The sequence below is a fragment of the Pseudoalteromonas sp. 0303 genome, from assembly GCF_013349995.1.
Classification (GTDB): Bacteria; Pseudomonadota; Gammaproteobacteria; order Enterobacterales; family Alteromonadaceae; genus Pseudoalteromonas.
This window is the reverse complement of sequence record NZ_JABVXF010000029.1, coordinates 1-53430: the sequence shown is the minus strand read 5'-3', so window position 1 is coordinate 53430 and position 53430 is coordinate 1. Positions and strand designations below refer to the sequence as shown.

General features: G+C 41.8%; 52 protein-coding genes, 1 pseudogene and 1 riboswitch. Of the genes and pseudogenes, 17 read left to right on the top strand and 36 right to left on the bottom strand.

Going from position 1 to position 53430, the window contains the following annotated elements:
* The 12 genes and pseudogenes from HUS62_RS23180 to HUS62_RS16805 form a co-directional block, all read right to left on the bottom strand.
* A pseudogene (locus tag HUS62_RS23180) lies at window positions 1-125 on the bottom strand (transposase); the annotation flags it as partial.
* 176 nt (window positions 126-301) lie between these two features.
* Window positions 302-514, bottom strand: coding sequence for a (Na+)-NQR maturation NqrM (gene nqrM / locus HUS62_RS16855; RefSeq protein ID WP_055020649.1), 213 nt, complete (start codon window positions 512-514; stop codon window positions 302-304).
* Window positions 515-592: 78 nt separating this feature from the next.
* On the bottom strand, window positions 593-1624 hold the full coding sequence (locus HUS62_RS16850; protein WP_175080493.1) for an FAD:protein FMN transferase: 1032 nt from the start codon (window positions 1622-1624) through the stop codon (window positions 593-595).
* A gap of 112 nt (window positions 1625-1736) precedes the next feature.
* On the bottom strand, window positions 1737-2963 hold the full coding sequence (gene nqrF / locus HUS62_RS16845; RefSeq protein WP_058586501.1) for an NADH:ubiquinone reductase (Na(+)-transporting) subunit F: 1227 nt from the start codon (window positions 2961-2963) through the stop codon (window positions 1737-1739).
* A gap of 19 nt (window positions 2964-2982) precedes the next feature.
* Window positions 2983-3591 carry an NADH:ubiquinone reductase (Na(+)-transporting) subunit E gene (gene nqrE / locus HUS62_RS16840; protein WP_016708692.1) on the bottom strand — a complete coding sequence of 203 codons (609 nt, stop codon included), beginning with the start codon at window positions 3589-3591 and terminating at the stop codon, window positions 2983-2985.
* Window positions 3592-3601: 10 nt separating this feature from the next.
* On the bottom strand, window positions 3602-4234 hold the full coding sequence (locus HUS62_RS16835) for an NADH:ubiquinone reductase (Na(+)-transporting) subunit D (protein ID WP_054554281.1): 633 nt from the start codon (window positions 4232-4234) through the stop codon (window positions 3602-3604).
* Window positions 4234-4986: a Na(+)-translocating NADH-quinone reductase subunit C gene (locus HUS62_RS16830; RefSeq protein ID WP_054562304.1), complete on the bottom strand. Its 753-nt coding sequence runs from the start codon at window positions 4984-4986 to the stop codon at window positions 4234-4236. The genes HUS62_RS16835 and HUS62_RS16830 overlap by 1 nt, the downstream gene beginning before the upstream one ends.
* Window positions 4979-6181 (bottom strand): NADH:ubiquinone reductase (Na(+)-transporting) subunit B, encoded by a 1203-nt coding sequence (locus HUS62_RS16825; RefSeq protein WP_054554279.1) that lies wholly within the window; start codon window positions 6179-6181, stop codon window positions 4979-4981. The genes HUS62_RS16830 and HUS62_RS16825 overlap by 8 nt, the downstream gene beginning before the upstream one ends.
* Window positions 6182-6185: 4 nt before the next feature.
* Entirely contained in the window at window positions 6186-7529 is a 1344-nt protein-coding gene (locus HUS62_RS16820) for a Na(+)-translocating NADH-quinone reductase subunit A (RefSeq protein WP_054562348.1), read from the bottom strand.
* A 348-nt stretch (window positions 7530-7877) separates the two neighbouring features.
* A complete protein-coding gene (gene fabV / locus HUS62_RS16815) occupies window positions 7878-9071 on the bottom strand; it encodes an enoyl-ACP reductase FabV (protein WP_054562305.1) in 1194 nt (397 codons plus the stop codon).
* A 199-nt stretch (window positions 9072-9270) separates the two neighbouring features.
* The gene (locus HUS62_RS16810; protein WP_175080492.1) at window positions 9271-9582 is read right to left on the bottom strand and encodes a BolA family transcriptional regulator; all 312 of its coding nucleotides are present in this window, start codon (window positions 9580-9582) and stop codon (window positions 9271-9273) included.
* A gap of 73 nt (window positions 9583-9655) precedes the next feature.
* Window positions 9656-10243 carry an alpha-ketoglutarate-dependent dioxygenase AlkB gene (locus tag HUS62_RS16805; RefSeq protein WP_175080491.1) on the bottom strand — a complete coding sequence of 196 codons (588 nt, stop codon included), beginning with the start codon at window positions 10241-10243 and terminating at the stop codon, window positions 9656-9658.
* Window positions 10244-10284: 41 nt separating this feature from the next.
* On the opposite strand from HUS62_RS16805, the gene HUS62_RS16800 reads away from it, so the two are divergent.
* The 4 genes from HUS62_RS16800 to HUS62_RS16785 are packed head-to-tail and all read left to right on the top strand — an operon-like array spanning window position 10285 to window position 14019.
* On the top strand, window positions 10285-11418 hold the full coding sequence (locus tag HUS62_RS16800; protein ID WP_175080497.1) for a methyltransferase: 1134 nt from the start codon (window positions 10285-10287) through the stop codon (window positions 11416-11418).
* A gap of 13 nt (window positions 11419-11431) precedes the next feature.
* On the top strand, window positions 11432-11983 hold the full coding sequence (locus HUS62_RS16795) for a YajG family lipoprotein (protein WP_175080490.1): 552 nt from the start codon (window positions 11432-11434) through the stop codon (window positions 11981-11983).
* A gap of 2 nt (window positions 11984-11985) precedes the next feature.
* Complete coding sequence (locus HUS62_RS16790) at window positions 11986-12603, top strand: peptidylprolyl isomerase (RefSeq protein ID WP_175080489.1); 618 nt, start codon at window positions 11986-11988, stop codon at window positions 12601-12603.
* A gap of 36 nt (window positions 12604-12639) precedes the next feature.
* Window positions 12640-14019: an AmpG family muropeptide MFS transporter gene (locus tag HUS62_RS16785; protein ID WP_175080488.1), complete on the top strand. Its 1380-nt coding sequence runs from the start codon at window positions 12640-12642 to the stop codon at window positions 14017-14019.
* A 147-nt stretch (window positions 14020-14166) separates the two neighbouring features.
* Here the strand turns inward: HUS62_RS16785 and HUS62_RS16780 are convergent, their stop codons facing one another.
* The 4 genes from HUS62_RS16780 to erpA form a co-directional block, all read right to left on the bottom strand.
* On the bottom strand, window positions 14167-14376 hold the full coding sequence (locus tag HUS62_RS16780) for a helix-turn-helix transcriptional regulator (protein WP_175080487.1): 210 nt from the start codon (window positions 14374-14376) through the stop codon (window positions 14167-14169).
* Window positions 14377-14900: 524 nt separating this feature from the next.
* Window positions 14901-17975, bottom strand: coding sequence for an efflux RND transporter permease subunit (locus tag HUS62_RS16775; protein ID WP_175080486.1), 3075 nt, complete (start codon window positions 17973-17975; stop codon window positions 14901-14903).
* Between the two features lie 2 nt (window positions 17976-17977).
* Window positions 17978-19069 carry an efflux RND transporter periplasmic adaptor subunit gene (locus tag HUS62_RS16770; RefSeq protein WP_258536803.1) on the bottom strand — a complete coding sequence of 364 codons (1092 nt, stop codon included), beginning with the start codon at window positions 19067-19069 and terminating at the stop codon, window positions 17978-17980.
* 104 nt (window positions 19070-19173) lie between these two features.
* Window positions 19174-19512 carry an iron-sulfur cluster insertion protein ErpA gene (gene erpA / locus HUS62_RS16765; protein WP_036966451.1) on the bottom strand — a complete coding sequence of 113 codons (339 nt, stop codon included), beginning with the start codon at window positions 19510-19512 and terminating at the stop codon, window positions 19174-19176.
* A 177-nt stretch (window positions 19513-19689) separates the two neighbouring features.
* On the opposite strand from erpA, the gene HUS62_RS16760 reads away from it, so the two are divergent.
* The 6 genes from HUS62_RS16760 to hemL all read left to right on the top strand — a co-directional run bounded on the left by HUS62_RS16760 (window position 19690) and on the right by hemL (window position 28178).
* Window positions 19690-22065, top strand: coding sequence for a diguanylate cyclase domain-containing protein (locus tag HUS62_RS16760; RefSeq protein WP_175080485.1), 2376 nt, complete (start codon window positions 19690-19692; stop codon window positions 22063-22065).
* Window positions 22066-22136: 71 nt separating this feature from the next.
* On the top strand, window positions 22137-23468 hold the full coding sequence (locus HUS62_RS16755) for a transporter substrate-binding domain-containing protein (RefSeq protein ID WP_175080484.1): 1332 nt from the start codon (window positions 22137-22139) through the stop codon (window positions 23466-23468).
* A 99-nt stretch (window positions 23469-23567) separates the two neighbouring features.
* On the top strand, window positions 23568-25250 hold the full coding sequence (locus HUS62_RS16750) for a chloride channel protein (protein WP_175080483.1): 1683 nt from the start codon (window positions 23568-23570) through the stop codon (window positions 25248-25250).
* A gap of 20 nt (window positions 25251-25270) precedes the next feature.
* Window positions 25271-25705 (top strand): CopD family protein, encoded by a 435-nt coding sequence (locus HUS62_RS16745; RefSeq protein ID WP_054562318.1) that lies wholly within the window; start codon window positions 25271-25273, stop codon window positions 25703-25705.
* 104 nt (window positions 25706-25809) lie between these two features.
* Window positions 25810-26826, top strand: coding sequence for an aspartate carbamoyltransferase (locus HUS62_RS16740; protein ID WP_054554265.1), 1017 nt, complete (start codon window positions 25810-25812; stop codon window positions 26824-26826).
* Between the two features lie 71 nt (window positions 26827-26897).
* Window positions 26898-28178 carry a glutamate-1-semialdehyde 2,1-aminomutase gene (gene hemL, locus HUS62_RS16735; RefSeq protein WP_054562319.1) on the top strand — a complete coding sequence of 427 codons (1281 nt, stop codon included), beginning with the start codon at window positions 26898-26900 and terminating at the stop codon, window positions 28176-28178.
* A 105-nt stretch (window positions 28179-28283) separates the two neighbouring features.
* Here hemL and mrcB read toward each other — a convergent pair whose 3' ends face one another.
* The 5 genes from mrcB to HUS62_RS16710 form a co-directional block, all read right to left on the bottom strand.
* Complete coding sequence (gene mrcB / locus HUS62_RS16730; RefSeq protein WP_175080482.1) at window positions 28284-30611, bottom strand: penicillin-binding protein 1B; 2328 nt, start codon at window positions 30609-30611, stop codon at window positions 28284-28286.
* A 91-nt stretch (window positions 30612-30702) separates the two neighbouring features.
* Window positions 30703-30864, bottom strand: coding sequence for a YqaE/Pmp3 family membrane protein (locus HUS62_RS16725; RefSeq protein WP_082401591.1), 162 nt, complete (start codon window positions 30862-30864; stop codon window positions 30703-30705).
* Window positions 30865-31025: 161 nt separating this feature from the next.
* Entirely contained in the window at window positions 31026-32255 is a 1230-nt protein-coding gene (locus HUS62_RS16720; protein WP_054562321.1) for an ammonium transporter, read from the bottom strand.
* Window positions 32256-32264: 9 nt separating this feature from the next.
* Window positions 32265-32603 carry a P-II family nitrogen regulator gene (locus tag HUS62_RS16715; protein ID WP_054554260.1) on the bottom strand — a complete coding sequence of 113 codons (339 nt, stop codon included), beginning with the start codon at window positions 32601-32603 and terminating at the stop codon, window positions 32265-32267.
* Between the two features lie 181 nt (window positions 32604-32784).
* The gene (locus HUS62_RS16710) at window positions 32785-34014 is read right to left on the bottom strand and encodes a diguanylate cyclase (protein WP_175080481.1); all 1230 of its coding nucleotides are present in this window, start codon (window positions 34012-34014) and stop codon (window positions 32785-32787) included.
* Window positions 34015-34258: 244 nt separating this feature from the next.
* Here HUS62_RS16710 and HUS62_RS16705 point away from each other — a divergent pair, with 244 nt between their 5' ends.
* The 5 genes from HUS62_RS16705 to serA all read left to right on the top strand — a co-directional run bounded on the left by HUS62_RS16705 (window position 34259) and on the right by serA (window position 39023).
* Complete coding sequence (locus HUS62_RS16705; RefSeq protein WP_175080480.1) at window positions 34259-35776, top strand: S10 family peptidase; 1518 nt, start codon at window positions 34259-34261, stop codon at window positions 35774-35776.
* A gap of 118 nt (window positions 35777-35894) precedes the next feature.
* Window positions 35895-36461 (top strand): hypothetical protein, encoded by a 567-nt coding sequence (locus tag HUS62_RS16700; RefSeq protein ID WP_175080479.1) that lies wholly within the window; start codon window positions 35895-35897, stop codon window positions 36459-36461.
* Between the two features lie 13 nt (window positions 36462-36474).
* Window positions 36475-37071 (top strand): 5-formyltetrahydrofolate cyclo-ligase, encoded by a 597-nt coding sequence (locus tag HUS62_RS16695; protein ID WP_175080478.1) that lies wholly within the window; start codon window positions 36475-36477, stop codon window positions 37069-37071.
* Between the two features lie 54 nt (window positions 37072-37125).
* A complete protein-coding gene (gene rpiA / locus HUS62_RS16690) occupies window positions 37126-37779 on the top strand; it encodes a ribose-5-phosphate isomerase RpiA (RefSeq protein ID WP_054554255.1) in 654 nt (217 codons plus the stop codon).
* Window positions 37780-37793: 14 nt separating this feature from the next.
* On the top strand, window positions 37794-39023 hold the full coding sequence (gene serA, locus HUS62_RS16685; protein ID WP_167659130.1) for a phosphoglycerate dehydrogenase: 1230 nt from the start codon (window positions 37794-37796) through the stop codon (window positions 39021-39023).
* A gap of 236 nt (window positions 39024-39259) precedes the next feature.
* Here the strand turns inward: serA and HUS62_RS16680 are convergent, their stop codons facing one another.
* The 4 genes from HUS62_RS16680 to yaaA all read right to left on the bottom strand — a co-directional run bounded on the left by HUS62_RS16680 (window position 39260) and on the right by yaaA (window position 42033).
* Entirely contained in the window at window positions 39260-39553 is a 294-nt protein-coding gene (locus tag HUS62_RS16680; protein ID WP_054554253.1) for a HigA family addiction module antitoxin, read from the bottom strand.
* On the bottom strand, window positions 39553-39831 hold the full coding sequence (locus HUS62_RS16675) for a type II toxin-antitoxin system RelE/ParE family toxin (protein WP_054554252.1): 279 nt from the start codon (window positions 39829-39831) through the stop codon (window positions 39553-39555). The genes HUS62_RS16680 and HUS62_RS16675 overlap by 1 nt, the downstream gene beginning before the upstream one ends.
* A 369-nt stretch (window positions 39832-40200) precedes the next feature.
* Entirely contained in the window at window positions 40201-41136 is a 936-nt protein-coding gene (locus HUS62_RS16670; protein WP_175080477.1) for a mechanosensitive ion channel family protein, read from the bottom strand.
* Window positions 41137-41253: 117 nt separating this feature from the next.
* The gene (gene yaaA / locus HUS62_RS16665) at window positions 41254-42033 is read right to left on the bottom strand and encodes a peroxide stress protein YaaA (RefSeq protein WP_175080476.1); all 780 of its coding nucleotides are present in this window, start codon (window positions 42031-42033) and stop codon (window positions 41254-41256) included.
* A 222-nt stretch (window positions 42034-42255) separates the two neighbouring features.
* Between yaaA and tal the strand changes: the two genes are divergently transcribed.
* Window positions 42256-43206, top strand: a complete 951-nt coding sequence (tal, locus tag HUS62_RS16660; RefSeq protein ID WP_063530158.1) for a transaldolase — start codon at window positions 42256-42258, stop codon at window positions 43204-43206.
* A gap of 186 nt (window positions 43207-43392) precedes the next feature.
* A complete protein-coding gene (locus HUS62_RS16655; RefSeq protein ID WP_054562330.1) occupies window positions 43393-43581 on the top strand; it encodes a DUF3545 family protein in 189 nt (62 codons plus the stop codon).
* A 298-nt stretch (window positions 43582-43879) separates the two neighbouring features.
* Here the strand turns inward: HUS62_RS16655 and ung are convergent, their stop codons facing one another.
* The 11 genes from ung to HUS62_RS16600 form a co-directional block, all read right to left on the bottom strand.
* Window positions 43880-44548 carry a uracil-DNA glycosylase gene (gene ung, locus HUS62_RS16650; RefSeq protein ID WP_175080475.1) on the bottom strand — a complete coding sequence of 223 codons (669 nt, stop codon included), beginning with the start codon at window positions 44546-44548 and terminating at the stop codon, window positions 43880-43882.
* Window positions 44545-45402 (bottom strand): cobalamin-binding protein, encoded by an 858-nt coding sequence (locus HUS62_RS16645; protein WP_175080474.1) that lies wholly within the window; start codon window positions 45400-45402, stop codon window positions 44545-44547. The genes ung and HUS62_RS16645 overlap by 4 nt, the downstream gene beginning before the upstream one ends.
* A 1-nt stretch (window position 45403) precedes the next feature.
* Entirely contained in the window at window positions 45404-46003 is a 600-nt protein-coding gene (gene cobO / locus HUS62_RS16640; protein WP_063527779.1) for a cob(I)yrinic acid a,c-diamide adenosyltransferase, read from the bottom strand.
* 9 nt (window positions 46004-46012) lie between these two features.
* A complete protein-coding gene (locus HUS62_RS16635; protein ID WP_175080495.1) occupies window positions 46013-47497 on the bottom strand; it encodes a cobyric acid synthase in 1485 nt (494 codons plus the stop codon).
* A complete protein-coding gene (gene cobU / locus HUS62_RS16630; RefSeq protein WP_175080473.1) occupies window positions 47497-48024 on the bottom strand; it encodes a bifunctional adenosylcobinamide kinase/adenosylcobinamide-phosphate guanylyltransferase in 528 nt (175 codons plus the stop codon). The genes HUS62_RS16635 and cobU overlap by 1 nt, the downstream gene beginning before the upstream one ends.
* A complete protein-coding gene (locus HUS62_RS16625) occupies window positions 48021-48875 on the bottom strand; it encodes an adenosylcobinamide-GDP ribazoletransferase (RefSeq protein WP_258536802.1) in 855 nt (284 codons plus the stop codon). Before HUS62_RS16625 ends, cobU begins: the two co-directional genes overlap by 4 nt.
* Complete coding sequence (cobT, locus tag HUS62_RS16620; protein WP_175080472.1) at window positions 48829-49890, bottom strand: nicotinate-nucleotide--dimethylbenzimidazole phosphoribosyltransferase; 1062 nt, start codon at window positions 49888-49890, stop codon at window positions 48829-48831. Before cobT ends, HUS62_RS16625 begins: the two co-directional genes overlap by 47 nt.
* A gap of 3 nt (window positions 49891-49893) precedes the next feature.
* Window positions 49894-50883, bottom strand: a complete 990-nt coding sequence (locus HUS62_RS16615; protein WP_175080471.1) for an iron ABC transporter permease — start codon at window positions 50881-50883, stop codon at window positions 49894-49896.
* Window positions 50876-51706 (bottom strand): ABC transporter ATP-binding protein, encoded by an 831-nt coding sequence (locus HUS62_RS16610; RefSeq protein WP_058586526.1) that lies wholly within the window; start codon window positions 51704-51706, stop codon window positions 50876-50878. The genes HUS62_RS16615 and HUS62_RS16610 overlap by 8 nt, the downstream gene beginning before the upstream one ends.
* Before the next feature lie 80 nt (window positions 51707-51786).
* Window positions 51787-51925, bottom strand: a riboswitch (cobalamin riboswitch).
* A gap of 12 nt (window positions 51926-51937) precedes the next feature.
* Window positions 51938-52555, bottom strand: coding sequence for a histidine phosphatase family protein (locus HUS62_RS16605; RefSeq protein ID WP_175080470.1), 618 nt, complete (start codon window positions 52553-52555; stop codon window positions 51938-51940).
* Between the two features lie 84 nt (window positions 52556-52639).
* The gene (locus HUS62_RS16600) at window positions 52640-53068 is read right to left on the bottom strand and encodes an FKBP-type peptidyl-prolyl cis-trans isomerase (RefSeq protein ID WP_175080469.1); all 429 of its coding nucleotides are present in this window, start codon (window positions 53066-53068) and stop codon (window positions 52640-52642) included.
* Window positions 53069-53430 lie beyond the last annotated feature (362 nt).

Sequence of the window (53430 nt, the reverse complement as noted above, 5' to 3'; positions counted from 1 at the left end):
TGTTCATATGATTTACCAGTGAGTGCGTCTTCTCCACAAAGGTAAGCACGTCTAACGCAACGGGATACGCAGTGATAATACTTGGTGTTCGACAAGCAGATTTGCCGCTTCCTTGCTAAAGCCATCGTTCACTCCTTGAACTGATAATTTGAAATGCATTAGCTGTAACTAAAGTGTAGACAAAATCTTCTTAGCTGCAAGAGTAAGTTAACAGATAAAAGTGACTGTCTATATAAAAATACAGTGACTGTCCTTGTAAAATTTAGGTATTAAAAAAGCGCCTTTAGGCGCTTTTTTCTGGTTAAAGAATTTGATTCTCTTTCCAGACTTGTTCTTTTGCCATGCGCTTTTTACGCTTGTCACATGGGTCGTCGCAGTCGCAGGCTTTGTCGATACCAACAGCGCCTAGGCCACCACAACTACTGGCCATAGATTTCTTTTGCACAATCATGCCGACAGCCATCGCTGCCACAATTAAAATGAGTAGACCAAATGTAAGAAGAAAAAGTGACATTGCTTTGCCCCTATCGTCAGCAATTAAATCGAGCCCAACTAATTAGGCTGCATGTATTATAAACTGCTTCTTGCCCCGCTACAAATATGGTTTAAATGCAGGGCTAGAATATGTTACTAAGCCATTGTCTGACTTACCAATTAAATACACAGGCAAATCGTGCTCTTCTGCGTATTTCTGCGCACGCTCCATGCCCATCACTGTGATTGCCGTCGCTAAGCCATCTGCAGTCATCGCTGATGGGTGTAAAACAGTAACTGATACCAAATCATGACGGCTCGGCATGCCTGTTACAGGGTCAATTAAGTGGCTATAGGTTACACCATCCATTTCGTAAAAAATTCGGTAATCACCTGATGTCGCAATACCATTAGTACCCGGCTCAATTACTTTATGTACTTTACGCACGCCTGGTTCAGCATCAGGCTGTTCAATAGCTATTTTCCAAGTGATGTTGTTTGGCTTAATACCCGACACACGAAGCTCACCACCAATCTCAACCATATAATTAGTGAAACCATGGCTTTCTATCACTTGTGCTACTTTATCAATACCATAGCCTTTTGCTGTAGCAGAAAACGACAGCTCTAAACCATCAATTGTTTTCATCAGACCAGCATCTGTAAGTTCAAGCTTATCAACACCAATTTTGGCAACCATTGCGGCCAAGGCTTCATCGCTTGGGCGTTTAGTCGGCTTTTTATCTGGACCAAAGCCCCACAAGTCAATAAGTGGCCCCATGGTCACATCTAACGTTTTTGTTGATTCGCCAAGGCGAATTGATTCAGCTACCACGTTTCTAAAATCAGCGCTTATTGGCATTACCTGCCCTGCTGGTAACTGGTTGAACTGGTTAATTTCTGAATCGGGAATGTAAGTCGACATAGATTGATTTACATCTTTAAGCACTTGCTTAATTTCAGGATGTAAATCAACACCTGCAACCTTTGAAGACTCTGCAAACACCTTAATATGATAAGTGGTGCCCATTGTCTTACCTTCAAAATAAAGCTCTTCAGCCTTATCAGCTTGGCTGCAGCCAGCCATGAGTAAAGTCATAGTTAATAGAAAAAAGGCCATCAAGCCTTGGCGATAAAACACTCTATTCATAGCATTCACCTTTTAGATACCACAGGGTTAGGTATAGAAATAAACAAGCCTCGTAACACTATGTGCTACGAGGCTTGTATTCTAACCAAAACTTATTGTTTTGTGTATGGTGTTAGCCACCGAAGTCATCTAATAAGATGTTTTCGTCTTCTACACCAAGATCTTTAAGCATGTTGATAACAGCCGCGTTCATCATTGGAGGACCACACATGTAGAACTCACAATCTTCAGGCGCTTCATGATCTTTCAAGTAGTTTTCATAAAGTACGTTATGGATGAAGCCTGTGTAACCTTCCCAGTTATCTTCTGGTTGTGGATCAGACAGTGCTGTGTGCCATACAAAGTTATCGTTTTCTGCTGCTAAGCCGTCGAAATCTTCTACGTAGAACATTTCACGCTTAGAACGCGCACCATACCAGAAGCTCATCTTACGCTTAGATTTTAAACGCTTAAGTTGGTCAAAGATATGTGAACGCATTGGTGCCATACCTGCACCACCACCTACGAATACCATTTCTGCATCAGTGTCTTTCGCGAAGAACTCACCGAATGGGCCAGAAATAGTCACTTTATCACCTTCTTTTAATGACCAAATGTACGAAGACATTTTACCACATGGAAGGCTTAGGTCTCTTGGCGGCGGCGTAGCGATACGCACGTTAAGCATGATGATGCCTTCTTCTTCTGGGTAGTTAGCCATTGAGTATGCACGAATTGTTTCGTCGTCTACTTTAGACTCCAGATCGAAGAAACCGAAGTGGTTCCAGTCGCCACGATACTCTTCTGGAATATCGAAATCAGCGTATTTAACGTGGTGAGCTGGTGCTTCAATTTGAATATAACCACCGGCACGGAAAGGTACTGACTCGCCATCAGGAATTTGTAACTTAAGTTCCTTGATGAACGTTGCCTTGTTATCGTTAGAGATAACAGTACAGTCCCACTTTTTAACACCGAAAATTGACTCTTCAAGTTCAATTTCCATGTCGGTCTTAACATTTACCTGACACGCTAAACGGCAGCCTTCACGAGCTTCACCTTTAGAGATGTGATCAAGTTCTGTTGGTAAGATATCGCCGCCACCTTCTTTGATGTGTACACGACACTGACCACAAGAGCCACCGCCACCACATGCAGATGAAACGAAGATACCTGAATCAGCTAGCGCGCCTAATAGCTTGCTACCTGCAGATGTTTTAATAGCTTTTTCTGGGTCGCCATTAATTCCGATGATGATATCGCCGCTTGCTACTAATTTAGATTTAGCACCAATGATAACTAAAACTAAAATAACAACGATAGCGATGAAAACACCAACGCCTAAGAAAATCTCATTCATGATTTATCCTCGCTACCTATTAAAGTGAAATACCAGAGAATGACATAAAGCCAAGACCCATAAGACCAACAGTGATGAAAGTAATACCTAAACCACGTAAGCCATCAGGAACGTCTGAGTACTTCATTTTTTCACGGATACCAGCAAGTAAAGTAATTGCTAGTGCCCAGCCCACACCTGAACCGATACCATAAACAACAGACTCGCCGAAGTTATAGTTACGCTCAACCATGAAAGATACCGCACCGAAGATCGCACAGTTAACTGTGATCAGTGGCAAGAAGATACCTAACGCGTTGTAAAGTGCAGGGAAGAACTTATCTAATGCCATTTCAAGAATTTGTACAAGTGCTGCAATAACACCGATGAAAGTCAAGAAACGTAAGAAGCTAAGGTCTGCTTCTGGGTAGCCAAGCCACTCTAATGCACCTGGTGCAAGAACAGCGTGATAAACCAAGTTATTTACAGGTACTGAGATACCTAGTACCACGATAACTGCCACACCTAGGCCGATTGACGTTGTTACTTTCTTTGATACAGCAAGGAAAGTACACATACCTAGGAAGAAGGCTAAAGCTAAGTTTTCAATGAAAACCGCTTTTACAAATAAACTAATATAATGTTCCACTGCTCGCCCCTTACGCTTTCGCTTCTACTTGGTCTTTCTTGAAGGTACGAAGTACCCAGATGAATAAACCAATAATGAAGAATGCACTCGGTGGTAAAATCAATAGACCCATTGGTTGATACCAGCCACCATTTTGAACTAATGGAATAATATCAACACCGAATAGTGAACCTTTACCGAATAACTCACGGATGAAGCCAACAGTTAGTAGTACTACTGAGTAGCCTAAACCGTTACCGATACCGTCTAAGAAAGACATTAACGGTGGTGACTTCATTGCGTATGCTTCGGCACGACCCATTACGATACAGTTTGTAATGATTAGACCAACGAATACTGAAAGCTCTTTAGCAGTTGCATAAGAGAATGCTTGCAGTACTTGGTCAACAACGATTACAAGTGATGCGATGATCGTCATTTGCACGATGATACGTACAGATGATGGGATGTGGTTACGAATTGACGAAATAAACAAGCTAGAAAACGCAGTTACTAGTGTCAATGCGATTGACATGATTAGTGCATTTTTTAAGCTTGATGTTACCGCTAGCGCAGAACAAATACCTAGTACTTGTAATGCGATCGGGTTATTTGCGAATACCGGGCCAAATAGGACCGACTTCATTTCTTTAGTATCAGCCATTATTTCAACGCTCCTTCACGTACTTTCGCAAGGAATGGACCAAAGCCATGCTCGCCAGTCCAGAAGTCAACTGTGTGATCAACACCGTTTGAAGTTAATGTTGCACCAGAAAGACCATCGATTTGATGTTCGTTCTTCGCACCGCTCTTCATGATATTGATTGGTAACTCTTTACCTTGCCATTTAGCAGTCCATTGTGGATTTTGAATTTCACCACCTAGACCTGGCGTTTCGTTGTGCTTGAAGAAGTTGATGTTTTTAACTGTTTCACCATCGCTTTCAAGCGCTAAGAAGCCGTACATTACACCCCAAAGGCCATAACCTTGGATTGGTAGAATGATTGCGTCTGTAGAACCATCAGGTTTCTTCGAAATATATACAGGTGAATTTTTTGTCATACGCTGAATACCAGCGATGTCTTTAATTCCTTCTGCTTTCAACGCAAAGCTACGAGCTTGGTCGAATTTTGTTTTCTCGAAGTCAAATGAGTTAGGATCAGCACCTTCAACAAACTCACCTGTGTTCATGTCTACAACACGTGCTTCAATTTTTGAGTTAAAGGTATCTGACACAGTACCTGATACTTCAATGCCTGCAGCCGCTAAGATATTGCGTTGGATATCTTGTGTTTTGTTAGCTTGCTGTAAAGGACGAAGCTGAACTGAAGCAAACGATACGATGATTGCACACACTAAACATAGTGCAACAACAACGGTTAGCGTTTTGCCGATTGATTCGTTATTACTAGACATTACGTGCCAACCTCCGCTTGATATTAGCTTGCACTACAAAGTGATCGAATAATGGTGCAAATAAGTTAGCAAATAAGATTGCTAGCATCATACCTTCTGGGAATGCCGGGTTAACAACACGGATCATTACAACCATAAAGCCGATTAACGCACCGTAAGCGAACTTACCTTTGTCTGTGAATGATGCAGATACTGGGTCTGTTGCCATGAAGAACATACCAAATGCAAAACCACCAAGAACTAAGTGCCAGTGCCAAGGCATTGCAAATACAGCATTGGTTTCTGAACCAATTGTATTTAGTAAGAATGCCGTTGCAACCATACCTAGGAATACACCTAGTACGATACGCCATGAAGCGATACGCACGTAAATTAGGAATAAACCACCAATTAATAGTGCTAGTGTTGACGTCTCACCCATAGAACCTTGAATGAAACCGTAGAACGCATTCCACCATAACTCCATGTTGCTGTAATCAAGTGAACCAACAACAGCTTGGCCAAGCATAGTTGCACCAGAGAATGAATCTACTGCTGTCCATACTGTGTCACCTGAAATTTGCGCTGGGTATGCGAAGAATAAGAACGCACGACCGGCAAGAGCAGGGTTAAGGAAGTTACGACCTGTACCACCAAAGATTTCTTTAGCGATTACAACACCAAACGTAATACCTAGTGCAACTTGCCATAAAGGAATCGTCGCAGGCAGGATTAGTGCGAATAATACAGATGTTACGAAGAAACCTTCATTTACTTCGTGCTTACGCACTGAAGCAAATAGTACTTCCCAGAAACCACCCACAGCAAACGTTACTGCGTATATTGGTAGGAAGAAGCAGGCACCGTAAAACATTTTCGCGCCCCAACCAGAGTCAGCAGTTAATTCACCACCAAATAATTGGAACAGACCAACTTGCCATGTGTTTGCTAGTTCAAAACCTTGCGCTAAAGCACCAGCGGCCTGATGACCGATGTTGAACATACCAAAGAACATTGCAGGGAACGTCGCCATCCACACTAAAATCATCATACGTTTTAGGTCGATGTTATCGCGAACGTGTGTTTTGCCTTTATTTACATAACCAGGCGTGTAGAAAATAGTCGCTGCAGCTTCGTAAAGCGCATACCATTTTTCGTGTTTACCACCCGGTTCAAAATGCGGCTCAATATCTTCTAGAAATTTCTTTAAACCCATCTCTCTAGCCTTCCTTCTCGATCGTAGTCAAGCAATCGCGTAGGATTGAACCGTACTCGTATTTACCTGGACAAACGAAGGTACATAATGCTAAATCTTCTTCATCAAGCTCTAGCGCACCTAACGAAATAGCACCATCAAGATCACGTGCGATTAAATCACGTAATAATAGTGTAGGTAGGATGTCTAAAGGCATAACACGCTCATAGCTACCAATTGGAACCATGGCACGCTTCGAACCACCTGTTGAAGTCGTCATGTTAAATAGACGGCTAGGAGCAAGGTGAGATAAGAAGGTACGTGTTACTGAGAACTTATTAGCACCTGGTGCGATCCAACCGAATAGCTCTTTTTCGCGACCTTCAAGTAATACAGATACTTGAACATGGTAACGACCTAAGAACGCGTGTGGACCTTGAGAGATAGCGCCTGATAATACAGAACCAGAAATTACACGGTTATCACCGTCTTCTAATTCACCAGCAACTAAATCATCTAAAGATGCACCTAGCTGAGTTTTCACTAAGCGTGGGTTTTTAACACGAGGACCAGCAAGAGAAACAACACGGTCTGTGAAGATTTCACCTGTTAGGAATAAATTACCAAACGCGATTACGTCTTGGTAACCTAAGTGCCAAACCTGCTTGCTTGCAGAAACTGGATCTAAGTTATGAATGTGTGTACCAACAAGACCTGCCGGATGCTTGCCACCAAACTCATGTACTTCTACTTGAGGGATTGATGAACTAGGCACTTGGCTACCAGCTTGTTTACAAACAAATACTTTGCCGTCAGTCAAACGAGATACCACAGCTAAACCAGCTTCAAATGCTTGAGTGTTTTCAGCAATGATTACTGCAGGATCTGCAGCTAGCGGGTTAGTGTCGATAGCCGTCACAAAGATAGAGCTAGGATTTGCATCCAAAGCAGCTACTCTGCTGAATGGGCGAGCACGTAGTGCTGTCCATTGACCTGACTGAACTAGTACTTCTTTAACTTTTTCACGGTCTAAGCCCGAAAGCTCGTCGGCCTTGAAAGAGTCAAAGGTGATTTGCTCACTGCCATTAACTTCAATAACAACAGATTGCAGCACACGTTTAGCACCACGATTGATTTCTTTAACTACCCCAGAAGCTGGTGCAGTAAATAAGACGCCTGGGTTCTTTTTGTCTTCAAAAAGTACCTGGCCTTTTTTGACTTGGTCATCCACGCGAACATGCATGGTTGGACGCATACCAATATATTCTTCACCTAGCACAGCTACACGTTTGACGGCAGAACCATCGTGAATAACTTGCTGAGGTGCGCCCTCTATCGGTAAATCCAGACCTTTTTTTATGTTGATCATACGCACTTGCATTACATTAACGGAAAGAAACTGAAAAATAGTACCAACCACGTCGCCATTTGATATGCTCAAGTTAAACTCTAAGTATCAAAGAATAGCCTGTTTAACACCCCAAACAAGCAACGCAGTAAACTCCTCACATATATTGCCCGAATTTTAACATCAATCAGGGTGACTATGCGAGAGCAAATATGAAATTTATACGACAGATACGGTTATTTAGACTACAAAAACCTTTTGAATAAAATTCAATATAGACCAAAGTGCTATTGATGATGTTTTATTTTCACCCATAAACAAAAAAGTCGCTTAAAAAAGCGACTTTACAAAATCAAGTTTGTTTAGTGATTAATCGATAAGCTGTGAAATCGCAACATCAGGATTCACATCTTGCTCGTAATCTACGCTGTCGATACCAAAGCCGAATAAACGTAAAAATTCATTGTGGTAACCCACGTAGTCCGTTAATTCGTCAATCGTATCTGTATCTACTGTATCCCAAACATGTTGTACACGAGCTTGAACATCATCTTCTAACTCTTTGTAGTTTTGGAATAAATGACCACCTTCGTCAAAACGTGGGGTTTCACCGTAAAGGTTTTCAGTAAATAGTGAGTGAATTTGCTCAATGGTACCTTCGTAAGTCCCGTCTGCTTTCATTACTTTGAATAAAGCAGAGATATATAAAGGCATAATTGGAATTGCCGAGCTTGCTTGTGTCACAACCGCATTTAATGAAGAAACATACGCTTCACCATTTAAGCCTTTTGTAGACTCTTTGATTGCTTGAGTTGCACGGTCAAGATCTTCTTTCGCTTTACCAATTGTCGCATGACCGTAAATTGGCCACGTTAACTCTTTACCGATATAAGTGTAAGCGGTTGTTTTGAAGTTATCAGCGAGCACATCCGCTTCTTTTAATGCGTCAATCCACATTTCCCAATCTTCACCGCCCATTACTTTAATTGTATTGTCGATGTCTTCTTGGCTTGCTGCTTCAACGGTTACTTCATCAATCACACGTTTTGAAGTGTTTAGGTTCTTCGTAGTGATATCTGAGCCAATAGGCTTAAGTGTTGATGAGTAAGTTTCGCCTGTATTTGGATCAGTACGACGAGGTGACGCAAGGCTGTAGATAACTAAATCAATTTTACCTAAATCAGCTTTGATAGTATCAATTGCTTTTTGCTTGATTTCGTTAGAAAACGCATCGCCATTGATATTTTTAGACCATAAACCTGCTTCTTCAGCGGCTGTTTGGAATGCTGCTGTGTTGTACCAACCTGCAGAACCCGTTTTGCGTTCGCTACCTTCTTTTTCAAAGAAAATACCTAACGTTTTAGCACCGCCACCAAATGCAGCCGTGATACGTGATGCTAGGCCGTAGCCTGTAGACGCACCAATCACTAATACATTCTTAGGTGCATTGCTCAGTGGTCCTTGCGCTTTCACATAATTAATTTGTTCTTGTACGTGCTCAGCACACCCTACTGGATGCGCGTTAGTGCAGATAAATCCACGAATTTTCGGCTTAATGACCATTGATCATCCTATATCTATCACAATAAAAATTAGCGCTAGTTTAAAGGCTAATAGTTAAAATACAGGTCTGATCAGTAAAACTTTTCAGACCCACTTAAATCTTTCTAGCTTAAAACCCCAAGTGACAAGCAGTCTAGAGTGACTGTCCTGCTAACTTTAGGTGACTGTCCTTCTAACTTTGAGTGACTGTCCTTCTAAATTAGTCGAACTTTGAGCCACCTAAGCATTTAGGTGATTCAGGTGCCTGTCCATGTTGTTCACTAAACTCTTCTGGAGTAAATGTGTGAATCGCTAATGCATGAATATGGTTTGCTAATTCATCTTTTAATAGCTCATTAATTTGACGATGACGTGCAAGTAAACGTTTACCTGCAAATTCTTCACTCACAATCACCACTTTAAAATGCGATTCAGTTCCACGGCTATGCATATGGCTTTCATTGACAACATTCAGGTGTTTGCATTCGATACCCGCAGCGAGCTTTTGCTCAATTTGTTGTTGCATTGACATGTGTCATAGACCTTTAATAAGAAAATAATTGGCCGCTACTATATCAAGGGCATGAGTCATTTTGCCAATGATTTTATATGATTGAACGAAAGGTAAGGTTAATTCGAGGGTGTTTGAGCCTTTGCTGCTTTGGCAAACTATGCTGGTAATCGCGCTGGCTAAAACCATTCATGATTAAACAGCTACCACTTTGCAGCACAATGCTATGTTGTTCATTATTATGTTTGTGCTTTATTTTAAATATCCGTTCGGCCCCTAGTGATACAGAAGCGATTATTGGTTGCTCACCAAGTTCTTTCTCATCATCACTATGCCAGCCCATACAATCATGACCATCTCGATACAAATTAACTAAAAGCGCATTGAATGGTGTCTGCAAAGTTCTTGATAAGCGTACACGCATGGCATCAAGCACCTCCGGCCAAGGCTCAACGATTAACTGTGAACCCGAGTAACCATAACTTACGTTCTGATCAGCAATAAAGCATTGCAAACGTGGGATCACATGGCTTTTTCCATACACCTTTATAGTTGGTTGCTGCCAATTGAGCTGTTGCTGAAGAAAGTAAAATAATTCGAGGCTTTTTTGTGCACTCAATGCATTAGCTTGGTAAGAAAACCCATCAGGTAAATGATTAGGGTTGGCGTTTGGCTGTTGCATGTTAGAATTTACCTATACATTAATACATTCGTAAAATCATGATGACCACCCAAGCACAGCTCGGTGATAACACCTATACCCTAGAACGCTTTCCCTTAGATCAAAAGAATCGCAGTCTTCAAGCGTGGGACTCAGGCGATGAGTACCTTGTCAATTATGTACAAGAGCACTATCCAGATGCAAATTCAATCCTGATACTCAATGACAGTTTTGGCGCTTTAGCCTGTGCCTTTAATACGTTAACAGTTTATTCAGTTAACGACTCGTATATTGGTCATCAAGCTACCCGTTATAATTTACAAGCCAATGAGTTATCAACAGATTCTTTAACGCAACTGGACTCATTAGCTGCGTTACCTAGTCAGGTTGATTTAGTGATATTAAAAGTGCCACACAATTTAGGCTACCTTCAGCATCAACTTGCCGCAATCAGTGCAGCTTTACCTGCCGACATTGATGTTATTGCAGCTGGAAAAACAAAAGACATTCATAACTCAACAATTAAGGCTTTTAGTCAGTATATCGGTGAAACCTCAACCAGCTTAGCGGTTAAAAAGTCCCGCTTAATTATCAGTAAAACCAGTGGTCTTAATAAAGTTGCCCCCTTCCCTGTTAACTGGCCACTTGAAGGAAGTGAGTTTGAAATTCAAAATCATGCCAATGTATTTTCTCGAGACTCATTAGACATTGGCGCGCGTTTTTTCTTTAACTATTTGCCACAAACTAGCAAAGCCCGCAGCATCATTGATTTAGGCTGTGGCAATGGTGTTGTTGGCTTAATGACCTTAAAGCGCTGCCCTAAAGCCCATGTAACCTTCGTTGATGAGTCGTATATGGCCGTTGAATCCGCCAAGTTAAATATCACTCACAATCTACCTGAGCAATTAGAACAGTGTGAGTTTGTCCAAAACGATTGCTTAACCGATTTTCAACCTAACAGTGTTGACCTCGTTTTATGTAATCCGCCATTCCACCAAGCGCAAGCGGTTACTGATCATATTGCTTGGCAAATGTTCAAACAGGCAAAACACACATTAAAGCACGGTGGTGAATTAAGAATTATTGGTAATCGTCATCTAGACTATCATGAAAAGTTAAAACGCATGTTCGGCAATTGTAAGTTGTTAGGGTCTAACAAAAAGTTTGTCGTACTAAGTGCAACAAAGAATAATTAATGGAGCTAACTAAATGAAAAAAATACTTCCTTTATGTTTGCTAGCCGCACTTACTGCGTGTAGCAACCAGCCAAATCAGTTAATTTTGAATCCTGTTTATCAAGGTGGCAAAATTTCAACTATTAACAGCAATGTTAGCACGAGTGTAATTGATTTACGTGGCGACAACGTGACCTTAAAAATCATTGAATCAGATAAAATCAAAACGCTTGCCAGCCCAGGTATTGCAGGTTCAGTGAAAAGTGCCTTAGACAGTGCGTTAAGCCGCAATGGTGCAAATATTTCAAATCTATCCACAACGCGTTTTGAATTAGATATTCATCAACTACAAGCAGTTGTTACAGAAAAAATGATGACCCATAGCAGCAATGCTACTATTGAGTTTGGTGTCCGTGTGGTCAAACATGCAAGCACTTTCAATAAAATTTACCAAGGTAATGCAAATCTTGAAGGACCACTTAGCCACGACCGTGCAAAAATAGAAGGTCAGCTTAATAAGTTGACTGAACAAATAATTACCCGCATTGTATCTGACCCAGAATTAATCGCCTATTTAGAAGGTTAACTATGAAGCGTATTTTATTACTTAGTTTTATATTGTTTTTTGCTCACAGTTCATTCGCAGCGACTGAGGGTAAATTTATTCAAAAAGATAACATGTTTCCACGCGTAGAAATTGTCACTACGCTTGGCAGTATTGTGGTCGAAATGGATCGTTCTCGCGCACCAATAACAGTAAATAACTTTCTAACTTACGTTGCCGACGGTAGCTATCAAGGTAGTGTGTTTCACCGTGTAGAACGTGATGAAGACAACGAACGTGATTTTGTTATTCAAGGTGGTGGTTACGATAAAGACTATGATGGTCTGTACGAAGGTGACCCTATTTTTAATGAAAGTGGCAACGGTTTAAAAAACGATATGTATAGCATCGCTATGGCATACCAAGACCGTCAACCTCACTCAGGTACTCGCCAGTTTTTCTTCAACATGGATGATAACGATCATCTTAATCCTGGTCGCGACTGGGGCTTTGCCGTATTCGGTATGGTCATGGATGGCTATGACACACTAGACAAAATCATGCGTGTCGAAACCGCTTTCAATGAAAAAATCGGTTACAGCTTTGTGCCCAAAGATCCTGTTGTTATCTTAAACGTAAAAGTGCTAGACGCTAATCAATAATAAATAGGGGCGCACGCCCCTTAAACTGGCAACACTATGACAAAACCCCTTTCTATTTCAGAGTATTTCTCGTACTTCAAAGATAAACGTTTAATCAATATTTTTATTTTTGGCATTAGCAGTGGCTTTCCTTGGGTATTGATTGGTTCTGTTATGTCGGCCTGGCTAAAAGACGAAGGCCTAAGCCGCAGCATGATAGGGTTATTTGGCATCGTGTTTGGTGCGTATAGCATTAACTTTTTATGGTCACCGCTCGTTGACCGTGTAAAGTTACCTGTTTTGTTTAACTGGCTTGGCCAGCGCCGTAGCTGGATTTTACTTTGCCAGTCAGTGATTTTTATTGGCACCTTTTCACTTGCTGGGCTCGATATTAAAGCCAACCTCTGGTTTGCTGCCGCGCTATGTTTAGTTATTGCTATCGCTTCTGCGACTCAAGATATTGCTATTGATGCATTTCGTATCGACACTTTAGCCGAAAACGAAAGCCACAAAGCCACCGCAGCGGCTGCAATGGCTACTTCAGGTTGGTGGAGCGGTTACGCCCTTTTAGGCGCCCTGCCATTTTATATGGCCGACATCCCTTCAATTGATTGGCCACAAGTTTACTTTTTCTTATCTGTGGTAATGCTGCTATTAATGAGCAGCGTATTGTGGGCAAAAGAACCCGAATCAAACCGTGACGCTGTACAAGCAGAGCTTGAGCAAACCTATCAACAAAAGCTGGCTGGTAGTACGCAGACTCGCTTTGCTAAAGTTATTGCCTGGCTTGCTGTTACCGTTCTTGATCCCTTTAGAACCTTCTTCGCCCGTAATGGCGTAAAAACAGCATTGGCATTATTGGCCTTTATTTTCTTATTTAAAATCGGTGAAGCCTTTTTAGGGCGAATGTCTATCGTGTTTTATAAAGAAGTGGGCTTTTCAAATAGTGACATAGCGACCTTCTCAAAAGTGGGCACTGCAGTGCTCACCATCGCCTTTACTTTTCTGGGTAGCTTATTCAATCAACGCTATGGCATTGTAAAAGGCTTATTTATTAGTGGTATTGCGATGGCTGCTTCAAACCTTGCCTTTGCGTGGATCGCGATTGCAGGCCCCAAACTGAGTTTATATGCGTTTGCTATTATCGTTGATGGCTTTACCCAAGCTTGGTCATTGGTTGCCATGGTGGCGTTTATATCCATGTTATGTGATAGAGCATTTAGTGCAACCCACTATGCACTACTTGCTTCGTTAGGTAATTTAGGCAGAACCTTACTGTCGAGCTACAGCGGCGTGGTCATTGATGACTGGTTAGGTGGAAATTGGGCGATGTTTTTTGTGCTAACAGCACTGATGGTGATCCCATCACTGGTATTTTTATTCTTAATTCGTCGTAAGCTTTATGCGTTAGAAAACAACTATCATCAAAACAATTAACAAATCTAATACGTATGTGATTAAACAGGGGGGAAATGCAAGGGAGAGGTTTTAATAGTGCTTCCTTGCACCATTTATATTACTTAAAAGCGGCGTTTCGCTTTTGGTAATGAATAATTAAGCGTCTTTAAGTAAGTTAAGACCTTCTTATGGGTCAACTTCTAAAGCATCACAATAACGCATGAATTCAATAACATCTAAACGACGTTCTTGGTTTTCAATTTTACCAATGAAAGAATGCGGCGTACCTAAAACCTGCGCAAGGCTACGCATTGTGTGACCTTTCTCATGACGTTTAGTTTTAAGCCATTTTGTTAGTTTCGAGTTTTCTTCAGAAGAAACTGTTTTACCCATCATAAAATACATCTCCTACTAGATGATTCAAGTTAATAATTTAAGAGTGAAATTTGCCCGTCTCACTCTTGGACACATTATATACTAATAACTTTCAGATTGAATGATTAATTATACAAATGTCCACCTTTTAGGTATGGACCGTTTTAGTATACAAGTATTAGTGTAGCTAAAATTAAAGCATGTGCTCTATAGTTAACTGGTTAACTGTACCAAAAAATTGATCAATTGGAAGTGTAACAAGATGAAAGTATCGCTTTAAATTCTGCATATTTATGCTTAAAGTGTATGTAAATACTGAAAAAGGCTAGGAAATGTTTCGTATATTATTTTTGTTGCCAATTGTACTGTGTGTAGCGTGGTACCTTTTTTTAAAACAAAATCGTGTACCAATTAAGCAAGGCAAGAAGGGGTTTGTGTATATTTTGATCGCCTCTGCGTTAGTTTTAGGCTTCTTTTTACTGATGATTAAAGTGACCCAACACTAGGGTCACTCATTTTTAATTAATCAGTAACGAATTTACCGATTACCGACGACGATCTCGCAGCATTAACAAGCAAGGCGTAAGTACCAGTGTCAATACAGTAGCAAATGTTAATCCACCCGCAACAGCCGTGGCCAATTGCACCCACCACTGAGTAGATGGCGCACCAAAATCAATATGACGGTTAAATAAGTCAATATTCACTTGTAGTACCATCGGCATTAATCCCAATATGGTGGTCACAGTCGTTAACAGTACAGGACGTAAACGCTGAGCACCAGTTCGTAAAATCGCATCTTTTGCTGCCAGACCTTGGTTACGTAAAACATTATAAGTATCAATCAGTACTATATTGTTATTAACCACAATACCGGCAAGCGAGATAACCCCAATGCCCGACATCACGATACCAAACGGTTGCTGTAATACGATTAAACCTAAGAACACACCCATAGTTGAAAACAGTACAGCACTTAAAATCAGAAATGCTTGATAAAAGCTATTAAATTGCGTTACCAGAATAATCCCCATCACAAACAGGGCAACCACAAAAGCCAGCTCAAGGAAGGCTTCTGATTCATCTTGATCTTCGGTTTCACCACGCACTTTAATTTTCACGCGCGGATCTAACCCTTGCTCCTCTAGTTGCGCTTGTAAGCGTGGCAACGCTTTAGCAAGTTGTTCACCCGGTTTCATGTCTGCATTAACGGTAACAACGCGCTGAGAATCAACACGGCGAATTGTATCGACCTTAGGAGCTGCTTGACGCTCAACAAAATGACTAATTGGCACTTGCCCGTGCATAGTTTTTACACGCAACGTTTCAAGACGTCCTAAATCTCGCTTGTCATGAGGAAAGCGTACGCGAATATCAATCTCGTCATCAACATCATCGGGGCGGTATTCCCCTAGTTTTAAACCATTGGTAATAAGCTGAACATTTGCCCCTAGCATACTGGCATCCGCACCAAAACGAGCCGCATCCGAACGATTCAATTTAAGTTGCCACTCAATGCCCGGTTTTGAAGCACTGTCATCAACATTTCGAAACGCGCCATCATTTTCGATGGCTTGCCTTACTCGTTTAGCTTCACTGTTAAGCACACCAACAAATCGAGAGCTCAGCTCAATACTCAGCGCTTTGCCTCCACCGGGGCCGTTTTCATCTTTTCGAAGTTCAATTTCGACACCGGCATAACTTGCCGTGATTTCGTTAACTTGACTGATTATATCTTCGGCAGGTGGACGCTCATCCCAGTCTTTAAGATTCATTCTAAACGTGCCTACCTGATCTTTACCGCCAGTACGAGCATACAAGGTTTTAATACCTTCTACTTTTAAAATGCGTGATTCGATGTCTTTCATGATCACGTCTTTTTCAAATATAGATAAGTCACTGTAAGAACGTACTTTGATATTAACGCCATTTGGCTCTACATCAGGAAAGAACTCAACGCCTAGCTTAGAGACAGCAAATGCAAAGAATACTAAAATAGAAAACACGATTGCAGCAGCTAGGCTCCACCAAGGGCGCTCTGTTGCATAATCAAGCACGCGAATATAACGCCCAAGCATCCCTTTGATTTGCGTTAAATCGCCGGACTCTGCTAACTCTAAATCCTGTTTTTGCTGTTCAGAGAGCGGCCGTGACTTTCCTATTAATCCACCAATAGTTGGCACAAACACCAATGCCATAAGTAATGACGCAGTCAAGGTGGCAATAAGCGTAATCGGCAAGTACTTCATAAACTCGCCCATCATTCCCGGCCAAAATATTAGCGGTGCAAAGGCCGCTAATGTCGTTGCCGTAGAAGCGATGATTGGCCACGCCATGCGCTCAGCAGCCAATTTATAAGCTGTCTTGCGCGGTTTGCCTTCACTCATTGCTCTGTCAGCAAACTCACTAACAACGATTGCGCCATCCACCAGCATACCGACAGCCATGATGAGTGCAAAAAGCACCACGATATTCACCGTTAAGCCAAACACAGAGATCACTAAAATCCCGGTTAAGAACGAGCCAGGAATGGCAATCCCCACTAAAAACGCAGTGCGCGCACCAAGTATCGCCACAATAACGATAACCACCAACAATACAGCAGACAGCACATTATTTTGCAGATCAGAAAGCATCATTTTCACGTCTTTTGACATGTCGCCGGTGTAATCAACTCGTATATGATCAGGCCAAATTTTCTTGGCCTCATTCACCACTTTTTTAACTTGATCGACCGTATCAATAATATTTTCGCCAGCACGTTTTTTCACTTCCAGCGAAACCGCATGGCGGCCATTAATACGTGCGATTGAGGTTGGGTCTTTATATGCTCGGCGAATTTTTGCTACGTCCATAAAACGCACCACCCTATCGCCAACAACTTTCACAGGTTGTTCCATCACATCCTGAATCGTCTCAAATACCGACGGGATTTTTACAGCAAAGCGCCCTTTACCAGTATCAAGGGTACCAGCAGCTACTAAGCGGTTGTTATTTGATAGCAGTTGAATAATGTCATTCGGTTCAAGGCCATAAGAAATCATCGCCAATGGATCGACCTCAATTTCAACCATATCTTCACGGTCACCACCTACATCAACTTCTAATACGCTAGAAATGCTTTCTAGTTCATCTTTAAGATTACGTGCAAGGGTTAGTAAACCTCGCTCTGGCGCATCGCCTGACAAAGTTAATGTAATTGTTGGCTGCTGATCTTCCATCAAGATTTCATGAACTTCTGGTTCTTCTGATTCAGAAGGCAGTTTTGCCTTAGCTAAACTAACTTTATCTCGTACATCAGCTAAGGCTTCTTTGGGGTCCATACCCGCGATAAACTCAAGGGTCACAGAGGCATGCCCTTCACTTGCCACCGCTGACATTTCTTTTACCCCTTCAATTGAGCGAAGCTCAATCTCCATCGGCCTAACTAATAGCCGCTCAGCATCTTCAGGGGAAATACCGTCATGAATAATCGACACATAAATAAAAGGAATAGTGACATCAGGATTCGCTTCTTTAGGGATGGTTTGATATGTCACCCAGCCCGAGATCAGCAACAAGATGAAAATAGATAAAACTGTACGCGTGTGAGTCAACGACGCTTCGATTAAGTTTTTCATACTTAGTTGCTCGTTGCTTCAGTAAACACAGGCTCAACTTTGTCACCGGCACGCACAAAACCTTGACCAAGGGTAATAACATTCGCTTGCTCGCCTAAACCCCAAAGCCAAACGCCCTGCTCGGTGCTTTTAGCTAGATTTACCGACTTAAACTCTACAATATTGTCGTCATTAACGACTTTTACGCCGATATTCCCTTGTTCATCTAGGGCCATAAAAGCCGGGCTTAATAACATGGCAGGCTCAGTTGGCAACTCAATATTAAGCTGAGTCGAAAAACCTGCTTTATATTTCATACCTGGGTTTTCAAACGCCGCTTCGATGCGAAATGTATTGGTGCTGTCATCCGCAACAGATGCAATGTAACGAATTCGACCCGGATAGGTTTTGTCATTTAAAACATGAGCAAAAGTAGCTTGCCCAACTTCTAAGCCTTGCACTTCTTTTTGAGTCGCATCGGCTCTGACGATTAACGGGTCTAAATCAGCGAGCTGTAAAATAGGGTCGCCTATGCCAACATAATCACCAATTTCGACTAAACGTTTGTTGATAACGCCATCAAAAGCAGCACGTACTTCAGTGCGCTCTAGCTTTAATTCAAGGCTTGCCAAAGTTGCTTTTGCTTGTTGCAACATAGCTTGTGCTTGCATGGTCAATACTTTGTTTTGTAAACCTTGCTGATTAAGTTTAAGCGCGCCTTCGTATTCAGTTTGATACTGGGCAACTAAGGCTTCTGCTGATGTGATTTGGGCAGCCAAATCAGATTTATCGAGGCGTAAAATAACCTGTTCTTGTTTTACAAACTGACCTTCTTCAACCAAAATTTCGAGTACTTGCCCTGCTTGTCTGGCGCTGATATTTGCGATTTTGTCAGGCTCTGATTTTCCATAAAAAGTTAGGTTTTTATTAATATTCTTTGCGACCAACGGCATCACTTGCACTTTAGGCAAGCGCTCTTGAACTTGCTCATCACTTTGCAGTGCTTTTTGATCTGCTTTGCTATGCCCAGATAGCATCCACAGTACAATCACCAAAACAATGGCGATAGCTAAAATATAGGGTTTCTTTTCTATTGTTGTAGTTATATTTGGCAACGCAAAACTCCTTCTAATAATGCGTAAAATTTAGCAGGGGCGGGATATTATGATAAGTTTAAGCAATAAAAAAGCCACATCAAGTGGCTTTCATAAATAATTCATTAAACGCTGAAGCTGGCTCCGCAACCACAGGTTGTTGTTGCATTCGGGTTATTAACAAAAAAGCGTGCGCCTTCAAGCCCTTCTGTATAGTCAACGGTACCATCTACCAAGTACTGAATACTCATAGGGTCGACAACAAGCGTTACACCATTTTTAACAATTTCTAAATCGCCAGGGTTAGCTTTTTCATCAAAAGTAAAACCATATTGGAAACCTGAACAACCACCACCTGTTACATAAACACGTAGTTTAAGATCTGGATTCTCTTCTTCTTCGATTAACTGTTTAACACGAACAGCAGCTGCATCGCTGAACTTGATTGGCAACTCATCTGACATACCAAAACCCTCAAAACCTATATTGGCCGCAATTATCTAATACCCGAGTGTTTTAATCAAGTATCACCACAAGAGCATCTCAATTATGGTGAGGATAACTGGCCAACCTACTTGCCTTGGACTAAAGTTTATTTGTACTACATTTGGACTTGTATGATGCATTAAGGGAATCTTATCGTGATAGAGCACTTCAAGCTGCACTTTATAACTGATCATTTAAGCAGTGCGCAGGTCATTCCGGCTGAATACGATTTACTCCTTGTGTTTGCTTCTATTCTCACGGCCGTATTTGCTTCGTATATCTCATTTTTATTATCTGCCCGCATAAAACACTCTTACCTAAAAAATGAAAGTCAGATCTGGACTATCATGGCTTCGTGTTTTTTAGGTATAGGTATTTGGGGTATGCATTTTGTTGGTATGCTTGCATATACCTTGCCCATTCCTATTGAATACAACATTAGTGTTACTCTGATATCGATTTTGCCAAGTGTTTTTGCCAGTTACATCGTGCTATCACCAGCTTTAAAAACTGGCAAGGGATTAATATTTAGAAGTATTTTAATGGGGGCTGGGATTGGCTCGATGCACTTTGTTGGTATGATGGCGATGGTTATGCCTGCAAAAATGGCTTATGAGCCTTGGTTGTTCTCTTTATCAATTATCGTCGCTATTGTGCTGTCAGGTATCGCATTAAAAATTAATGATTTTCGACTTGCTAAAGGGGTTCATCAAACACGGATGAACTTAGTGGTGGCCTTAATAATGGGCAGTGCAATTTCGGGAATGCATTACATTGGCATGATTTCGATGTCTGTTTTTGAAACTGAATACACCACCTATGTTACAACCCACGACTACTCGACGTTAGCACAGCTTATTATTTTTATTCTGGTAGCGTTAAGTCTATTTGTATTGGGAGTTGTTGAGCTCAGAGCAAGAAGCTTATTGTCAGCAAAACTGAAAGCAGTGCTTAATACTGTACAAGATGTGGTTATTAGTTTTAATAATGAAGGAAAAATTGAATTTGCAAACCCTGCTGTTATCCACATTTTTGGCTATCAGCCGCATGATTTAATAGGCAAACATATTCGCACCCTGATCCCTGAAAGGTCGTTAGAGCTTGATGAAATCCTCCGAGATTCACAGCTTAGCAAAAAAACGGCGGGTAAAAGTAGCAGTCGGCTCTTAAAAGGACAACGAGCAAATAAAAAACATTTTCCTATTACGTTAACAATCAGCTCTATTGGTAAAAAAGAGTCGGGCCCTTATGTGGCGACGATAAAAGATCTGTCTGATATTCGGAATCAAGAAGCCTTTACGCAAACTATTTTCGATAACTTACCCATCATGCTATTTGTAAAAGAGGCTGAGCACTTAACATTTAGCCATGTGAATAAAGCGGGTGAGCAACTACTTGGTAAAAATAAAGACCAACTAATCGGTTTAAATGACTTTGATATCTTCAGTAATGAACAAGCAGTCAGTTTCATGCAAACCGACCGCGATGTATTGAAAAGTGATGACCCCCTTACGATAGAAGAAAAGCCGGTTACTATTGATGGCAATACTCATTACTTAAGAACGCGGAAACTCACGATTAAAGACAGTAATGGTAAAGCGCAATACTTACTTGATGTTTCAGAGGATGTTACTGAATTAAAGCAAGCAAAAACCGAGCTTGAAAGCTTACATCAACGCATGTCTATGGCTGCAGATGCTGCCCATATAGGTATATGGGAGTGGAATTTTGACACTAATGAACTGATTTGGGATGACTGGATGCACACCCTATTTGCAATCCCAAAATCAGAATTTAAAGGGGACTATTCAGCATGGGCAAATAGCTTGCATCCAGATGAATATGAAGACGTGACAAACAAGCTAAAACTCGCAATTTTAAATGGTGAAGAGTTTCACGCAGAGTTTCAGATTGTTCTGCCTTCTGGCAAAACCCGCTATATCAATGCAGATGGACGAATATACGGCAATCGTATGGTTGGTGTTAATTTCGATATCACGAAACGCGTCATGGCTGAGAAAAAAATTAGGCAATTAGCACAAACAGATCACCTTACAGGCTTAGCAAATCGTAATGCGCTTGGGCGCTTCATAAAGCAAGAATTTGCCAGGGTTGAACGAACAGGCTCTAAAGTAGGCTGCCTATACTTTGACCTTGATAGGTTTAAGCCGATTAATGATACCCATGGTCATGCAATGGGAGATAAAGTGTTGGTAGAGGTTGCCAAACGCCTACAAGACACAGCTCGCAAAACCGATTGCGTTGCTCGCATTGGTGGTGATGAGTTTGTAGTTATTGTTACCGACATAGAAAACCAAGTACAAATAAAACGCGCACTATCTCGATTGATCTGCGCAATTGAGGAGCCAATAAAATCAGAATATGGTGACTTGCACGTTGGAGCAAGTGTTGGCTTTGCACTTTACCCTGACGATGCGAAATCATTTGACGAATTGCTTAGCGTGGCCGACAAGCGTATGTATGATCAAAAGCATGGCAGCTTCAGTTGTGATGTTATGAGCTGTAAATGAGCAAATTATTAATACTAAAAAGTCTAATTTAGACGTATACTTATTAAACAATTAACAATGGTTCTTTTTCCATGTGCGCACGTTTTTTTTCTTTTATGGTACTTGTTTTCAGCTCGTTCGCAGTAGCCAATACAGCGTACCAAGAAACATGGAAAATCACCTCTTTAGAAGCCCCACCATATGCAAGTAGTACAATGGCAAATGGCGGTGATGCTATTGCACTATTAAGAGACACGCTTGCCAAAAAATCGATAAACCTCGAAGTTGAGTATTCACCTTGGCAAGATGCAATAAAAAAAGCCCGGTTAAGCGGCTACCTAGGCTATTACCCTGCGTGGCTACCTGAAATTGTGCCTGGTTTTATTGCTTCGCCCACTATTTTAAATTCTCAATTAGCTGTCATTACCACTCAGTCTAATCCACAAGATTTTGAAAATCTTGAACAGCTTTTTAATGAGCACAAAGTCGGCGTTGTTGAGCCTTATATTTATCCGGGTGTGGTCGAACAAGTAATTCAATCCTATGCAGGCAACATAGTGCAAACAGCAAACGATGAAGAGCTATTCCACTTAATGCAAACTGGGCAGATTAATTTTGCGATTACTGCGCCAAAAGTACTCAATTACTTTGCTGAGCAGCAAAACTTTCCTGAGCCGAAAATAGTGACTCAGTTTACCGACTCCCCATTAGTGATTGGCATACGAAATGATGCTGAAAACCAGGCTAAAATAGCCTTACTCAATGATTTATTTGCCAGTACAAAGTCATCTGAGACAAATTACTCTCGGCCAAAAAAGGTGTTATTAACCTATATAGATATTCCCCGTATAGCGCCATTTAAAGCGTTTATGAGTGATGTCTATAATGATTTAAATATCAAGGCTCAAATGCAACCAACACCAGCTCGAAGAGGTGTGTTATTACTTAATGCAGGGATTGTCGATGGCGATATCGTGCGTTCAAAAAGCAACCTAAAAAAATTCGAGAATATCATTGTCGTAGAACCAAACCTTGGCATTATTAACTTAGTGCTCCTATGTCGAAAATCGCTGCCATGTGATCGGGATAACTTATACGATCCAAACAACCGAATTATAAGTTCGATTGGTGATGTCGAAATCCTTAACGAATTTGATATAAAAGCTGAGATAATGCACAACGAAGACTTAAGTCATACGCTTACTATGCTAAAAAAAGGACGTGTCGATTACGCCATCTACCCTGCGCTCAATAATGATATTAATACCTTTAAAAAAGACTTTTCTGTGGTTGTTTTAAGACAGATGGCTATCAACACGGTTATTCATAAAAAACATGCCCCTCTGGTAGATGAAATAGCCAAAGCCATTTCAGCTCGCTTGCCTGAATTAACACAGCAAATTGATAATGACAGCAAAGATTAGCTAGATTTACCCAAAATGCAGATAAAATTATAAAATCCCAACGACTTAGTTAATTTGATTTGCTAAACTGCGGCTCAAAAGTGCTGTGAGGAAATATGCATGTGGCTTGAGAGACTAAGACGTCGCCTAGCAAAGCCTAAGACATCTGTGCAATTGTGCTTACTTGGTGTAAGTGCAGGGTTAATTGCGGCAGTGTTGATCATACTTTTTCGCCTCACAATCATGTTTTTTCAAAGCTTATTTTTAGATAAGCCTGATGACTTCACCACTTTACCAACCTATGAGCGGATGATACTGCCAGTTGGTGCAGCCTTGTTAATTGCCTTATTCGCCGCCCTAACAGGCTTTAAGCATTATCGTCTTGGCATTCCATTTGTAATTCACCGTATTAAAAAACATTATGGCCATATGCCGCTTTACAACACAGTAAACCAATTTGTCGGTGGTGCTTTAGCCCTTATTAGTGGTTTTTCGGTCGGTCGAGAAGGCCCCTCTGTTCATATGGGTGCAACGGGTGCCAGTTTACTGGCCGATAAATTACATCTACCACACAATGCAATGCGTACCCTCACCGGTTGTGGTGTTGCAGCCGGTATTGCTGCCTCATTTAACACCCCACTGGCAGCCGTTATCTTTGTCATGGAGGTGGTATTGAGGGAGTATAAAGTGCATATTTTCGTGCCCATTATGCTCGCAGCGGTTACCGGCGCATTAGCCACTCAATTTGTATTTGGTGACGCTTCAGAGCTTGCACTTATTACCATGAACCCATTGAGTGGTTGGCATTACCCATTTTTAATTATTTTTGGTATGGCACTTGGCGCTGTTGCTTATGCATTTAACCAAAACTTGATGCTTATAATCCGTACCTTCAAACCACTAAGTATGTTCCCTCGTCTATTACTAGCAGGATTAATAGCTGGTTTAATTGCTTATATGGTTCCTCATGCAATGGGCTCAGGTATGAGTGCTATCACTATTGCTATTGAATCACCAGATGATGTGCAGTTTTTAACAACCATTTTGATTGCCAAATTACTCGCCACTTTATTTGCCATTGGTTTAGGTATTCCAGGTGGGATCATCGGCCCTGTTATTGGACTTGGGGTATTAATGGGCACCTTGATGGCCTTTTTCGCGCAGTTTATTAGTCCGGGTGTTGATATCACAGGTACCTATAGCATGCTTGGCATGGCAGGATTATTGGCAGCAACATTACACGCACCACTGGCAGCTCTCACTACGGTTATGGAGTTAACTTCAAGTCCTGAGATTATTGTGCCAGCCATGTTGGTGATCTCAACGGCTTATGTCACGGCGTTGCAGTTTTTTGGTAACCGCTCTATTTTCATGCAACAACTTGATTTCCAAGGGCTTGAGTATCAAATATCGCCAGCTACCGAAGCATTACAAAAAGTGGGGGTGATGGATGAAATGGATGAGCAGTTCAAGCTGCTTTACAGTGACGACAAACAACAAATTAAAGAGTCGCTCGATGCCCTTGATAGCCAAACTCCGCTGATTGTTCATGATGAAGAGAATGGCTATCGTCTTGCTGAGTATGATTTAAGCCTGATATCTGACCAAGAAAGTAACATCAAATATGTCAGCCTTGCCGGCCTTAGTAGCCAAGCAACATTAGCCGATGCTTTTGACTTATTAAAAGATAAACGCAGCGGTGCGGTATATATTTACAACCTGCTTGATAACCAACAGATTATGGGCCTTTTGCGTTGGGACCAAATCAGACATATCCTTACCATACGCAACAGTTTGTTATAACAATTAAAATGGATGCTTAAATGACTGCGCTATTAGTTTATAAAACCTTCCACGTATTTTTTATGATTGCTTGGTTTGCCGGTATTTTTTACCTGCCACGTCTTTTTGTTTACCACGCAATGAGTGAAGAAAAAGCCTGTAACTCAATGCTGAAAGTAATGGAACGCCGCTTACTGTTTTTTGTGACACCGTTTGCTGTTTTAACATTGGTGTTTGGGGTACTGACCATTTTTGAATATGGTCGAGACTGGTTTAGATACAGCATGTGGCTGCACTACAAACTGGTGTTAGTGATTATTCTCTATATCTACCACGGCTATTGCTTTAAATTACTGGCTGACTTTAAGCATGATCGCAATACACGTAGCGATCGCTTTTACCGTATTTTTAATGAAGTTCCGGTACTCATCCTTTTAGCTATAGTGGCACTGGCAATTATTAAACCTAACTTATAATTTGCTGCTGTGAACGCTAAAAATTTGCTATAGTACTGCGCAAATTTATGCGGCCTCCCATACCGAGTGCCAGCGCCCTATAAATGTGATTAGGAACAAACCCCATGCTAAGTTTCCAAGGTGAAAATATCCTGTCGGTCAATCAGCTTGATCGAGATTGTATTGAACGTATTTTTGCAGTTGCTAAGAAAATGGAGCCTTATGCTAAAAAGCAAAAGCGCACCAATGTTTTAGAAGGTGCTATTTTAGCAAACTTGTTCTTTGAACCAAGCACGCGTACTCGCGTAAGTTTTGGTACAGCATTTAACTTACTAGGTGGTTTGGTTCGTGAAACAACGGGCATGCAAAGCTCAGCACTTGCAAAAGGTGAATCTTTGTATGATACCGCACGCGTGATCTCAGCGTATGCAGATGCAGTCGCAATGCGCCACCCTGACGCAGGCTCTGTTGCTGAATTTGCCACCGGGTGTGACGTGCCAGTGATTAATGGCGGTGACGGCCCGAATGAGCACCCAACACAAGCCTTACTAGACTTACTAACGATTGAACGTGAGCTAGGTCGTTTCAACCAAAGCATCGACGGTATGCACATTGCCCTAGTAGGTGATTTAAAATACGGCCGTACCGTGCACTCTTTATCTAAATTACTTTGTCATTATAAAGACGTTAAATTCTCTATGGTGGCACCTGATGGCTTACAAATGCCAGACTACATTTTAGATGCTGTTGATAACGCGGGTCATAAAATTCAAGTAGTAGATAAAATGGAAGGCAACTTGGCCGCAGATATTGTTTATCAAACCCGTATCCAAGAAGAGCGCTTCCCTTCACAAGAAGAAGCTAACAAATACCGTGGTGGTTTCCGTATCAGTCAGGCAATTTACAACGCACACTGTAAGCCTAACTCAGTACTGATGCACCCACTGCCTCGTGATAGCCGTTTAGAAGCAAACGAGCTAGATAACGATTTAAATAGCAACGACAACCTAGCAATTTTCCGCCAAGTACAAAATGGCGTGTTAATTCGCATGGCGTTGTTTGCTCTAACCTTAGATGTTGCCGACAAAGTTGAGCAATATGAAGTCGACGTGCCTTGGTTTAGCCGTAAACGTAATAGCTAAGCTACTTCGTTTGGGCTCTTTGAGCCCTTGCAAACCAACTCATTTAACGTGACAACCCAATAGGACTATTCATGACAATTAGCCAAGATCTTTTTAATCGCGCGCAAGAATCAATCCCAGGCGGTGTTAACTCACCAGTTCGTGCCTTCAATGGCGTTGGCGGTACTCCTTTATTCATCACTAAAGCTGAAGGCCCTTTTACCTTTGATGCTGATGGTAACCGTTATATCGATTACGTTGGTTCATGGGGACCAATGATCATGGGTCACAACCACCCAGCTATTAAGCAAGCGGTATTAGAAGCCGTAGAAAATGGCTTAAGTTATGGTGCACCAACCGAAACTGAAATCTTAATGGCCGAAAAAGTAAAAGAGCTAGTACCATCAATCGAAAAAGTACGTATGGTAAGCTCAGGTACTGAGGCAACAATGAGTGCAATTCGCTTAGCACGTGGTTTCACTGGCCGTGACAAAATCTTAAAGTTTGAAGGCTGTTACCACGGTCATGCAGACTCACTACTAGTAAAAGCTGGCTCAGGCGCACTGACTATGGGTGTACCAAACTCACCGGGTATTCCTGAAGACTTTGCTAAGCACACCTTAACTGTGTCGTTTAACAACCTTGATGAAGTAAAAGCAATTTTCGCAAAATACGCTGACGAAATCGCTTGTATCATCGTTGAGCCAGTTGCTGGCAACATGAACTGTATTCCACCTGTACCTGGCTTCTTAGAAGGTTTACGTGAGGTGTGTGATGAATACAAATCTGTACTTATTTTTGATGAAGTAATGACAGGTTTCCGTGTTGCTTTAGGCGGCGCACAAGCTTACTACAACATCAAACCAGACCTAACTTGTTTAGGTAAAGTGATCGGTGGCGGTATGCCAGTAGGTGCTTTTGGTGGTAAGAAAGAAATCATGGATTACATCGCACCTGTTGGCCCAGTTTATCAAGCAGGTACATTATCAGGTAACCCAATTGCCATGGCAGCCGGCTTAAAATCTTTAGAGCTATTAAGTGCTGAAGGCCTGCACGATGAGCTTGAAGCAAAGAGCAAAGCAATTTGTGAAGGCTTTGAAGCAGCAGCGAAAAAAGCAGGCATTGCACTTACAACAAACTACGCAGGTGGTATGTACGGTTTCTTCTTTACTGATAAAGAAAAAGTAACTAGCTACCAACAAGCGACTGAGTGTGATTTAGAGCGCTTCAAAAAGTTCTTCCACTTAATGCTAGAAGAAGGTGTTTACCTAGCTCCTTCGGCGTTTGAAGCAGGCTTTGTGTGCGCTGAACACTCTGAGAAAGAGATCAACGACACCATTGCCGCCGCAGAGCGCGCATTCGCGAAGCTTTAATAAGCGTAAAGCAAGTTAATAAAAAGCCCCAGCATTTTTCAATGCTGGGGCTTTTTTTATTCTTTGCCAATTCGTTTATTTAAGTATTAATGCGAGTTAGTATTGTTAATCTCTAACGCAAGTTGGTCTGGGTTCAAACTCGCTGGCACGAATGGGTAGCTGCACCACTTTACCGCAACCAGGAGGCGCTTGCAGACCAGTCTCTTCGTTAATAAAGGCCCAACGAATAGAAGCAGGGCGAGTATCCGCTATGGCTTCAGGGTTGAGTGGCTTAAGGTAACGAATGTAAGCTTCTAGTGCGCCAACACTGCCTGTTAAACCTGTGCTCTTGTTATCGTCGCGACCAATCCATGCAACAGTCACGGTGTTTTGGTCAAAACCTGCAAACCAACTATCGCGTAAGTCATTACTGGTGCCTGTTTTACCAGCTAGCTGAATTGATGGGAAATGTGCATTTAGGCGTTTAGCCGTGCCATCCTTAGTCACGCGCTTCATTGCGTATTTAGTCATGTAGGTTGATGCATCATCAAAACGCTTTTGTGAGGTGACATCATGTTTATAAAGCACCTTACCTACTGAGTCAGTCAGTGCTGAAATAGACGTTAACTCGCGGTACTGACCATCAGCAGCAAGGGTTGTATAAAGCTGTGCTACTTCAAAGCTTGAAAGCTCAAGAGCGCCTAATAACAATGATGGATATTGATCAATACGCCCTTCTAAACCTAAACGCTTTAAGGTATCAGCTACTTTATCTACACCGACATCAAGGCCCGTATTAACCGCAGGAATATTTATACTGTTACTAAATGCTTTATATAGTGGCATAGGGCCGCGGAACTGCTTGTCGAAGTTCTCTGGTTGCCATACTTTCCCCTGCTCATTAGTCACTTGCAGCGGTGAGTCATCCACCAATGTGGCAACATTAAATTGACCACTTTCAAATGCCGTTAAATAAACGGCAGGCTTAACGAGTGAGCCTATATTACGTTTGGTATCAAGCACACGGTTAAAACCAAAATAACGTACGTCACGGCCTGCAACCAACGCCGACACCCCACCCTTTTCAACGTTAACTGAGATCATCGCTGCCTCAAGTTCTTCTGTTTTAGGGCGTCTTTCTAGATAAGGTAGACTTGCCTCAACCGACTCTTCCATGGCCGTTTGTTTTTGCAAGTCAAAATAGGTGAATACACGCACCCCGGCATCTAACACTTGCTGATCTGGTAGCAGGCGCTTTAATTCTCGATTAACTAATTCTAAGTAACCCGGATACGACTTTTGCAGACTGTCTTTCATTGGTGCAATATCAATTGGACGCTTTAATGCCGCACGATATTCACGGGTATCAATCAATTTATTTTCAACCATTAAGCGCAGTACTAGATCGCGGCGCTCCATTGCGCGCTCACTATAACGACGTGGGTTGTAATACGATGGACCTTTCACCATAGCCACTAAAAGCGCAATTTGGTCGTATTCAAGCTCATCCACAGGCTTTGAAAAATAAAACTCAGCGGCAAGACCCATACCGTGAACGCCTTGATTGTAAGACTGACCTAAATACACTTCATTGAGGTAAGCTTCTAAAATGTCATCTTTGCTGTAGCGGTAATCTAATATCAGAGCGATAAGCGCTTCATTAAACTTACGCACCAGTGAACGCTCACGGGTAAGGTATATATTCTTTGCTAATTGCTGGGTTAAGGTACTGCCCCCTTGCACTGTTCGCCCGGCTTTGATATTGCTGTATAAAGCACGCATAATCGACCACACAGACACGCCATGGTGTTGATAGAAATTACGATCTTCAACTACCAGTAAAGTGTCTTTTAGCATCGGCGGAAATTTATCTAGCGCCACAAACTCCCGGTCTTGTTTTGAATCATTACCAATGCGAGCTATTTGAACTGGCTCTAATCGAGCGCTGTTTAAACGACGACCAAATTTATCTTTGATAGTTGCTAATTTCTGCCCTGAAAAACGCAGCTCAATCACTTGTGAATCTTCAAGGCCATCATAAAATTCAAATTCACGGCGGTACACTTTAATACTGTTAGCTGATTTAACATACTGGCCTGTACGGCTTAGCTTATTTACAGATGAATAATTTAAACGGTTTAACTCCCAAATAACCTCTTGCTGAGACAAATACTGCCCAGGATAAAAGCTCATTGCACGAGCATACACTTGTGCAGGTAACTGCCATTTATTGCCTTCAAATTGGCGAGTAATTTTTGCATCTAAATAAATTAGATACAGCACCATGGCAACAATCACAGCAAGTGAAAGCTTCCAAAAAATTGACCAAAGTTTTCTTAATACACTAGCTTTAGCTGGCCCTTGAGGTGCGCGTGAGCGCTTAGCGGTAGTTTTTTTTGATGTCGCCTTCGGTTTACTAGACGATTTTTTTGCAGGAGTTTTTTTATCAGCCATTGAGTTCGCTATTGGTCAGTTAATTTTACAGGATTACGCCTTGAACAGCGCAATATTAACACCTGTAAAATTAACAGTCACTTAAACTCGTTTAGCGTGTACACAACCAGAGTGAGTGGATCACAGCAGGTATAAAGAAGATAAAGCATAGAATAATGTTAATCACTAAGTCTTTACCTGCGCCCGCTTTTAAAAATACCGCAACAGGCGGTAAAAACAGCGAAATAATTATAAGCAAGAGTTTGTTATCCATCGTTTTTCCTTGTTAGAAATGAACATTAAGCATAGTCAAAAAATAGCGATTTCGCCTATCAGAAAAGACTTATTTAAACGCAAAAAAGCCCTACCTAAGTAGAGCTTTGATTTGAACACACAATGATATTGTTATGGGCGTGCTATTTGCACGCACCAAGATTAGTTACTGCGAACTGATACAAACTCAGGGTAAGCATCAATACCACAGTCATGTTGATCCATACCGTTTAGTTCTTCTTCTTCGGTAACACGGATACCCATGGTATTTTTCAGGATTGCCCATACGATTGATGACGCGATGAACACAAATCCTAAGATACATACTAAGCCAATTAATTGATTAACAAAGGTTGCATCAGAGTTTGAAAGTGGTACTAACATGATACCTAATGCACCACACACACCATGTACAGAGATAGCACCTACAGGGTCATCGATTTTCGCTTTATCAAGAGCAACGATGCTAAATACAACCAGTGAACCACCTAATAGACCAAGTAAACAAGCAAGTAATGGCGTTGGAGATGCAGGCTCTGCAGTAATCGTTACTAGACCTGCTAGTGCACCATTAAGAACCATAGTTAAATCAGCTTTACCCCATAACACTTTACATACAAATAGTGCTGCAATTGCGCCACACGCTGCTGCTGCGTTAGTGTTTAAGAAGATTTTACCAACCGCTGTTGCGTTTTCAGCGTCAGAAACAAGTAGCTGTGAACCACCGTTAAAGCCGAACCAACCCATCCAAAGGATTAATGTACCTAGCGTTGCTAACGGTAAGTTAGAACCAGGAATTGGGTAGATTTCACCGTTTTTACCGTATTTCCCCTTACGAGCACCTAGGAAAAGTACACCAGCTAGCGCTGCTGCTGCACCTGCACCGTGAACGATTGCAGAACCAGCGAAGTCAACAAAGCCCATTTCAGATAAGAAACCTGCGCCCCAAGTCCAGTAACCTTCGATTGGGTAGATGAAACCAGTTAAAACAACAGTGAAAATTAAGAATGCCCATAACTTCATACGCTCAGCAACCGCACCAGATACGATTGACATAGCTGTTGCTACGAACACAACTTGGAAGAAGAAATCAGACTCTAAAGAGTGATCAGCATCTGCAGCTTGAGTGCCGATTAATGCACCAAATGAAGGGATGAAACCACCTTCTGCGTTATCAACATACATGATGTTGTAACCCACTAATAAGAACATAGTGCAGGCAATAGAAAATAGTGCAACGTTTTTAGTTAGGATTTCTGTTGTATTTTTTGCACGAACTAAACCTGCTTCAAGCATAGCGAAACCAGCCGCCATCCACATTACTAAAACACCCGACATTAAAAAGTAAAAAGTGTCGAGTGAGAACTTCAACTCTACGATAGTGTTTTCCATAATTCCCCCTTAAATTGCTTCTTCATCAAGTTCGCCCGTACGGATACGAACGATTTGGTCTAGGTCGTAAACAAAAATTTTGCCGTCACCAATTTTGCCTGTTGAAGCAATTTTTGTGATGGTTTCAACAACGCGTTGACAATTTTCGCTACGAGTTGCAATTTCAAGTTTGATTTTTGGAATAAAATCGACTTGGTATTCAGCTCCACGATATAGCTCAGTATGACCACGTTGACGGCCAAAGCCTTTAACGTCGACAACTGTCATCCCCTCAATGCCTAAATCAGCCAATGCTTCACGTACATCATCAAGTTTGAATGGCTTTATTATTGCACTAATCATTTTCATAGTGGCCCCCTTCGGACGCTTATTGTTATCCTGTTGGCTTATACAATCCAACCTTTGTGCCACTATTTTTTATTACTTATTTTCAATAACTTAAAAATAAAAATTGGTTTTTGCACAAAAAAAACGCACCCTATTGGTGCATTTTTTTAACAATTAACCAGCGCTGGTGCAATTAGCACAACTATAGTTTAACTAAGCAGTTCCGATCTTGCTGTTTGGCTTGATATAAAGCCTTGTCAGCAATGCGCATCGCAGCTGTAAGCGATACTTTTTGGAATTGAGTCATACCAATACTCATGGTTAATGAGTAAGGCTCACCGTTAATTGAAAAGGCATGGCTTGCTAACTGCTCTCTGAAGGTATTGAGCCTTGATTCGGCCTTAGCTAAGTCCATATTATGCAGTACCACGGCAAATTCTTCGCCGCCGATTCTCGCGATAGTGAAGTCATCAAACTTAGTCTTTAAAAATGAAGCCACTTGTTTTAGCGCCTGATCACCCGCTTCGTGACCAAACTGGTCGTTCACATTTTTAAAGAAGTCGATATCAAGCAAAGCCAATACGTTTTCTTGCTCAACATTTTTAAGCAATTTTTCTGCGTATTGATAAAAATAACGACGATTGTGCAAGCCAGTTAAATGGTCGCGGTATGCGCTTTCTTTTATATCGGCTATTAAAGCAAGCTGCTCCATGGTTTGCATAACACGGCAATGAAACTCTTCATTCATAAACGGCTTAGTTAAAAAGTCGTTAGCGCCGTATTTAATAAAACGCGCCGATAAACCATGCTTACCGGCACCTGATAAACCGATAATTGCTAAATCATCACGGCCGCGGAAATTACGTACCGCTTTAACGAGCTCAAAACCATCCATTGTTGGCATTGCATAGTCAGTAAGTAGTAGCTTGATTTCCGGATCGTCTTTAAGCATTTGTAATGCTTGTTCACCATCTTGAGCATCCCGTACATCAAACAACTGCTTTTCGAGCATTTGCTTCATTAAAGTGCGACTTAGTACTGAGTCATCAGCCACCAGCGCTTTGCTACCATCGTTTCTAAGTAATTGTGCAACAAGTTTGATCGCATAATGGTATGAGTCGCGGTTATCTTTAACCACATAATCAACCACACCAAGCTCTAACATTTGCTGGCGAATGTATTCATCAATTTTTGAGGTTAGAACAACGGTCGGAATGTTTTTTGATAAGGTGTATTTAGCTACTTCGCCATTCATCGCATCAGGTAGCGTTAAATCGACTAAAGCCAAGGTGTAATCGTGCTCAGAAATTAAAGAGACGCCCTCTTTTAAAGACCACGCAAAGTCGACAGCCACATCTAAATAGTGAGCAGCGAGGTGACGTAACACTTGCTGTACTACTTTACTGTCTTCAACTACTAATACTCTTTGCATTGCAACTTCTCTTTCTTAAGCACGTGTACACAGATTATAAACACGCTAAATATACGCCATTTTTTAATCTAGCTAAATAATTAAGCAAAATATCTTTGCTAAAAAAATGCACTTTTTTGTAACCAGCTCAGCATTTTCGGTTATTTTTCTGTTTAACAGCTAATATTGGTCACTAGTCTCATTAGTTTGTCATCGAGTTAGCTTTACTTTTTAATAGCTGCAATTCGAATAATAAGGAATCAACATGAAACTAGTTAGTTTTATTGGCTTGTCAGTGACAGCACTAACACTGACCTTCAGTACTCCAAGCTTTGCTGATAACGGACGTCGTATTGACGTTGACAGCAAAGTGGTAACAGAGCACAAAGCCCGCATTAATGGTGAGCGCTTTTCATATACCGCAACCACAGGCACACAACCGGTTTGGAATGAGCAAGGCGATGCCATTGCAACGCTGCAATATACTTATTATACCCGCGATAAAGTAGACGATAGAACAAAACGTCCTTTAGTCTTTTCGTTTAATGGTGGCCCAGGTTCTGCGTCAGTATGGATGCACCTTGCCTATACTGGACCACGTGTATTAAAAATTGATGACGAAGGTTACCCAGTCCAACCTTATGGCGTAAAAGATAACCCTTACTCAATTTTAGACGTGGCTGATATTGTTTATATTAACCCAGTTAACACCGGTTACTCGCGCGTTCTTGAAAACGAAAAAGGTGAGTTGCCAAGTAAGTCAGACCAACAAAAAATGTTCTTTGGTGTTAACGCTGACATCAAATACTTAGCAGAATGGTTAAACACCTTTGTTTCTCGCAACGAGCGTTGGCGTTCACCTAAGTTCTTAATTGGTGAGAGCTATGGTACGACTCGTGTTTCTGGTCTTGCTCATGAATTACAAAATCGCCAATGGATGTATATCAACGGCGTTATCTTAGTATCACCAACTGAAATTGGTATTAAACGTGAAGGCCCGGTAGAAGCTGCTAATCGCCTACCTTACTTTGCAGCAACCGCTTGGTACCACAAAGCCCTTAGCGCAGACTTACAGGCAAAAGACTTAGACGAATTATTACCTGAAGTTGAACAGTTCACCGTTAATAAGTTCTTACCTGCAATTGCTAAAGGTGGTTTTTTACCTGCTGATGAAAAACGTGCCATCATCAAGCAAGCAGCAAAATACGCAGGTTTATCTGAAAAGTTTGTTGAGCAAAATAACCTTGATATTCCAAATAACTTCTTCTGGAAAGAGCTATTACGCGAGCGCGGCCAAACTGTGGGCCGTTTAGATTCTCGTTACCTAGGAATCGACAAGCGTGATGCAGGTGAGTCACCTGATTACTGGGCTGAGCTTACTTCATGGTTACACTCATTCACGCCAGCGATTAACTATTACCTACGTGAAGAGCTTAATTACAAAACCGATATCAAATATAACCTATTTGGTAATGTTCACCCTTGGGACCGCTCAGGCAATAACACAGGTGAAAACTTACGTTTAGCAATGGCACAAAACCCATACTTAAACGTGATGATTCAATCTGGCTACTACGATGGTGCAACAAACTACTTTGATGCTAAATACACAATGTGGCAGTTAGATCCAAGTGGCAAAATGAAAGATCGCTTAAGCTTTAAAGGCTATCGCAGTGGTCACATGATGTATTTACGTCATGCTGATCTTGAGTCATCAAACAATGACTTACGTGATTTTATCCTTAAATCACTGCCTGCCGAAGGTAAAGCTGCAAAATACTAAACAGCGTATTTGCAAAACCATAACAGAAAAAGCCCGTTTTATACGGGCTTTTGTTTTTACGCTAATCTTTTTGGGTATATACTCAAGTCATTGATTTAAGGATTTGGATAATCAGCAAATGGCAGAAAAATTTCGCGTTATGTTTGCAGGGCTTGAAGCCGGTGTAGATCAAGCACAAGCAACAGAGCAACTAGCTGCAAAACTAAAAACAACAACAGATAAAGTTGCGACCCTGTTTGAGCATAAGCCATTATTTGCACCAAGCGAGCAAGATAAAGCACTAAAACAAGCAAAGTTACTCGCCAGTGTTGGCATTAAAGCCAAGATCCAACCGATTAACCAAGCAGCCACCAGCAGCCAATCAAGCAATACAGCCGCACAGACCAAAGAGCGTGAAGAACGTATTTTTGATGCCCTCGATTACATCACTAGTAGTCTTATTCGTCTGGAAGAAAAACTGGATGACTTAGAGCAACGTTTACCTGAGCTTGAAAATAACAGCGTTGCTGATAGCGACGATAGCTGGCAAGAAGATGACTTGCTACTTGAAGACGAATTAACAGAGCCTGTTAAAAAACGCTCAAACACCCTACTCTATTCGCTTATTGCAATGGTCATTGTGTTATTGATCATTTTGGGTGTAGTGGAGCTTTTTCCTGAACTTTTCTCCTTTTTAGAAAGTTAACACTAATATTGACATGAGCAACACACGAGCAGAAATCAGACAATCTATTCGAAAAAAGCGCAATACACTGACTGTTGAACAACAAAAAAATGCAGCAATTGCGCTAAAAGTGAATTTTACTCAATACTTAAAATCGCTAAAAACACCTAAAAATGCCCATATTGGCATTTATTTCAGCAATGATGGCGAATTAGACACTTCATTGTTAATTAAAGAATTATGGATGCAAGATCAGCATTTATATCTGCCTATCATCCACCCCTTCAATGGCACAACTTTATACTTTCAGAGGTATGAAGAAAATTCACCCATGACTGCAAACCGCTATGGTATCTTGGAGCCCAAGTTAAATTGCAGTCAAATATGTCCTTTAGACAAGCTTGATATTTTACTTATGCCATTAGTGGCATTTGATGATCAAGGTAACCGTTTAGGAATGGGCGGTGGGTTTTATGACAAAACGTTGGCTCGGTATTACCAAGAAAACTGGCAAAAACCGATTTTGATAGGCCTTGCCCATCAATGTCAGCATGTTTCAGCATTGCCAATTGAATCGTGGGATGTACCGTTAAAACACATTATAACCCCAGAGAAAATCTACCAATGGTAAGCAAACTGTTTGTATACTATAGGCCCTCTCTGACAGCTAACTGAGCACATAATTATGACGCAAGATGAATTAAAAAAAGCCGCTGCCTGGGCAGCCCTAGAGTTTGTAAATGAAAATACCATTGTTGGTGTAGGTACAGGCTCTACAGTGAATCACTTTATTGATGCACTTGATACAGTAAAAGACACCATTACTGGTGCGGTTTCAAGCTCTGAGGCTTCAACTGAAAAGTTAAAAGCACTGGGTATTGAAGTATTCGAACTAAACGATGTATCAAGCCTTGATGTGTATGTTGATGGCGCAGACGAAATCAACCCACACAATGAGATGATCAAAGGCGGTGGTGCAGCGCTGACACGCGAGAAAATCGTTTCAGCGGTAGCAAAACAATTTGTTTGTATTGTTGATGAATCTAAAGAAGTTACAACATTAGGCGCATTTCCACTGCCGGTTGAAGTGATCCCAATGGCACGCAGCTATGTAGCTCGTGAACTAGTAAAACTAGGCGGTGACCCTGTTTACCGTGAGGGTGTTGTAACAGATAACGGTAACGTCATTTTAGACGTGCACAATTTAGATATCAGCAACGCCAAAGAATTAGAACTAACAATCAACCAGATTGTTGGTGTAGTAACAAACGGCTTATTTGCCCATCGCGGCGCAGATAAAGTCATTATCGGCACCAAAAACGGGCCGCAAATAAAGTAAATAGGAATGAGGATATGAGTAAGGTATCGTTAGCAAAAGACAAAATTAAAATTCTCTTGCTGGAAGGCGTGCACCAAAGTGCTGTAGAAACGCTTAAGCGTAATGGCTACAGTAATATTGATTACGTAAAAACATCCTTACCTGAAGACGAGCTCATTGAGCGCATTAAAGATGTGCACTTTGTAGGCCTTCGTTCTCGCACTCATATTAATGAAGCGGTATTAGAAGCAGCTGAAAAGCTAGTCGCAATCGGCTGCTTCTGTATCGGTACTAACCAAGTCGACCTACAAGGTGCTCGTGAGCGTGGTATTGCGGTATTTAACGCACCATTCTCAAACACACGCTCTGTTGCAGAATTAGTACTTGGTGAAATCTTATTATTACTTCGTGGTATTCCGGAGCGTAATGCCCTAGCACACCGTGGTGGTTGGTTAAAATCAGCCAACGGTTCATTTGAAGCACGTGGTAAAACGTTAGGTATTATTGGTTACGGCCACATTGGTACACAGCTAGGTATCATGGCTGAAAATATCGGTATGAACGTTGAGTTTTACGATATCGAAGACAAGCTAACGCTGGGTAATGCAACACAAGTTCATAACCTAACTCAGTTACTACAACGTGCTGACGTTATTAGCTTACACGTACCAGAAACACCGCAAACAAAAAACCTAATAGGTATGGCTGAGCTTGAAGTAATGAAGCAAGGCGCCATCTTGATTAATGCTTCTCGCGGTACTGTTGTTGATATTGACGCTCTAGCAGAATCACTGCGTGATAAAAAGCTGAGCGGCGCTGCAATCGACGTGTTCCCTGTAGAACCAAAATCAAATGATGAAGAGTTCGTATCACCGCTTCGCGAGTTCGATAACGTGATTCTGACTCCGCATATTGGTGGTTCAACTCAAGAAGCACAAGAAAATATCGGTATTGAAGTAGCAGGCAAACTTGCTAAGTACTCAGATAATGGCTCAACCATTACGGCGGTTAACTTCCCTGAAGTATCACTGCCTGAGCTTGCAAACCGCAGCCGTTTATTACACGTACACCACAACCGCCCAGGTGTTCTAACGCAAATTAACCAAGCGTTTGCACAGCACGGCATTAATATCGCAGCCCAGTACTTACAAACTGACGAAGCGATTGGTTACGTAGTAATTGATGTAGATACAGACCAATCAGAAGTCGCTCTTAAAGAGCTAAGTGCTGTTGAAGGGACTATCAGAGCACGTATCCTTCACTAATCGTTGGTATAACAAATAAATAAAAAGCGCAACCAGTTAAACTGCTTGCGCTTTTTTTGTAGGACAAAACTTTAAGGTAGGTTGGTTTGAGTATAAGCCGGAAATTTTAAACTCTAAGTCAAAATAACTCACCGTAGGCGTGAAATTTATTTCGCGCGATGGCTTATTTCTTATAAATAACACACAAGAAATTTCAGGTGAACAGCCAAAGTAGCAACAGCTTGTGATTATTCTCATTACGCTACTGCAAAACTAATAGGGTGTACCTTGGTTAGGTTAACATTTTGTTTAGCTTGCCAAAGATTGTAATTATCTTGCATCGATAGCCAACTTTCAGGGCTTCTACCCAAAGCCTTAGATAATCTTAATGCCATTTCAGGAGTAATAGAGCTCTGCCCCTTAAGGACTCTGTTAAGAGTTGAAGGTGAGACATCCAATTGTTTCGCGACAAATCTACAGCTGTAACCGAACGGCTCCATATATACATCGGAAATAAATTCACCCGGATGCGGTGGATTATGCATAGTCATTAGTGATAATCCTCGTAGTTTAATATGTAGGCGTTACCATCTTTGAATTCGAATGTTACTCGCCAATTACCATTTACAGTTATTGACCAAACACCATCACGATTGCCTTTTAATGGATGCAACTTAAACCCAGGTAAGTCGATATCTTCAATAATCGAAGCGGTATCTATAGCGGCTAGTTGCATTCTCAAACGGCGCTCGTGTTTGGCTTGAATCCCTGCTTTGCTTCCAGTCTCGAAGAATTTTTTCAAGCCTTTATGTTTGAATGTCTTGATCATTGCCAAAGTGTAGCGTGCTGCGCAACAGGTGTCCACCTTAATTATAGTCCCCTCGCTTAGAGGGAATAACCGTAGACTAAAATTTGAAGCGGAGCAAAAACCAACGCATTAATTAAAAGCTTTAAGCCGTAAGTTTTAAACTCTAAGTCAAAATAGCTCATCGTAGGCGTGAATTTATTTCGCGCGAGGGTTTATTTCTCACAAATAAAACACCTATCATTTCTAATAAACAGTAAAAGTGAGAGCAAGCTTGTATTTGGACAAAAAGGTTTTAGAGTCAAAAACGATTCACTCTGTCTAGTCAAAAATAAACTCTCCCCACCTCAAACACACTTCCCTGTGTAAATCACGCCGATGAGTCAGTAAATTTTACTCATCGGCTTGCGGTGCCTCAGCGTCTTTATCTTGCTGTTTTTCGCTTATCATGGCATTTAATTTCTCGCCGCCTTTGATGCCAAAATCTAACGTGCGGATTGGGAATGGGATGGTCATGTCAGCTTCGCTTAGAGCGTTTCTAACAGCCACAACAGCCTTGTGACGAACGGTCATGAAATCCGCTTCGCCGGGGTATTTAATCCAAAACCAAACCAGTAAGTTAACGCTGCTATCACCAAAGTTTTCGGCGTAAACGGCGGTTTCTTCTTGTTTAATCACAAAATCAAACTCATTGATTTTTTTAACAATCACCTCAGCGGCTTGCTCTGGATCGTCAGCATACGAAATCCCCACTGGCACTTCGATACGACGCACACCTAAGGTACTGTAGTTACTGAGTATATTTCTAAATAGAATCTTGTTAGGCACTAATATAAGTTGCCCATAAAAGTTCTCAATGAGGGTATTTCTAAGGTTAATCGCCCGTACAGTACCAAACACGCTTTCGGTGCGAATCACATCACCTATTTTAAATGGTTTGCGAATACCCATAGCAATACCCGCTATAAGGTTCTCTGTCATGTCCTGAAAGGCAAAACCAATCGCAAGACCAACAATACCCGCACCAGCAAGTAATGAGGTGACAGTGCCTCTGAGGCCCAAGAAATCAAGGGCTACAAATAAGCCAACGCATAACACGATGACTTTTACTATCGATGACATTAAGTCTGCGATTTGCGAAGACTCTAACGAGCGGCGTAATAGCTTTCTAAGCATTGAACCGACAAGACGCGCCAGCAATGAAAATACAATGGTGATGATCACTGCGACAATGAAGTTTGGAATATGGCTTATGATGATATCAACCCAGCCACCGAGCTTTTCTTCTATAAGTTTTTCGGCCTCACCGACGGTTGGTATTTTTAACATGCGACTACCTGATACATTAAGAAACATAACAGGTGTTTTGCAAAATAAGCGCCAGTTTCATACAAGCACAAAAAAGCCGTGCTTCGCACGGCTGTTCTAAATCATTTTACTAAAAATTTAGTTCTGCTCTTCTCGTAAGAAAACAGGCTCTAATTCTTTTGCTGTTGCATCGCTACTAAAGTAATAACCTGCAACGGTGAAATCTTTTAATTCACTTAATTGAGTGATTTTATTTTCAATGATGTAACGTGCCATCATGCCGCGGGCTTTTTTCGCATAAAAGCTGATCACTTTATATTGGCCGTTTTTACAGTCTTTAAAATGTGGAGTGATGATTTGTGCATTTAACACTTTTTTATCAACCGCTTTAAAATACTCATTCGAAGCAAGGTTTACCAAGTATTTGCTATCTTGCTCAGCAAGCACTGTATTAAGCTTTTCGGCGATAACACTGCCCCAAAACTCATATAAGTTTTTACCACGTGGGTTTTCTAACTTAGTGCCCATTTCAAGGCGGTAAGCTTGCATTAAGTCTAATGGTTTAAGCACACCATAAAGGCCAGACAAAATACGTAAGTGCGACTGTGCGTAATCAAGATCAGCATCGCTTAGAGTTTGCGCATCTAAGCCACCGTATACATCACCATTAAAGGCTAGCACGGCTTGTTTTGCGTTATCTTGAGTAAATGGCTGTGACCACTCGGCGAAGCGTGCCGCATTCAAACCAGCTAGTTTATCGCTGATTTTCATTAGGCTACCAATTTGCGCTGGTGTTAAATCACGGCAAACTGACATTAACTCTTCGCTGTGCTCGAGTAATTCAGGTTGAGTGAATTTATCGGTCGTGGCTGGTGTTTCGTAATCTAAATTTTTTGCAGGTGAAATAACAGTGATCATACTTAGCTATTGACTTGTAATTTGTTTGATGTCAATTTCAACATTAATTGAATCAAAATGCACGTTTTGTTTCGTCCTGCCTTTATCCGCTGTTCTTTTCATACATAATGTTCTAGTTTTCTGTATTAAGGACATTTGACCTATTAAACACTGTCATAGTGTTGCAGCATAAAGGCCGCTATAATGGATTTTCTTTTAACTTGCTTGGAATGAGGAAAGCAAATGACTTCAGCACTACAAAGGCTTAAACAGCATTCATCTATTGTTGCAGATACAGGTGATATCGAAGCTATCAAAAAGCACCAACCAGAAGATGCAACAACAAACCCATCTCTACTTTTAAAAGCCAGTGAAATTGAAGCGTATAAGCCTTATTTAGATAAAGCGTGGCAATATGCCAAAGAAACCGAGCAAGATGCAGCTAAACAACTTGAGTTAGCATGTGATTACTTTGCTGTATTAATTGGTAAAGAAATTAGCGAAATAGTACCGGGCTATATCTCTACAGAGGTAGACGCACGTTTATCATTTGATACCCAAGCGACTATCGACAAAGCCCACACTTTACTGAGCCTTTACGAAAAAGAAGGCGTTAGCAAAGATAAAATCTTAATCAAAGTTGCATCAACCTGGGAAGGTATCAAAGCCGCTGAGCAGCTTGAAAAAGAAGGCACTAAGTGTAACTTAACGCTGTTATTCTCTGAAGCACAAGCACGCGCTTGTGCCGATGCAAATGTATTTTTAATTTCACCATTCGTTGGCCGTATCTTAGACTGGCACGTTGCTAACGGTATGGAAAAACCAACTGATCCGCTAAACGATCCTGGTGTGCAATCTGTACGTAGCATTTACGAATTCTACAAACGCCACGACTACAAAACAGTTGTTATGGGCGCAAGCTTCCGTAACACAGGCGAGATCATCGCACTGACTGGCTGTGATAAGTTAACGATTAGCCCAGGTCTTTTAGAAGAGTTAGGCCAATTAACGGATGCACAAGAGTACCTACTAGAGAGCAACTTTACTGTTGAAGAAAAACCAGCACCACTAACTGAAAGCCAGTTCCGTTGGTTACATAACCAAGATGCTATGGCGACAGAAAAACTTGCTGAGGGTATTCGTTCTTTTGCACAAGCACAGCTTGAATTAGAAGCACGCTTTAAAGCAATGTAATTCAAATTACAGCATTTTTTGAAACGCCACCGCTAGGTGGCGTTTTTGTTTCTAAAATAACTAAACCTTTGATCTATTCATCTATCAATCACACTTCTGTAACAGTATTGTCACTTTTTTATTCTATTTTTGAGCAGCCTGTGGTATAGGTATTTCCGAGGTTCAAAAAATCAATAGGAGAAGTTCATGGATAGCCTAGACGATATTTTAGAAATATTAGAAGGTCCTAGTAAAACAAAAAAGACCTCTACAAAAAATAAAAAGAGAAAATGGCGCGAAATCGAAGCTTTGAAAGACAAGCATAGACTTCGCAAAGAACTACAGGAGTTAGACTATTTCACAGACAGCATTGAGCTTGATGAATTAGACTTTTAATTAAAGGCCCGCAAGGGCCTTTTGCATTTGTGCTTATACCCAAGCCACCTCAAGATGCAGAATTCAGCGTTTCACAGGTGCTTAAAATCAAGGCGTTGCTTTGCAAGAATGGCCATCCCTTTTAAGAAGCAACAACGATGAGAGTAAGTGCCTGTGAAGCGCCCAAAGGGTTGGTTTAAAAGCGATTTATACTGCGTTATTGATTTTAACAATAGAACCACTATTACTTGCAATCAATGCCTTGCCTAAATCGCTTTTAATTCCAACTGAAACTCACACCTTGAGGTGGTTTGGGTATTTATTGTGGCAACGACCAATTTACTGGCGCTTTATTTTGATCAGTAAGTAGCTGGTTTGTCTTTGAAAAATGCTGACAACCAAAAAAGCCACGATGTGCAGAAAGCGGTGATGGATGCGGGCCTTGGATCACATGATGACGCGAGGTATCAATGTGTTTACCTTTTTTCTGAGCATGCGCGCCCCATAACACAAACACCACACCGTCACAGTGCTGATTAATAAGCGCAATTACTGCATCGGTAAATTGCTCCCAACCAAGGTGCTTATGAGAATGAGCTTGCCCTTGCTCAACCGTTAATACCGTGTTGAGTAAGAACACGCCTTGCTCAGCCCAGCTTTGTAAATAGCCATGGTGAGGGATCTCAAAACCTTCGATATCTGTTGCCAATTCTTTGTACATGTTTTTCAAAGACGGCGGCAGCTTTTTAACTTCAGGCAATACCGAAAAACACAAACCATGGGCTTGGCCTTCTCCGTGGTAAGGATCTTGCCCTAAAATAACCACCTTAACTTCATTCAGAGGTGTGGCTTCAAAAGCTGAGAATACCTGTTCGTCTTTCGGATAAACGGTAACGCCTGCTGCGCGTCTATCGGCCACATATTGCAAGGTTTCTTGCATGTAGGGCTTAGCAAGCTCGGTATCTAGAAATGTTTGCCAATCGATCATTTTGAAGCCTGTATTTGCTGTCGAGAAACGTCTATTTTACCACACATGTCGGTCAAACCATCAAGCATTCGGGTTGTAAAACGGTGCAATAAGTCTGCGTTTACACTAATAAACTGGTTATGTTGCACCGCTGGCAATTCAGGCCATTGTCGCCAATCAATTTTAGGCTGAGGCTTTTTCGATTTTTCATCTGGAATAATCACTACCTCTGGATTGGCAACCAATACATTTTCAATACTAATGCGCGGGTAGTCTGTATCACTATTAGCGAACACATTATCCGCATGACAAATAGTTAATAGCTGATTGATCCAAGTGTTTCCGCCAACTGTCATCATTGGCTCAGGCCATAATTGATAAAACACCGACACTTTCGGCTTGCCTTCTTGCGCAGTACGAATAGCATTGAGTTTAGTTTCAAACTCTTTAGCTACTTTATTTGCCTTGGTTTGCAAGTGCGTAAGCGTGCCTAGTTTACGCAGCTCATCAGCCACATTATCAACCTGATTTGGGTTGCTGTACGCTACCGGAATACCTAATTTTTCAATGTAAGCGAGATCTTCGGCTTTGTTACCCGTTTTCCAAGCCAGAACTAGGTCTGGTTTTAACGACAACAGCTTTTCCATGTTAATTCCGTAATAGCCGCCTACTCGTTCGATACCATTCGCTTGCTGAGGAAAGTCTGCATAGTCAACGGTACCGACAATGCGCTCTCCTGCTCCAATCGCAAATAGGTTTTCAACGATGTGCGGTGCTAAGGCAACAATACGCTGTGGCTCTTTAATTTCATGAGCCTGAGCCAATGCAGGCAAATAAAATAAAATCACTAAGAGTGCAAACTTGATGGTTCTCATGTTAAAAATCGAACCCTTTTTGCGCTTTTATTCCTGCATCAAAAGCGTGTTTTACGTTTCTGACTTCACTGACTGTATCAGCTAAGTCGGTTAGTTTGCGGTGCGCACCACGACCTGTAATAATCACTGATTGCATAGCAGGGCGAGAGCTAACGGCTTCTAGCACTTCGTCTAAATCAATATAGCCGTAGGTGATCATATAGGTTATTTCATCTAGCATAACGAGGTTAATTGACTCATCCTTCAGCATTCTTTTTGCTTCTTGCCATGTCACTTGCGCAGCAGCTGTATCTGACTCTTTATTTTGTGTTTCCCAAGTAAAACCGGTGTTCATAATAACAAATTCAACCCCTGCTTTTTCCAGTAGGTTGCGTTCACCGCACTCCCATGTGCCTTTAATAAACTGACACACAGCGGCTTTCATTCCGTGACCTACCGCACGTGCAACAGTACCAAAACCAGAAGTCGATTTACCCTTACCGTTGCCAGTAATAACCTGAAAAATACCCTGCTCTTTTTGTGCAGCAGCAATCCGTTCGTCGACTTTTTGTTTTACTTTTTGCTGGCGTTGTTGGTGCTTATCTTGATTCTGTTCGCTCATTGTTGTTCCTTATGTCTCTAAATTGAAGTTCTCATAAATATTGATGATTTGTTCAATATCGAGATTCTCTGCTACTACACTAGCTAAACGGCTTAACTGTTGTTCACGGTTTAAGTTAATATCAATTGGCTTTATTTGGCTATTTGTTGCAAGCCAAGTTATTAGCTCAGATACGCCCTCTGGGGTATCGAACAGGCCATGTAAGTAAGTACCTGCTATTTGGTTATCATCACTAATAAAACCATCTACTTTGAATCCACTAGGGTGATCATTAAAACTCAAAAATGGCTTTTCAAGTGCCGGCCCTTGGCTGATCCCGGCGTGAATTTCATAACCTGAAATTACTTTATCGCTATTGTTTAAATGAAGAATGCCGGAGACTTGGCTTAGTACTTTTTGTTGCCCTAATTGCGTTTCAAAGTCAGCAAGCCCTAGCCCTGCTGCGCTGCCTAAATTAGACTCCACAGCATGTGGATCAGCAAGGTAGTTGCCTAACATCTGCAGCCCACCACATACTCCAAGCACTTTACCGCCATAACGCAGGTGACGTGTTATTTGATTATGCCAGCCTTCATTTTTTAAAAACGCTAAATCGCCGAGTACATTTTTACTGCCCGGTATAATAATCAGATCAACACTTGGAATAGCCTGAGTATGACGTACATACTGTAAATCAATTTCTGGTTGTAATCGCAGTGCATCAAAGTCTGTGTGATTACTAATATGAGGAAGTAGCAGCACTGCTATGCGTAATTGCGGTTTATCGACCTGATTAGTTATAGCAACGGCATCTTCAGCATCGAGTGCTAAGTCATGTAAATAAGGTAATATCCCAAGTACTGGCTTATTGGTGTATTGTTCTAACCAATCAAGGCCACCTTGCAATAACGCAATATCACCCCGAAAACGGTTAATCACAAAGCCTTTAACGCGAGCCTGCTCCGACTCAGACAACAAGGCTAACGTTCCGACTAAATGGGCAAACACACCGCCTTTATCGATATCGGCAATAATGATCACTGGGCAATCAACCGCCTCGGCGTAACCCATATTGGCAATATCGTTTTCGCGCAGGTTAATTTCTGCAGGGCTCCCTGCACCTTCAACAACCAGTAATTCAAAACGCTCACTTAAGCGCTGTTGCGAAGTAAGAACTGCATCCATCGCCACTTTTTTGTAGTCGTGATAACTGCCCGCTTCCATATTCGACAGCGCTTTACCATGAACGATTACCTGCGCTCCGGTATCGCTGTTAGGTTTTAATAAGATAGGATTAAAATCGACTTCTGCGGGCACTTTTGCCGCTACAGCTTGCAAAGCTTGTGCGCGACCTATCTCGCCACCATCTGCGGTTACAGCGCTATTTAACGCCATATTTTGTGGCTTAAAGGGCGCAACCTTTATGCCTCGCTCAGCAAAGATTCGGCAAAGTGCTGCTACAAGAGTACTTTTACCTGCATCTGAGGTCGTGCCTTGCACCATTATTGTTTTCATCATTGTTCTCTTTTTAAGGTTTGTGCAAGACCTGCAATCACAAACTCAACACGTGCAACTTGCTGTGCTAAGGCTTGATGCAACCAACCTGAATGATCAACAAACTGACGGCTTAACTCACCCAGCGGCACAATACCATGACCCACTTCATTGCTGACAAAAATCACCTCACCCGGCAATTGCGATAGCACATCGAGTAAGGCCGCTTTTTGCTCAAGCCAAAATGCTTCACCCTGCTGGCATAAGCAATTACTCAACCATAGGGTTAAACAGTCCACTAAAATACAGTTTCCAGCATGGCTATATTGTTGTAGTGCTTTAGCCAAATACAAAGGCTCTTCAACTAGTTGCCAATGCTTAGCGCGCTCTGCTTGATGCCTATGAATTCGGGCTGTCATTTCTTCATCACCCGCATTGGCTGTGGCAATGTAGATAAGCGGCTTGTTTGAACTTATTGCCTGCTGCTCTGCAAAACGGCTTTTACCGCTGCGAGCACCGCCTAAAATTAAAGTATGTTGCTGGCTCATAATAAGCTCACCAAGCAAAGGTAGGTAACAAGCTCAGATACTTGTTGGGCTGCACCTAAGCAATCGCCGGTGTAGCCAGATAACTGTTTTTCAAACCAGCGCTTTAATAGTAAACGAGTAACAATAAGCACAATGACGAGTATTAATAATTGCCCTAGAGTGAAGCCAAAAAACAACCATGCAATTGCTAATACCGCACCGCCAGTTGCTAACAGTATTTGATAACTTTGCGTGCTTAAATGCATCGCAATGGGTTTTACTTTAGATGTGGCGTCGTGACTTACATAGTCCATGTCTGCAATTAAACTTGTTGCTACAACCCGACTTAAGCTTTGTCCTAAAACAAGTGCAATAATCAGCGTACTGGTTGCCTCGCTAAGTGCGACGAGTGTTTGGTACTTAATTAAAAAGGCCATCACTAACGCCGCAGCACCATAGGTACCTAAGCGACTGTCTTTCATAATGCTCAGCTTATCTGCAACGTGCCAACCACCACCAAAGCCATCCCAGACATCAGCAAGGCCATCTTCATGAAATGCCCCTGTGATTATCAAGCTAAACGCCATAACTAACGCGACTGCAATGGCTGCAGGGAATAACCAACTTAACAGTAAAAAACTCAGCGCTAAAAGTGCACCTAATATCACACCGACCAATGCAAAATAGCGGCTGGCCTGATTGAGTGCCTGACTCGATACTGCAAAGTTTAATTTAACGGGGATACGCGTTAAAAAACTAAGCGCTAGCAAAAATAGCTGAAGCTGACTTGGGGTAGAATCAGAAGTGTGTTGTTCAGCGCTCATATCAGACAACTTGCTCAACATTGGCATCGGCAAAACTTGCCATGCCATTATAAAACGCCAAAGATGCTTGCAGTAAAGGTAAGGTAAGCGCAGCCCCAGTGCCCTCTCCTAAACGTAAATCAAGCTGCAATAAAGGTGCTGCATGCAAGGCATTGAGCATTGCTCTGTGCCCTTGTTCATCAGAGGCATGAGCAAATATCATGTAATCGCGAGCGTTTGCATTAATCCGAGTTGCAACAAGCGCTGCTGCAGTACAAATAAAGCCATCCACGATCACCGCCATGCCAAGCTCGGCAGCAGCTAAAATGGCACCGGTGATCTGAACAATTTCAAAACCACCTAATGCCGCAAGCGTCATTAATGGGTCGTCAAAATGAGTTTGGTGTAATTGAAGGGCTTGCTCAACAACTTTAATTTTTTTAGCGATAACCTCGTCGCTCACACCTGTGCCTTTACCAACACATTGGCTGGCAGGTAAAGACAAAATGGCAGCCATTAATGCCGCAGCACTTGTGGTATTGCCAATGCCCATCTCACCAAAGGCGATGGTATTACAACCTTGCTCATAGAGTGAATGAACTCGCTGCTTAGCTAATTCAAACCCTTTTTCAACCTGATTAAGAGACATAGCCATTTCAGTATTCAGTGGTGCAGTGATGTCACCTAAACGCTGGTTATGCACACTTTTATCGTGTGAAGTACTGAGTGTTCCGGCGTCAACAACTTCTAGCTGCCAGCCCAGCTGACGGCAAAACACGTTGATCGCTGCGCCTCCTGCTGCAAAGTTTGCCACCATTTGCGATGTAACGCTGCTAGGAGCAATCGACACACCTTGGCTTGCCACACCATGATCGCCCGCAAATACAACGAGAGAAGGGTTTGAAATAACCGGTTTAAAGGCAACTAGCGCCTGCTCATTATCAAGCTGCTTTGAAAAAATAAGCGTTAATTGTTTGGCACAACTTTCAAGCTGACCTAAAGCGCCTAGCGGCTTTGTTTTAAGGTCTATTTTTTGTTGAATTACAGCCGAAAATTGCTGATTAAGAGGCATGATATTAAACATTAGCTACCTGCTCTGTTTACGAAAATAAAGTAAGAATAAAAAGAACACACTACCGATAGCGGCTGTGATCACACCAACAGGTAGTTCTTGGTTATTCAATAGGGTTCGGCATAACACATCGACCCATACCATAAAAATACCTCCGACCAAGGAGGTCATAACTAAGTTATGGCTGCTGCCTTGCGGCGAAAAGTAGCGCACAATATGTGGGATCATCAGGCCGACAAAACCAACGCCCCCACACATAGCAACAAGCACCGCTGTTATTAATGAACTTAGCAGCAGCATCATGATCCGAAAGCGTTGCACATGAATACCCAAGGTTGCAGCACTTTCATCACCAAGCAGCATTGCATTTAGCTGACGACGAAATGCAACCATCAGTGTCATGCAGGCAATAATAACGGTAAATGGCAGCCAAAGAGTGTCCCACTGGGCACGAGAAAAACTGCCCATCGTCCAAAACAAAATGGCGGTGATGGCTTGTGGATCGCTAAAATAAAGCAGCAGACTAGTCAGAGCACTAAATAAGAAAGATAGAGCAACACCAGCAAGTAACATGGCTTCAACTTGGCCAACATGACGACGCCCTGCAATAGCAATAAGCAACAGCATAGAAAGTAAGCTTCCGGCAAATGCTGCAACTGACATACTAAAGCCAAAACTCACACCGGTTAGGGCAATAAAGCACACCACACCAAATGAAGCTCCAGAAGAAATACCAAACAAGTAAGGGTCAGCAAGCGGGTTTCGGGTTACGGTCTGCAAAATTAGTCCTGCCAGAGCAAGCCCTGAGCCTGCTAAGAATGCCAGCACCGTTCTTGGCATACGCAACTGCCAAATTATACGCTGCACAAATTCATCGCTACCTTGGCTAAACAAACCATTAAAAACATCACTCAGTGGCGTATTTGCAGCACCAAAGCTCAATGCTAAAAAACAACTAATAAGCCCTACGACAACACAGATACTTAAACGCATTGCATCAGTCATTTTGATGCTCCTGTGTCTGATAGCCATAAAAATAAGTGATGTGCGGAATAAACTTATCAGTGCTTGATTGCGGGTGAGCAGATACCGCTGCGCAGACACCAAATACATCACTCAACAGCTGCTCTGTTAGCACCGCTTTTGGTTGCCCTTGGCAAACCAAACGCCCTTCATCAATCACCAATAATTCATCACATAAACTCGCCGCGAGATTTAAATCATGGAAAGAGGCAAGCACAGTCACATCGAGGGACTTTGCTAATTCCATTATTTGAATTTGGTATTTAACGTCAAGGTGACTGGTAGGTTCATCCATGATGAGCAACTTAGGTTGTTGTACGATAGAGCGTGCAATAAGCGCTCTTTGCTTTTCGCCACCTGAGAGCGAATCAAATGCTTGCTCACTATGATGAGACAAACCAACCTGCTCTATAGCTTGATATATTCGCTGCTTATCATTGGCAGACGTGCCGCTGAAAAGTCGCTTATGAGGTGTTAAGCCTAAACTCACTACATCGAACAAAGACAAATTAAACTGCGATGGAGACTCTTGTAAAACCACTGCAACCTGCTTTGCATATTCATCAGCACTGATTTGCCAAATATCTTGACCGCTTAGTAGCACAACCCCTTGCTGAGGTTTCAAGTAACGATAAAGACAACGCAGCAAGCTTGATTTACCCGCCCCATTAGGGCCGAGTAGACCGATAAATTGCCCTGCTTTTAACTCAAGGTTAATTGATTTAAGTATAGTTTTATTCGCAGTACCCCAACTTAAATCAGACACTGATATTAATGGCGCAGCGCTAAGGCTATTTTGTTGCAAGCTTATTCTCTCTTGGCGAGTAATCGCAACGCACAAGAAAGCACTGGTTAGTACCAGAAAATGATGTGAGTTGACCCGCTCGATGATTAATTGTTAGTGCTAAGTATCTGGCTGACCATTATTAAGATGGATTACAGTTGCGGGAACAGCTGGAGAATTTCACTCCATTCCATAGCATATGAGTATTATGGCGGGCTAAGTAAATAATTCAATGAATATCACTCCAGATGGCTAAAAAACAATTTTAGGCCAAGCTTGTCCTTGTTCATCTATATATACATCGAGTGTAATAAGCCCTGCATAAGGAAGATGAAAAACATTTAAATGCGTGGCTGATTGTTTTGGCATCTGACAAACAATAGCGAGGATTTGTTTGATCACACCTGCATGACTTATTACCAATGACTGTTCATGCTTAGATTCACATAGTGATTGTAAAAATGTTTGCCACCATGCCTCCACCCGTGCGTAAAAGTCTGCCATAGATTCACCATTGGGCACTTTTACTTGCCAAGGATGCTGCCAAAAATCACCGATATGAGGTTTACTCGTTTGCTGCCAAAGCTGTTGGTAGTCTTGGCCATCCCAATCACCAAAATTAAACTCTTTTAGCGCGTTATAATACTGTACATGCAGTGAGTGTTGATTTGCTAAATAATCAGCGTGGACTGAGCAACGCTTGAGCGGAGAGCTATATATGGCATTTAAATGTATGAGATCGGCAGAAGCTTGGCGCATTTGTTCAAGGCCTTGCTCAGATAAACCGACATCGATTTGCCCAGAAAGAATTCCAGGCGTAGCGATTTCGCCATGGCGAAGAAAGTAAACTCGTGAAGTAATTGCGCCCATAATGCTCCTCAGTAAACCAATAGTGAACGTTAACGCGTTTTAAGTCCTCTGTCGACTTATGCTAAGGGACTCATCCGAAGAGAGTTAAGCTAAACGCATTAAACGAACGTCAAAATGTAGCACTGCATTTGCGCCAATCTTGCCACCGTTACCTTTTTTACCCCAAGCAAGCTCTGGAGGGATCACAAACTCATAGCGAGAGCCGATATTCATTAATAACAATCCTTCTCTTAACCCTTCTATAGCTTCGCTTAAAGCGAACACCTCAGGCATACCCGCTTTATAACTGTCGGCAATCACATTACCATCAGCAAGCATAATACGTTGATTAATAACCACTGTATCAAACTCTGTTAGTCGATCACCTTCAACTTCATCAATCACTTTATACATTAAGCCCGACGGGCATAGATGTGTATCTGGATGCGATGAGAACTTAGCAATAAATGCTTCACTATTTTTACGATTTAAACCTGAAGAGCCTTTTGACTTGGTTGTTTTTTTACGAGACACAGCAAACCTTAATTGTATTACAAATATAAAACGCTTTATCGCATAACAAGGTAAGGGAAGCAAGTTTGCGAGAGTAAAGTTGCAAGTTAGAAGGGGAAATAAAGGGGAAGGATATGAGTTAGAAAGAGTAAAGTTTGAGGATCTGGCGTAGGTTGGGTAGAGTGCAGCGAAACCCAACACATCACAGAGCTATCAGCTTTCAGCCGTCAGCGATCAGTCGCGCGGTGGGGTTGTTTGGTGCTGCGTCTCCCTCTGCCGGAGGCTCTAGGCTCTAGGCTCTAGGCTCTAGTACTCCATCACACAAGTTCTGACTAGTTGAGGGCACCATAAGCCCTCTCAAGTTTTTCACGAGCTGATTCAAC

Bases quoted from the DNA above. Each gene is read 5' to 3' on its own strand.
- nqrM (WP_055020649.1), bottom strand. From the start codon at position 514: ATGTCACTTTTTCTTCTTACATTTGGTCTACTCATTTTAATTGTGGCA.
- HUS62_RS16850 (WP_175080493.1), bottom strand. From the start codon at position 1,624: ATGAATAGAGTGTTTTATCGCCAAGGCTTGATGGCCTTTTTTCTATTA.
- nqrF (WP_058586501.1), bottom strand. From the start codon at position 2,963: ATGAATGAGATTTTCTTAGGCGTTGGTGTTTTCATCGCTATCGTTGTT.
- HUS62_RS16835 (WP_054554281.1), bottom strand. From the start codon at position 4,234: ATGGCTGATACTAAAGAAATGAAGTCGGTCCTATTTGGCCCGGTATTC.
- HUS62_RS16830 (WP_054562304.1), bottom strand. From the start codon at position 4,986: ATGTCTAGTAATAACGAATCAATCGGCAAAACGCTAACCGTTGTTGTT.
- HUS62_RS16825 (WP_054554279.1), bottom strand. From the start codon at position 6,181: ATGGGTTTAAAGAAATTTCTAGAAGATATTGAGCCGCATTTTGAACCG.
- HUS62_RS16820 (WP_054562348.1), bottom strand. From the start codon at position 7,529: ATGATCAACATAAAAAAAGGTCTGGATTTACCGATAGAGGGCGCACCT.
- fabV (WP_054562305.1), bottom strand. From the start codon at position 9,071: ATGGTCATTAAGCCGAAAATTCGTGGATTTATCTGCACTAACGCGCAT.
- HUS62_RS16810 (WP_175080492.1), bottom strand. From the start codon at position 9,582: ATGTCAATGCAACAACAAATTGAGCAAAAGCTCGCTGCGGGTATCGAA.
- HUS62_RS16805 (WP_175080491.1), bottom strand. From the start codon at position 10,243: ATGCAACAGCCAAACGCCAACCCTAATCATTTACCTGATGGGTTTTCT.
- HUS62_RS16800 (WP_175080497.1), top strand. From the start codon at position 10,285: ATGACCACCCAAGCACAGCTCGGTGATAACACCTATACCCTAGAACGC.
- HUS62_RS16795 (WP_175080490.1), top strand. From the start codon at position 11,432: ATGAAAAAAATACTTCCTTTATGTTTGCTAGCCGCACTTACTGCGTGT.
- HUS62_RS16790 (WP_175080489.1), top strand. From the start codon at position 11,986: ATGAAGCGTATTTTATTACTTAGTTTTATATTGTTTTTTGCTCACAGT.
- HUS62_RS16785 (WP_175080488.1), top strand. From the start codon at position 12,640: ATGACAAAACCCCTTTCTATTTCAGAGTATTTCTCGTACTTCAAAGAT.
- HUS62_RS16780 (WP_175080487.1), bottom strand. From the start codon at position 14,376: ATGATGGGTAAAACAGTTTCTTCTGAAGAAAACTCGAAACTAACAAAA.
- HUS62_RS16775 (WP_175080486.1), bottom strand. From the start codon at position 17,975: ATGAAAAACTTAATCGAAGCGTCGTTGACTCACACGCGTACAGTTTTA.
- erpA (WP_036966451.1), bottom strand. From the start codon at position 19,512: ATGTCAGATGAGTTGCCAATCAAGTTCAGCGATGCAGCTGCTGTTCGT.
- HUS62_RS16755 (WP_175080484.1), top strand. From the start codon at position 22,137: ATGTGCGCACGTTTTTTTTCTTTTATGGTACTTGTTTTCAGCTCGTTC.
- HUS62_RS16750 (WP_175080483.1), top strand. From the start codon at position 23,568: ATGTGGCTTGAGAGACTAAGACGTCGCCTAGCAAAGCCTAAGACATCT.
- HUS62_RS16745 (WP_054562318.1), top strand. From the start codon at position 25,271: ATGACTGCGCTATTAGTTTATAAAACCTTCCACGTATTTTTTATGATT.
- HUS62_RS16740 (WP_054554265.1), top strand. From the start codon at position 25,810: ATGCTAAGTTTCCAAGGTGAAAATATCCTGTCGGTCAATCAGCTTGAT.
- hemL (WP_054562319.1), top strand. From the start codon at position 26,898: ATGACAATTAGCCAAGATCTTTTTAATCGCGCGCAAGAATCAATCCCA.
- mrcB (WP_175080482.1), bottom strand. From the start codon at position 30,611: ATGGCTGATAAAAAAACTCCTGCAAAAAAATCGTCTAGTAAACCGAAG.
- HUS62_RS16725 (WP_082401591.1), bottom strand. From the start codon at position 30,864: ATGGATAACAAACTCTTGCTTATAATTATTTCGCTGTTTTTACCGCCT.
- HUS62_RS16720 (WP_054562321.1), bottom strand. From the start codon at position 32,255: ATGGAAAACACTATCGTAGAGTTGAAGTTCTCACTCGACACTTTTTAC.
- HUS62_RS16715 (WP_054554260.1), bottom strand. From the start codon at position 32,603: ATGAAAATGATTAGTGCAATAATAAAGCCATTCAAACTTGATGATGTA.
- HUS62_RS16710 (WP_175080481.1), bottom strand. From the start codon at position 34,014: ATGCAAAGAGTATTAGTAGTTGAAGACAGTAAAGTAGTACAGCAAGTG.
- HUS62_RS16705 (WP_175080480.1), top strand. From the start codon at position 34,259: ATGAAACTAGTTAGTTTTATTGGCTTGTCAGTGACAGCACTAACACTG.
- HUS62_RS16700 (WP_175080479.1), top strand. From the start codon at position 35,895: ATGGCAGAAAAATTTCGCGTTATGTTTGCAGGGCTTGAAGCCGGTGTA.
- HUS62_RS16695 (WP_175080478.1), top strand. From the start codon at position 36,475: ATGAGCAACACACGAGCAGAAATCAGACAATCTATTCGAAAAAAGCGC.
- rpiA (WP_054554255.1), top strand. From the start codon at position 37,126: ATGACGCAAGATGAATTAAAAAAAGCCGCTGCCTGGGCAGCCCTAGAG.
- serA (WP_167659130.1), top strand. From the start codon at position 37,794: ATGAGTAAGGTATCGTTAGCAAAAGACAAAATTAAAATTCTCTTGCTG.
- HUS62_RS16680 (WP_054554253.1), bottom strand. From the start codon at position 39,553: ATGACTATGCATAATCCACCGCATCCGGGTGAATTTATTTCCGATGTA.
- HUS62_RS16675 (WP_054554252.1), bottom strand. From the start codon at position 39,831: ATGATCAAGACATTCAAACATAAAGGCTTGAAAAAATTCTTCGAGACT.
- HUS62_RS16670 (WP_175080477.1), bottom strand. From the start codon at position 41,136: ATGTTAAAAATACCAACCGTCGGTGAGGCCGAAAAACTTATAGAAGAA.
- yaaA (WP_175080476.1), bottom strand. From the start codon at position 42,033: ATGATCACTGTTATTTCACCTGCAAAAAATTTAGATTACGAAACACCA.
- tal (WP_063530158.1), top strand. From the start codon at position 42,256: ATGACTTCAGCACTACAAAGGCTTAAACAGCATTCATCTATTGTTGCA.
- HUS62_RS16655 (WP_054562330.1), top strand. From the start codon at position 43,393: ATGGATAGCCTAGACGATATTTTAGAAATATTAGAAGGTCCTAGTAAA.
- ung (WP_175080475.1), bottom strand. From the start codon at position 44,548: ATGATCGATTGGCAAACATTTCTAGATACCGAGCTTGCTAAGCCCTAC.
- HUS62_RS16645 (WP_175080474.1), bottom strand. From the start codon at position 45,402: ATGAGAACCATCAAGTTTGCACTCTTAGTGATTTTATTTTATTTGCCT.
- cobO (WP_063527779.1), bottom strand. From the start codon at position 46,003: ATGAGCGAACAGAATCAAGATAAGCACCAACAACGCCAGCAAAAAGTA.
- HUS62_RS16635 (WP_175080495.1), bottom strand. From the start codon at position 47,497: ATGAAAACAATAATGGTGCAAGGCACGACCTCAGATGCAGGTAAAAGT.
- cobU (WP_175080473.1), bottom strand. From the start codon at position 48,024: ATGAGCCAGCAACATACTTTAATTTTAGGCGGTGCTCGCAGCGGTAAA.
- HUS62_RS16625 (WP_258536802.1), bottom strand. From the start codon at position 48,875: ATGGCATGGCAAGTTTTGCCGATGCCAATGTTGAGCAAGTTGTCTGAT.
- cobT (WP_175080472.1), bottom strand. From the start codon at position 49,890: ATGTTTAATATCATGCCTCTTAATCAGCAATTTTCGGCTGTAATTCAA.
- HUS62_RS16615 (WP_175080471.1), bottom strand. From the start codon at position 50,883: ATGACTGATGCAATGCGTTTAAGTATCTGTGTTGTCGTAGGGCTTATT.
- HUS62_RS16605 (WP_175080470.1), bottom strand. From the start codon at position 52,555: ATGGGCGCAATTACTTCACGAGTTTACTTTCTTCGCCATGGCGAAATC.